Origin of the sequence: Streptomyces sp. QH1-20, from assembly GCF_041283565.1 — a bacterium.
Classification (GTDB): Bacteria; Actinomycetota; Actinomycetes; order Streptomycetales; family Streptomycetaceae; genus Streptomyces; species Streptomyces syringius.
Genome location: NZ_CP166299.1, coordinates 7,946,230 through 8,003,900, shown reverse-complemented (window position 1 = coordinate 8,003,900; position 57,671 = coordinate 7,946,230). Strand labels below are relative to the sequence as shown.

General features: G+C 71.6%; 47 protein-coding genes (1 of these 47 running past the window's edge). 29 read left to right on the top strand and 18 right to left on the bottom strand.

Features of this window, described 5'->3' with window-relative positions; all coding sequences use genetic code 11:
* From AB8O64_RS35105 to AB8O64_RS35080, 6 genes are all read left to right on the top strand, one after another.
* Positions 1–792 carry the 3' portion of a cyclase family protein gene (locus AB8O64_RS35105; protein ID WP_370423709.1) on the top strand. It extends 183 nt beyond the left edge of the window, so the window shows 792 of its 975 coding nt (coding positions 184–975); its start codon lies beyond the left edge, outside the window; it ends in the stop codon at positions 790–792.
* 189 nt (positions 793–981) lie between these two features.
* A complete protein-coding gene (locus AB8O64_RS35100) occupies positions 982–3,861 on the top strand; it encodes a SpoIIE family protein phosphatase (RefSeq protein ID WP_370423708.1) in 2,880 nt (959 codons plus the stop codon).
* A 140-nt stretch (positions 3,862–4,001) separates the two neighbouring features.
* Positions 4,002–5,546 (top strand): sugar ABC transporter ATP-binding protein, encoded by a 1,545-nt coding sequence (locus tag AB8O64_RS35095; protein ID WP_370423707.1) that lies wholly within the window; start codon positions 4,002–4,004, stop codon positions 5,544–5,546.
* On the top strand, positions 5,543–6,595 hold the full coding sequence (locus AB8O64_RS35090; protein WP_370423706.1) for an ABC transporter permease: 1,053 nt from the start codon (positions 5,543–5,545) through the stop codon (positions 6,593–6,595). Before AB8O64_RS35095 ends, AB8O64_RS35090 begins: the two co-directional genes overlap by 4 nt.
* A gap of 51 nt (positions 6,596–6,646) precedes the next feature.
* On the top strand, positions 6,647–7,810 hold the full coding sequence (locus tag AB8O64_RS35085) for a substrate-binding domain-containing protein (protein ID WP_370424060.1): 1,164 nt from the start codon (positions 6,647–6,649) through the stop codon (positions 7,808–7,810).
* Positions 7,811–8,020: 210 nt separating this feature from the next.
* Positions 8,021–8,572, top strand: coding sequence for a hypothetical protein (locus tag AB8O64_RS35080; RefSeq protein ID WP_370423705.1), 552 nt, complete (start codon positions 8,021–8,023; stop codon positions 8,570–8,572).
* A 75-nt stretch (positions 8,573–8,647) separates the two neighbouring features.
* On the opposite strand, the gene AB8O64_RS35075 is transcribed toward AB8O64_RS35080, so the two are convergent.
* Together AB8O64_RS35075 and AB8O64_RS35070 are read right to left on the bottom strand one after the other, a co-directional pair.
* Positions 8,648–9,865: a cytochrome P450 gene (locus tag AB8O64_RS35075; RefSeq protein WP_370423704.1), complete on the bottom strand. Its 1,218-nt coding sequence runs from the start codon at positions 9,863–9,865 to the stop codon at positions 8,648–8,650.
* Between the two features lie 154 nt (positions 9,866–10,019).
* A complete protein-coding gene (locus AB8O64_RS35070; protein WP_370423703.1) occupies positions 10,020–10,820 on the bottom strand; it encodes a maleylpyruvate isomerase family mycothiol-dependent enzyme in 801 nt (266 codons plus the stop codon).
* Positions 10,821–11,227: 407 nt separating this feature from the next.
* Between AB8O64_RS35070 and AB8O64_RS35065 the strand changes: the two genes are divergently transcribed.
* From AB8O64_RS35065 to AB8O64_RS35055, 3 genes are read left to right on the top strand one after another with little or no spacing between them, the layout of a single operon-like run.
* On the top strand, positions 11,228–17,353 hold the full coding sequence (locus tag AB8O64_RS35065; protein WP_370423702.1) for an SDR family NAD(P)-dependent oxidoreductase: 6,126 nt from the start codon (positions 11,228–11,230) through the stop codon (positions 17,351–17,353).
* Positions 17,353–19,671: a 3-hydroxyacyl-ACP dehydratase gene (locus tag AB8O64_RS35060; RefSeq protein WP_370423701.1), complete on the top strand. Its 2,319-nt coding sequence runs from the start codon at positions 17,353–17,355 to the stop codon at positions 19,669–19,671. The genes AB8O64_RS35065 and AB8O64_RS35060 overlap by 1 nt, the downstream gene beginning before the upstream one ends.
* Positions 19,668–21,272, top strand: coding sequence for a PfaD family polyunsaturated fatty acid/polyketide biosynthesis protein (locus AB8O64_RS35055; RefSeq protein WP_370423700.1), 1,605 nt, complete (start codon positions 19,668–19,670; stop codon positions 21,270–21,272). The genes AB8O64_RS35060 and AB8O64_RS35055 overlap by 4 nt, the downstream gene beginning before the upstream one ends.
* A 30-nt stretch (positions 21,273–21,302) precedes the next feature.
* Here the strand turns inward: AB8O64_RS35055 and AB8O64_RS35050 are convergent, their stop codons facing one another.
* Positions 21,303–21,749 carry a nitroreductase family deazaflavin-dependent oxidoreductase gene (locus tag AB8O64_RS35050; RefSeq protein ID WP_370423699.1) on the bottom strand — a complete coding sequence of 149 codons (447 nt, stop codon included), beginning with the start codon at positions 21,747–21,749 and terminating at the stop codon, positions 21,303–21,305.
* Positions 21,750–22,074: 325 nt separating this feature from the next.
* On the opposite strand from AB8O64_RS35050, the gene AB8O64_RS35045 reads away from it, so the two are divergent.
* The 5 genes from AB8O64_RS35045 (at position 22,075) to AB8O64_RS35025 (ending at position 27,052) form a co-directional block, all read left to right on the top strand.
* Entirely contained in the window at positions 22,075–23,265 is a 1,191-nt protein-coding gene (locus AB8O64_RS35045) for a zinc-dependent alcohol dehydrogenase (protein ID WP_370423698.1), read from the top strand.
* 60 nt (positions 23,266–23,325) lie between these two features.
* Positions 23,326–24,345 (top strand): SDR family NAD(P)-dependent oxidoreductase, encoded by a 1,020-nt coding sequence (locus AB8O64_RS35040; RefSeq protein ID WP_370423697.1) that lies wholly within the window; start codon positions 23,326–23,328, stop codon positions 24,343–24,345.
* 88 nt (positions 24,346–24,433) lie between these two features.
* Complete coding sequence (locus tag AB8O64_RS35035) at positions 24,434–26,017, top strand: FAD-dependent oxidoreductase (RefSeq protein ID WP_370423696.1); 1,584 nt, start codon at positions 24,434–24,436, stop codon at positions 26,015–26,017.
* Positions 26,018–26,020: 3 nt separating this feature from the next.
* Complete coding sequence (locus tag AB8O64_RS35030) at positions 26,021–26,737, top strand: HAD family hydrolase (protein ID WP_370423695.1); 717 nt, start codon at positions 26,021–26,023, stop codon at positions 26,735–26,737.
* A gap of 87 nt (positions 26,738–26,824) precedes the next feature.
* Complete coding sequence (locus tag AB8O64_RS35025) at positions 26,825–27,052, top strand: DUF5133 domain-containing protein (RefSeq protein ID WP_370423694.1); 228 nt, start codon at positions 26,825–26,827, stop codon at positions 27,050–27,052.
* Positions 27,053–27,161: 109 nt separating this feature from the next.
* On the opposite strand, the gene AB8O64_RS35020 is transcribed toward AB8O64_RS35025, so the two are convergent.
* Positions 27,162–27,512: a PRC-barrel domain-containing protein gene (locus tag AB8O64_RS35020; protein ID WP_370423693.1), complete on the bottom strand. Its 351-nt coding sequence runs from the start codon at positions 27,510–27,512 to the stop codon at positions 27,162–27,164.
* A gap of 439 nt (positions 27,513–27,951) precedes the next feature.
* Between AB8O64_RS35020 and AB8O64_RS35015 the strand changes: the two genes are divergently transcribed.
* Positions 27,952–28,797, top strand: a complete 846-nt coding sequence (locus AB8O64_RS35015) for a hypothetical protein (protein WP_370423692.1) — start codon at positions 27,952–27,954, stop codon at positions 28,795–28,797.
* 89 nt (positions 28,798–28,886) lie between these two features.
* Positions 28,887–30,155 (top strand): DUF1266 domain-containing protein, encoded by a 1,269-nt coding sequence (locus AB8O64_RS35010; RefSeq protein WP_370423691.1) that lies wholly within the window; start codon positions 28,887–28,889, stop codon positions 30,153–30,155.
* On the opposite strand, the gene AB8O64_RS35005 is transcribed toward AB8O64_RS35010, so the two are convergent.
* Complete coding sequence (locus AB8O64_RS35005) at positions 30,136–30,348, bottom strand: hypothetical protein (protein WP_356452644.1); 213 nt, start codon at positions 30,346–30,348, stop codon at positions 30,136–30,138. The genes AB8O64_RS35010 and AB8O64_RS35005 overlap by 20 nt on opposite strands.
* Positions 30,349–30,729: 381 nt before the next feature.
* Between AB8O64_RS35005 and AB8O64_RS35000 the strand changes: the two genes are divergently transcribed.
* Entirely contained in the window at positions 30,730–31,836 is a 1,107-nt protein-coding gene (locus AB8O64_RS35000) for a PP2C family protein-serine/threonine phosphatase (protein ID WP_370423690.1), read from the top strand.
* Positions 31,837–31,902: 66 nt separating this feature from the next.
* On the opposite strand, the gene AB8O64_RS34995 is transcribed toward AB8O64_RS35000, so the two are convergent.
* The 4 genes from AB8O64_RS34995 to AB8O64_RS34980 all read right to left on the bottom strand — a co-directional run bounded on the left by AB8O64_RS34995 (position 31,903) and on the right by AB8O64_RS34980 (position 35,493).
* Positions 31,903–33,195, bottom strand: a complete 1,293-nt coding sequence (locus tag AB8O64_RS34995) for an MFS transporter (protein ID WP_370423689.1) — start codon at positions 33,193–33,195, stop codon at positions 31,903–31,905.
* On the bottom strand, positions 33,192–34,409 hold the full coding sequence (locus AB8O64_RS34990; RefSeq protein ID WP_370423688.1) for a PLP-dependent cysteine synthase family protein: 1,218 nt from the start codon (positions 34,407–34,409) through the stop codon (positions 33,192–33,194). Before AB8O64_RS34990 ends, AB8O64_RS34995 begins: the two co-directional genes overlap by 4 nt.
* Positions 34,410–34,490: 81 nt before the next feature.
* A complete protein-coding gene (locus tag AB8O64_RS34985; protein WP_370423687.1) occupies positions 34,491–34,916 on the bottom strand; it encodes a hypothetical protein in 426 nt (141 codons plus the stop codon).
* A gap of 238 nt (positions 34,917–35,154) precedes the next feature.
* Positions 35,155–35,493: a hypothetical protein gene (locus AB8O64_RS34980; RefSeq protein ID WP_370423686.1), complete on the bottom strand. Its 339-nt coding sequence runs from the start codon at positions 35,491–35,493 to the stop codon at positions 35,155–35,157.
* A 577-nt stretch (positions 35,494–36,070) separates the two neighbouring features.
* Between AB8O64_RS34980 and AB8O64_RS34975 the strand changes: the two genes are divergently transcribed.
* The 3 genes from AB8O64_RS34975 (at position 36,071) to AB8O64_RS34965 (ending at position 37,967) form a co-directional block, all read left to right on the top strand.
* On the top strand, positions 36,071–36,727 hold the full coding sequence (locus tag AB8O64_RS34975) for a diguanylate cyclase (RefSeq protein ID WP_370423685.1): 657 nt from the start codon (positions 36,071–36,073) through the stop codon (positions 36,725–36,727).
* Positions 36,728–36,800: 73 nt separating this feature from the next.
* Positions 36,801–37,754, top strand: coding sequence for an SMP-30/gluconolactonase/LRE family protein (locus AB8O64_RS34970; RefSeq protein ID WP_370424059.1), 954 nt, complete (start codon positions 36,801–36,803; stop codon positions 37,752–37,754).
* 42 nt (positions 37,755–37,796) lie between these two features.
* Positions 37,797–37,967: a hydrophobic protein gene (locus AB8O64_RS34965; RefSeq protein ID WP_130880568.1), complete on the top strand. Its 171-nt coding sequence runs from the start codon at positions 37,797–37,799 to the stop codon at positions 37,965–37,967.
* A gap of 187 nt (positions 37,968–38,154) precedes the next feature.
* Here the strand turns inward: AB8O64_RS34965 and AB8O64_RS34960 are convergent, their stop codons facing one another.
* Complete coding sequence (locus AB8O64_RS34960) at positions 38,155–39,288, bottom strand: hypothetical protein (RefSeq protein ID WP_370423684.1); 1,134 nt, start codon at positions 39,286–39,288, stop codon at positions 38,155–38,157.
* 60 nt (positions 39,289–39,348) lie between these two features.
* Between AB8O64_RS34960 and AB8O64_RS34955 the strand changes: the two genes are divergently transcribed.
* Positions 39,349–39,840, top strand: a complete 492-nt coding sequence (locus AB8O64_RS34955; protein WP_370423683.1) for a MarR family winged helix-turn-helix transcriptional regulator — start codon at positions 39,349–39,351, stop codon at positions 39,838–39,840.
* Here AB8O64_RS34955 and AB8O64_RS34950 read toward each other — a convergent pair.
* A complete protein-coding gene (locus AB8O64_RS34950; RefSeq protein WP_370423682.1) occupies positions 39,837–40,421 on the bottom strand; it encodes a YitT family protein in 585 nt (194 codons plus the stop codon). The two genes, AB8O64_RS34955 and AB8O64_RS34950, sit on opposite strands and share 4 nt — an antisense overlap.
* Before the next feature lie 245 nt (positions 40,422–40,666).
* Between AB8O64_RS34950 and AB8O64_RS34945 the strand changes: the two genes are divergently transcribed.
* From AB8O64_RS34945 to AB8O64_RS34925, 5 genes are all read left to right on the top strand, one after another.
* The gene (locus AB8O64_RS34945) at positions 40,667–42,154 is read left to right on the top strand and encodes a PLP-dependent aminotransferase family protein (RefSeq protein WP_370423681.1); all 1,488 of its coding nucleotides are present in this window, start codon (positions 40,667–40,669) and stop codon (positions 42,152–42,154) included.
* Positions 42,155–42,309: 155 nt separating this feature from the next.
* Entirely contained in the window at positions 42,310–43,212 is a 903-nt protein-coding gene (locus AB8O64_RS34940; RefSeq protein ID WP_370423680.1) for a LysR family transcriptional regulator, read from the top strand.
* Between the two features lie 54 nt (positions 43,213–43,266).
* Positions 43,267–44,145 carry a YwqG family protein gene (locus AB8O64_RS34935; protein WP_370423679.1) on the top strand — a complete coding sequence of 293 codons (879 nt, stop codon included), beginning with the start codon at positions 43,267–43,269 and terminating at the stop codon, positions 44,143–44,145.
* A gap of 149 nt (positions 44,146–44,294) precedes the next feature.
* A complete protein-coding gene (locus tag AB8O64_RS34930) occupies positions 44,295–44,879 on the top strand; it encodes a hypothetical protein (RefSeq protein ID WP_370423678.1) in 585 nt (194 codons plus the stop codon).
* Positions 44,880–45,118: 239 nt separating this feature from the next.
* A complete protein-coding gene (locus AB8O64_RS34925; RefSeq protein WP_370423677.1) occupies positions 45,119–46,522 on the top strand; it encodes an amino acid permease in 1,404 nt (467 codons plus the stop codon).
* A 68-nt stretch (positions 46,523–46,590) separates the two neighbouring features.
* On the opposite strand, the gene AB8O64_RS34920 is transcribed toward AB8O64_RS34925, so the two are convergent.
* Genes AB8O64_RS34920 through AB8O64_RS34905 form a run of 4 tightly spaced genes read right to left on the bottom strand, consistent with a single transcriptional unit; the run spans position 46,591 to position 50,109 of the window.
* The gene (locus AB8O64_RS34920) at positions 46,591–47,928 is read right to left on the bottom strand and encodes a nucleotidyl transferase AbiEii/AbiGii toxin family protein (RefSeq protein ID WP_370423676.1); all 1,338 of its coding nucleotides are present in this window, start codon (positions 47,926–47,928) and stop codon (positions 46,591–46,593) included.
* Positions 47,925–48,608, bottom strand: coding sequence for a hypothetical protein (locus AB8O64_RS34915; RefSeq protein WP_370423675.1), 684 nt, complete (start codon positions 48,606–48,608; stop codon positions 47,925–47,927). The genes AB8O64_RS34920 and AB8O64_RS34915 overlap by 4 nt, the downstream gene beginning before the upstream one ends.
* 49 nt (positions 48,609–48,657) lie before the next feature.
* Positions 48,658–49,551 carry a hypothetical protein gene (locus AB8O64_RS34910; RefSeq protein ID WP_370423674.1) on the bottom strand — a complete coding sequence of 298 codons (894 nt, stop codon included), beginning with the start codon at positions 49,549–49,551 and terminating at the stop codon, positions 48,658–48,660.
* Positions 49,552–50,109, bottom strand: coding sequence for a sigma-70 family RNA polymerase sigma factor (locus AB8O64_RS34905; protein ID WP_356452611.1), 558 nt, complete (start codon positions 50,107–50,109; stop codon positions 49,552–49,554).
* A 309-nt stretch (positions 50,110–50,418) separates the two neighbouring features.
* Here AB8O64_RS34905 and AB8O64_RS34900 point away from each other — a divergent pair, with 309 nt between their 5' ends.
* Positions 50,419–52,317 (top strand): ABC transporter ATP-binding protein, encoded by a 1,899-nt coding sequence (locus tag AB8O64_RS34900; RefSeq protein ID WP_370423673.1) that lies wholly within the window; start codon positions 50,419–50,421, stop codon positions 52,315–52,317.
* Positions 52,318–52,357: 40 nt separating this feature from the next.
* On the opposite strand, the gene AB8O64_RS34895 is transcribed toward AB8O64_RS34900, so the two are convergent.
* Positions 52,358–53,566: an alpha/beta hydrolase family protein gene (locus AB8O64_RS34895; RefSeq protein ID WP_370423672.1), complete on the bottom strand. Its 1,209-nt coding sequence runs from the start codon at positions 53,564–53,566 to the stop codon at positions 52,358–52,360.
* Positions 53,567–53,810: 244 nt separating this feature from the next.
* On the opposite strand from AB8O64_RS34895, the gene AB8O64_RS34890 reads away from it, so the two are divergent.
* Together AB8O64_RS34890 and AB8O64_RS34885 are read left to right on the top strand one after the other, a co-directional pair.
* On the top strand, positions 53,811–54,782 hold the full coding sequence (locus tag AB8O64_RS34890) for an ArsR/SmtB family transcription factor (RefSeq protein ID WP_370423671.1): 972 nt from the start codon (positions 53,811–53,813) through the stop codon (positions 54,780–54,782).
* Positions 54,783–54,859: 77 nt separating this feature from the next.
* A complete protein-coding gene (locus AB8O64_RS34885; protein ID WP_370423670.1) occupies positions 54,860–55,366 on the top strand; it encodes a GNAT family N-acetyltransferase in 507 nt (168 codons plus the stop codon).
* An 85-nt stretch (positions 55,367–55,451) separates the two neighbouring features.
* On the opposite strand, the gene AB8O64_RS34880 is transcribed toward AB8O64_RS34885, so the two are convergent.
* Positions 55,452–56,528 carry an amidase domain-containing protein gene (locus AB8O64_RS34880; RefSeq protein WP_370423669.1) on the bottom strand — a complete coding sequence of 359 codons (1,077 nt, stop codon included), beginning with the start codon at positions 56,526–56,528 and terminating at the stop codon, positions 55,452–55,454.
* Positions 56,529–56,799: 271 nt separating this feature from the next.
* On the bottom strand, positions 56,800–57,657 hold the full coding sequence (locus AB8O64_RS34875) for a geranyl diphosphate 2-C-methyltransferase (RefSeq protein ID WP_370423668.1): 858 nt from the start codon (positions 57,655–57,657) through the stop codon (positions 56,800–56,802).
* Positions 57,658–57,671: the final 14 nt, after the last annotated feature.

Here is a 57,671-nt window from a genome sequence, read left to right as displayed (position 1 = left end):
ACCGCCCTCGTCCGGTCGGGCACTGTCGTGGCGATGGCGCGTCCGTGGGACACCGTCCCGGGCCCGGACAACAGCAAGCCGGCGTTGCGATACCTGTCCGATCTCGGTGACGTGGAGCCTCCGGAGCCCTCCACCCACAAGGACTTCATCGGCGCCGACTACCACGGCAAAGGCGTCAGCCATCTGGACGCGCTGTCCCACATCGCCTACCGCGGGCAGCTCTTCGACGGCGGTACGGCGCGGGAGCTCGTCGGCGCCGGTGGCGCGCGCTTCGGTGATGTGTCGGCACTGGGACCTCTCGTGACCAAGGGGGTGCTCCTCGACCTGCCCGCTGTTCTGGGGACCGCCTGGCTGGAGCCCGGGCAGGCGGTGCGTACCGCGGACGTCGTCGCCGCGGAGGAGGCGCTCGGCGTGGAGATCGGCGAGGGCGACGCGGTGCTGCTCCGGGTCGGTCGCTTCCGCCGCCGCCGGGAGCTGGGCGCCTGGAACCTCGATGCGGCAAGTGCGGGCTTCCATGTGGAGGCGATGCCCCTGCTGGCCGAGCGCGGTATCGCCCTGCTCGGCGGTGACGGGGACAGCGATGTACGGCCCTCACCCGTCGAGGGCCTGCATTCACCGGTCCACGCGCTCGCCGTCGCCGCGATGGGGGTGCCGCTGTTGGACAACCTCGACCTGGAAGCGCTCGCCGCCACCGCTGCCGGGACGGGGCGTTACGAGTTCCTCCTGACGGTGGCCCCCTTGAACATCCCCGGCGGTACGGGCTCGCCCGTCAATCCGATCGCGGTCTTCTGACAGCCGAGACCGTCGGGGCGGATGTGCCCGGAGACGGCCCCGGCGGCCTGTGTCACGCAGCGTGCCCCCACGGCACCCGTCTGCGATCAGTGCCGTTATGTCGGCAAAGTTCTAAAATGGAACAACCGTGCAGCCGCCCCGACGCATGGGTGGCCATGGCCGCACGCACCGATGAGGGAAGTGGTTGGGATGGGGCTCGTGGCGGAGGACATCGGCCCCGCTCTCGCCCGTGAGCAGTTCCTCGGCGGGGGGTCGGTGGAGGGGGCGGTACGCAACCCGATCCTGAGCTCGTGGCAGCGTTGCCGGTCCCTGGGGCTCACCCCGGACGGATGCGAGCTTCCCTTCGTCCAGGATCTCGATCTGGACGGCCGCCTGGTCCGCGCGGCCACCCCCGTGCTGGACCGGCTGCGGACCATGTTCGACGGCAGGAGCATGAACGTGGCTCTCGCCGACGAGCGCGGAGCCGTACTGCAGCGCCGTTTCGGCGAGCCGTCCATGGTCCGGCATCTGGCCCCGATCCAGAGCGTGCCGGGCTTCGTGTTCGCCGAGGAGTTCGGCGGGACCAACGGCATCGGGCTGGCGATCGCGGAAAGGCGTCCGATCAACATCTACGGCGCCGAGCACTTCGCCGAACGCTCCCAGTCAAACGCGTGTTCAGCGATTCCCGTCCGGGACCTGCTCAGCGGCCGCATCGAGGGAGTCCTCTGCTTGGGCTATCCGCACACCGACGCGGATCCGGCGCTCGACATCGTGATCCGTAAGGCTGCCGGCGTCATCGAGCACCGGCTGCTGGAGCAGAGTTCCGTGCGGGAGCGCGCCTTGCTGCAGGCGTACCTCGACGCCAAGGGCCTCGTACCGGCCGGCGGTGCGAGCGGCGACGGGCAGCCGGGCGAGCTGGCCGCGAGCGGGCTGGACTGGCGTGACCAGATGATCCTCAAGGAGCAGGCCGCCGAGCTGATCTCCTCGGCCCAGCGGGCCGCCGTCGAGGTGTCCCTGCCCGGCGGCAGGCGGGTCACCCTGCTGAGCCGTCCGGTGACCAGCGCCTCCGGGGTGGAGGGCGTCGTCATCGAGGTGGTCCTCCCCTCCGGGCACGAACGCCTCACCGTCTCCACCGGAGCCGACGCGTCACCCGGCCTGCTGACGCCGCAGACCGCCCTCGTTCCCGGCGTCCCGCCGCTCGGGCCCCCTCCCGGCTCCGCACCCGGCCGGGCGGCCACGACGGCCCGCCCGCCGCGCACCGCCGACGGCTCGGGCACGTCCGATGTCCGCGAAACCACCGACGCCGGGACCAGCCGACTGGTGCTGGTGGGCGAGCCGGGAGTGGGGCAGTACGCCGTGGCGGCCCGACGCCGCCTGGAGCTGCTGTCCGAGGCCAGCACCCGCATCGGCACCACCCTCGACGTGAGCCGCACCGCCCGGGAACTCGCCGAGATGGCCGTCCCGCGCCTGGCCGACTACGTCACCATCGACCTTCCCGAGGCCGTGCTGCGCGGTGAGGAGCCGAGCGACCCCCGCAAGGACCTCCACCGCACGGTGGTCCACGGCATCCGCGACGACTGCCCCTTCTATCCCGCCGGTGAGCGGGTCGACCTCCAGCCGGTCACACCCCAGCTCCGCTGTCTGACCAGCGGAGAGGCCGTGCTGGAACCCGATCTGAGGTCCGCCGCGGGCTGGATCGCCCAGGACCCCGAGCGCGCCCGGCGTCTCCTCGCCCACGACGTCCACTCCTTGATCACCGTCCCCCTCCTCGCCCGTGGCATCGTCCTGGGCATCGCGAGCTTCTACCGCGCGCGGGACCCCGCCCCCTTCGGGGACGACGACCGTTCACTGGCCCAGGAACTCGCCACCCGCGCGGCCATCTGCATCGACAACGCCCGCCGCTACACCCGCGAACACACCATGGTGCTCGCCCTGCAGCACAGCCTGCTGCCGCGCGGTTTCCCCGAGCAGAACGCCGTGGAGGTCGCGCACCGCTACATGCCTGCCGAGTCCGGAGTCGGCGGGGACTGGTTCGACGTCATCCCCCTGTCCGGCACCCGCGTCGCCCTCGTCGTCGGGGACGTCGTCGGCCACGGGCTGCATGCCGCCGCCACCATGGGCCGGCTGCGCACCGCCGCCCGCAACTTCGCCGAGCTGGACCTCGCCCCGGACGAAGTCCTCACCCACCTCGACAATCTCGTGGGACGCCTGGACCGGGAGGAATGCAGCGAGGACCCCTCCCCCGGCAACATCGGCATCATCGGCGCCACCTGCCTGTACGCCATCTACGACCCCACCTCGCAGCTGTGCACCATGGCCCGGGCCGGGCACCCCCCGCCCGCGCTGGTCGGCCCGGACGGTGCCGTCACCTTCGCGGAGCTGCCCGCCGGCCCGCCCCTGGGGCTGGGCGGCCTTCCCTTCGAGACCGCCGAATTCCACCTCCCCGAAGGCAGCCAGCTGGTCCTCTACACCGACGGGCTCATCGAGGACCGCGACCGTGACTTCGATACGGCCCTGGAGCAGCTGCGCCGGGCCCTGTCCCACCCGAACCGCCCGCCCGAGGAGACCTGCCGGGCCGTCGTCGAGGCCGTGGTACCCGACCACCCCGCCGACGACATCGCCCTGCTCGTCGCCCGGACCCACACCCTGGACCCGCACCGGATCGCCACCTGGGACCTGCCCGCCGACCCCGCGCTCGTCTCCTCCGTCCGCGGCTCCGTCACCCGCCGGCTAGCCGAATGGGGACTGGAGGAGGTCGCCTTCGCCACCGAACTGCTGCTCAGTGAGCTGGTCACCAACGCCATTCGTTACGGCTCCGACCCCATTCAGGTGCGCCTGCTCTACGACCGCACACTGACCTGCGAGGTCTCCGACACCAGCAGCACCGCCCCGCATCTGCGGCACGCGGCCACCACCGACGAGGGCGGCCGGGGACTGTTCCTCGTCGCGCAGCTCTCCCAGTCCTGGGGCACCCGCTACACCGCCGACGGCAAGGTGATCTGGGCCGAGTGCGCTCTGGAGGTGCCCGCGGCGAAGGCGGGCCCCGCCGAGGTGTATTTCGACAACATCGACGACATTCCCGCGATCTGACAGCCCATCCGGCATCGGAGCCGGAAGGGGCCGTAGCATGACGGAAATGCGGTAGCCGATCCCGATAAGTCCTGCGGGAAGAGCCCTGAGGGGCGAGCCCTGCGGGAAGAACCGAAGAGGCCGACTCCCGGAGGAGTTTCGTGCACGACGCTCCTGACATCCGTCCCCTCCCGGGCCGTGGCCCGAAGCCTCTCGTCCGCATACGCGGTCTCAGCAAGCGGTTCGGCGGCACGCTCGCCCTGGACGCGGTCGACCTCGACATCGGATCCGGCAGCGTCCTGGCCCTGCTCGGCCCCAACGGCGCCGGAAAGTCCACCCTCATCAAGGTGCTCGCGGGCGTCCAGCACGCGGACGAGGGCGAGGTGACCGTCGCCGGGCATCCGCTCGGCACCGAGGCGGCCTCCCGTGCGATGTCGTTCATCCACCAGGACCTGGGACTGGTCGGGTGGATGACGGTCGCCGAGAACGTCGCCCTGGGCACCGGATACGCACGCCGGGCGGGGCTCGTGTCCTGGCGGCGGACCCGTCGGCAGTGCGCCGAGGCCCTGGCCACGGTCGCCGCGCACCTCGACCCGGACGCCGTCGTCGCGGACCTCACCCGGGCCGAACGCTCCCTGGTGGCCATCGCCCGCGCGCTGTGCACGCGAGCCGAGCTCATCGTCCTGGACGAGCCGACCGCCAGCCTCCCGGCGGCGGACTGCGCCCGGCTCTTCGACGTCCTGCACACCCTGCGCGACCGCGGCCACGCCATCGTTTTCGTCACCCACCGGCTCGACGAGGTGTACAAGGTCGCGGACACCTTCGCCGTCCTGCGCGACGGCCGCCTCATCAGCCAAGGCCCGCTCGCCGGCCACGACCCCGCCCGGCTGGTGCACGACATCGTGGGCTACGAACCCGGCGGCCACCGGCTCGCCGCCCCCGCTGCGGGTCCGGCCGTCCTGAGCCTCGATCGCGTACGGACCGAGAGCACGGGGCCGGTCAGCCTGCGCCTGCGCGCCGGTGAGGTTCTCGGCATGGTGGGCCTCACGGGCGCCGGGCACATGGAACTGGGCCGCGCGCTCGCCGGCTCCCGGCCGATCATCGAGGGCCGGGCCCTGCTCGACGGCCGGCCGTACCGGCCGGGCACGGTCACCGCCGCCGTCGACGCCGGCATCGGCTTCGTGACCAGCGACCGTCAGGAAGAAGGCTGCGCCCCCGAACTGACCGTGCGCGAGAACTTCCTCGCCAATCCCAGGGCCGCGAGCCGAGGCCTTGGGGGCAGGCACTGGATCAGCCCCGGGCGCGAGCGCGCCGAGGCCACCGCCCTGATCGAACGGTTCTCCGTGCGTCCCCGGGACAGCGAGGTCCCGATCGCCACCCTGTCCGGGGGAAACCAGCAGAAGGTCATGATCGGCCGGTGGCTCGGGCTGAGCCGAAGGCTGCTGATCCTGGAGGAGCCGACCGCCGGAGTGGACGTCGGCGCCAAGGCCGCGATCTACGGTCTGCTCCGGAACGCGCTCGCCGGGGGTCTGGCCGTGCTGCTCGTCTCCACCGACTTCGAGGAGGTCGCAGGCGTGTGCCATCGCGCCCTGGTGTTCGTCCGCGGGACCGTGACGGCGGAGCTGAGCGGTGACGCCCTCACCGTCGCCGCACTGGCCGGCGCCGCCTCGAACATGGACGCCCTCACCGGGACGCCCGGACGGTGACCCCCGCCCGCGCCCCCTCGCCCCGTCCCCCGCTGAGCCGCCGGTTCGGACACCTCATCGGCGCCTACGGCCTCCTGGCCCTCGGCGCCCTGCTGTTCCTGGCCTTCTCCCTCACGCTGCCGGACACCTTTCCCACGCTGGACAACGTCTCCGCCGTCCTGTCCAACCAGTCGATCCCCGCGATCCTCGCGCTCGGCGCGACGATCCCCATCGCCACCGGCAAGTTCGACCTGTCCATCGGCTACGGTCTCGGCCTCGCGCACGTCATGACGATGCAGCTCATCGTCACCGAGGGATGGTCCTGGCCCCTCGTGTGCCTTGTGGTGGTCCTCGGTGGGGCCGTCGTCGGCGCCGTCAACGGTCTCGTCGTCGAATGCGCGAGGATCGACTCCTTCATCGCCACCCTCGGCACCGGCAGCATCATGTACGCCTTCACCGGCTGGATCACCGAGGGGGCCCGGATCGTTCCCGGCCCGCACGGTCTGCCGGCCGACTTCACCGCCCTCCACGACTCCCGGTTCCTCGGCCTGCCGGTAGCGGCCTTCTACGTCCTCGCCCTCACCGCCGTGCTGTGGCTGCTCCTGGAGCGGCTGCCCTTCGGCCGGTACCTGTACGTGATCGGGTCCAACCCCCGGGCGGCCGACCTGGTGGGCATCCCCTCCCGGCGGTACGTCGTCTGTGCCTTCGTCGGCTCGGGTCTGGTCGTCGGCGTCGCCGGTGTCCTGCTCGCCGCGCAGCAGCAGATCGGCAATCCCAGCGTCGGCATGGACTACCTGCTGCCCGCCTTCGTCGGCGCACTGCTCGGTTCCACGGCCATCAGGCCCGGCCGCGCCAACGCCCTGGGCACCCTCGTCGCCGTCACCGTCCTCGCCATCGGCCTCGCCGGCATCGGACAGCTCGGCGCCCAGTTCTGGGTGACCCCGCTGTTCAACGGCGCCACCCTGCTCATCGCCGTCGGCCTGGCCGGTTATGCCGCGCGCCGACACCTGCGCCAACGACGGACGGAATCCTCCCGGGCACCCCATGCCCCGCCCGGAGCCGCCTCGTGACCGCGGCTGCCCGCTCGACCGCCATCCCCTCCGCGAGGAGTGCCCGTGCCCGTGCATACGAACCGCAAGTCCGTCCTGGCGGGTGCGGTCGTCCTGGCAGCGGCGGCCACCGTCCTCGTCGGTTGTGAGCGCGGTGCGTCGACCGGAGCCGCGCCCTCCTCCTCGGGGCCGGCGAAGGCCGGCTGCCCTGCCGCCCTGGCCAAGGCCGAAGCGGCCGTCCGGCGGGCCGAGAAGACCGACGCCCCGTGGAACGGCCCCATCAGGGGACCCAAAGCGGTCTCCGGCAAGAACATCGTCTACGTCGCGCAGACCATGACCAACCCCGGCGTCGCCGGCGCCGCCAACGGCGTACGGGAAGCCGCGAGAGCCATCGGCTGGAACGTCCGGGTGATCGACGGCCAGGGCACCCCCGCGGGGATCCAGGCGGCGTTCAGCCAGGCCATCGCCCTCCGGCCCTCCGGGATCGTCATCGGTGGCTTCGACCCCCGTCTGACGTCACAGCAGGTCGAGAGGGCCACCGCGGAGCACATTCCGCTCGTCGGCTGGCACGCGGTCGACTCCCCCGGCCCGAGCAAGGACCCCGTACTCTTCAGCAACGTCACCACCAGGGTCGAGGACGTCGCGAGGATCAGCGCGGACTGGATCACGACACACTCCCACGGCGACGCCGGTGTCGTCGTGTTCACCGATGCCTCGATTCCGTTCGCCAGGAACAAGTCCGAGCTGATCAAGAAGGGCCTCGCCGCCTGCTCCGGCGTCAAGCTCCTGACCGAGAAGAACATCCCCCTCTCCGACACCAGCAATCGGACTCCCCGGGAGGTGTCCTCGCTGCTCTCCCGCTTCGGGGAGAAATGGACCCACTCCGTCGCCATCAACGACGTCTACTTCGCCGACGCCGCCCCGGCCCTGCGCGCGGCCCGCAAGAAGGGCGCCGCGGCCCCCTTCAACATCGGCGCGGGCGACGGCGACCCCTCCGCCTTCCAACGCGTCAACAGCAGGCAATTCCAGGCGGCCACCGTCCCCGAGGCGCTCTCCGCGCAGGGCTGGCAGATCGTCGACGAGTTCAACCGCGCCTTCTCCGGCGAGCCCGCCAGCGGATACGTCGCCCCCGTCCACATCGCCACGGCCGCCAACAGCGGTGGAAGCACGGCCTGGGATCCGCCCGGCTACCGCGCGGCGTACCGGAAGATCTGGGGCGGCCAAAGCTGTTGCTGACGATGCCGCCCCGGCACGGCACGTCCCGGCGGGCCACTCGGTGGGCGCCTCGCACAAGGGGGTGCCCGCCCGCCTCGTCGTCAATCCGCCAAACCCCTTTCGCCACACGCCGGTTGTTGTAGATCATGTGTGTCGTATCGGTGGCGGCGGTGGCCGGGTGTACGGGCTCCGCGCAGGGCCACGTGTTCTGTCCCGAAGGAGAGCGATCCGGTGATGCACGCTTCAGGAAGTCTCCCGCGAGTCCGGCTGTCAGCGGTCCTGGCCAGCTTCCTCGCCCTGGTGGCGGTGTCCCTTCCGCCCTCGCCGGCGCGGGCTGCCGGCAGCGCGGGGACCGGCCCTGTGGAGCCCGGCGTCCCCTACTACCTGGTGGCCACGAAACTCGACCGTGGGCTCACCGCGGAGGCGAACTCGGTGCGCTACGCGGACCGTGCGGGAGACCGCGGAATACCCGTCGTCTTCGAGAAGGACAACAACTCCACATGGGGTGACGGGTATCAGATCAGACTGCAGCGCCAGGGCAGTACGTCCATGCTGTGTCACTCCTACCACCGCCGGATCGTCCTGATGGACAGCTGCCGGCAGAATCCCTGGATGCTGGTGTCCACCGGGGACTCGTTCCGCATCAAGACACGGTGGGACGGCTCCTACCTGTACTTCGCGGCATCCCGCGCCTTCCCCAACGACAAGGCGCTCTACTGGAAGGACCAGTACGGCGAGGGCGACCTCGACGCCGTGGAATTCACGGTAGTCAAGGCACGCTAGGGCACCGTGCCGGGCAGCGAGTGAGGGGGCCGGGTACCTGAGGTCCTCGCCCGACGGCCAGGCCGTGCGGCGCGGTCACCAGGCGACCGGCAGGGTCTCCGGTCCCCGGATCAGCGCGGCGCGCTGCCACGCGATCTCCTTCGCGGGCACGGCGAGCCGCAGGTCCGGGAACCGGGTGAGCAGGCCGGAGAGCATGATCTCGGACTCCAGTCGGGCGAGCATCGAGGCCAGGCAGAAATGCGGCCCGTGTCCGAAGGAGAGGTGGGGGACGCGCGGCCGGTCGATGTCGAGCTCGTCCGGGCGCTCGAAGACGGACGGGTCGCGGTTGGCGGTGAGGTAGGAGGCATAGACCACTTCGCCTGCGGCGATGACGGTGCCGCCGACCTCCACGTCCTCGGTGGCGATACGGGCGATGCCCACTCCACGGCGGTGCGGGACCCAGCGCAGGAGCTCTTCGAGAGCCTGTGGCAGGACCGCCGGTTCGGCCCGCAGCCGGGCTGCCACGCCGGGCTCGGTGAGCAGGGCGTAGACCATGTTGGCGCTGTTGTTGCGGACGGCGTGGGTGGCGCTGATCTGGATCAGCACGGCCAGGGCGACCGCCTCCGCCTCGCTGAGTTCACCGCTCGCCACCGCCGCGGCCAGGTCGCCGGCCAGATCTTCTCGCGGTTCGGCGCGCCGGCGCCCGAGGAGCGCGGTGAAGTACTCCCGGATCTCGGCCTTGGCCGCCTCGCTCTCCTCCCGCGTGAACGCCGCCGTCAGGAGCATGCCCGTCCAGTGCGCCATGCGGGGCCGGTCGGAGGGGGGTACGCCCATCACTTTGCTGATGACCATCAACGGCAGCGGGCCGTTGAGATGCTCCATCAGGTCCGCCGGGCTGCCGTGCCGCTCCATGTCGTCGAGCAGTTCGTCGGCCGTCCGCTGCACGAAGGGCCGGAGCCGCTCCATACTGCGGGTGGAGAAGGCCCGGGCGACGGCTTTGCGCAGCTGGGCGTGGCGGGGCGGATCGGCGAAGCCCACGGCTTCGTCCTGAGGGATGGTGTGCGGGGACAGCCTGGTGACGGACCGGCCGATCAGCGCCCGTCGGCTGAAGCGGGGGTCGGAGGTCACCAGTTTGACGTCCTCGTAGCGGGTGACGAGCCAGGCGTGGCCCTCCCCGTAGGGCAGCCTGATCCGGGCGATCGGCTCGTGGCGCAGCAAGTGGGTCATGAACGGGTCGAAGTCCAGGGCCGGCAGGTCGTCGACTGCCCAGTCGTGGGCCGGAAGCGGTCCTGTCGTGGAATCGGTCGTCGTCATCGGCGTGCCCCCATCGTCCTTCGGCTGTCACCCCGACCGCCGCCCCGCCGCCGTGAGGCTGACCTGATGATTCCCATAGACCGTTAACCGCATCCGCGGTGTCACCCGTACGAGGGACGTCTCTTTTTTCTGTTGTTCATTTCCGTCCGGAGACTCAGAAAGCGGAGTCGGCGAACCAGCGCGTCAGCAGGTCTTCGTTCCCTCGCACGTCGAAGGCGTCCGCGCCGCGGTCGAGTCGGCCGTACATGAGCTGCAGCAGATCCGCGGCGGCGGCGTGGATCTCCGCGTCGGCCGGCGTGGCCGTCTCCGTGCTCCCGTGCTTCGGCTCGACGCCGAATCCATCGGGGCGGAGGTGGACCAGCCACTCGCCGCTCGTATCGGCGCATCGGAAGCGAAGGGTTTCACCGTCGCCCCGCAGATTGTCCACCTTGGGGGCGAAGAACGCGGCGAAGGGCAGGTTGACGAGGAACTCGTCCACACCGTCGGTGGCCAGGTCACGGTCGATCACGGGGTGGAGACCGAGGGCGAGTTCCGCGTCGACGCGGTGCATGAGCGTCTCGAACAGCATCCGCCGTACCCAGAACCTGGCATGCTGATCGGCTCCCCATGCCCACATCGGAGCGTCCGGGTCGACGGTCGTGAAGGCGCTCGCGGCCTCGGCCGCGCTCGCCGTCAGCCAGTCCGGGTAGCCGTCCTCCCGCGTCGGCAGGCGCAGTTCCACCTCGCGGCTGCGTGGCGGTTCCTGGACGCGTTGCCGCAAGAGGGCCGAGAACCAGCGTTGGACGCTGCCGGTGTGCCGGACGAGGTCGAGGAGCGTCCACCCCGGGCAACTGGGAACAGGGGTCGCCAGGCTCGCGCCCTTGACCACGTCCACGAACCGGGCGGTCTCCGTCGCGATCGTCTCGCGGTGGGTGGCGGGGGCAGATCCCCAGCCCGAATGATCCGGCGTCTTCACTGCGCCTCGGTTTCCTGTTCTTCTCCGGCCCGGCGGCCTGACCGGCCGGGCGCCTTTGCACAGCCTGTCACAACGCCTTCCCCGCTCTGCGGGCACCTCCTTCCTTCCCGCCCGCAGTGCGTCGGTGACTCCGCCCGCATCGGGGCGGCGGCATCTTCCCGAACGAGTGATTCAGCGACGGCGTTGTTTACCGGGCGGCCGAGATATTCCATGCTCCACACGAAGAGCGTCGACATACGAAGAAAACGCGCACGTTCCTACCGAGGCGGCGAATATTTCCTGTGGCATTCTGAGGCACTCTCACCGGGGGGTATCCGGCCGTCACCGCACGGGACGTGCCGCGTACATGGCTGTGCCGTGCCCGCTTTCGATGCCCGCCCCTCTTGTCCGATAATAACGAGGTTCCCATGCTGGATGCGGTGGAATTCCGACTGGCCAGAACTCCGATCGCCATCGTCGGCGTCGCCGGAATGTTTCCGCAGGCGCATGACGTGCGCGAGTTCTGGTCCAACGTGGTGTCCGGCCGGGACTGCATCACGGAGGTACCGGAGAGAGGGGCATGGCGGGTCGCGGACCACTACGACCCCGATATGTTCGCCGAGGACAAGACCTACGCCCGTCGTGGCGGCTTCCTGCCGCCGACGGTCTTCGATCCGGTCGAATTCTCCATGCCGCCCGCGACCTTGGATTCCATCGGACTGATCCAGTTGCTGAGCCTGCGGGTAGCGGGAGAGGTCCTCAAGGACGCCCGGTGCGAGGGGGCCGATTGGTACGACCCGGCCCGTACCGGCGTCATTCTCGGGGTGTGCGGCCAGAGCAGCACCGTCGGGCCCCTGGCCGCCCGCCTCTACGCCCCGATCGTCAGGGAATCGGCCCTGAGCTGCGGGCTGTCGGAACGGGACGCCGACGAGATCGCCCGCAAGTTCAAAGCGGCCTCGCCCCCGTGGACCGAACAGAGCTTTCCCGGGAGCCTCGCCAATGTCATCGCCGGGCGCATCGCCAACCGGTTCGATCTCGGGGCCGCCAATTGCACCGTGGACGCGGCGTGCGCGAGTTCCCTGGCGGCGGTGCGCATGGCCGTCGGCGAGCTCGTGGAGCACCGCGCCGATCTCATGGTCACGGGCGGTTGCGACGCGGACAACTCCCTTCTGGCGTTCATGTTTTTCAGCAAGACCCCGGCGCTGTCGCCGAGCGGGCTCATCAGGCCGCTCGACCGGTCAGCGGACGGCACCCTGATCGGCGAGGGGATCGGCATGCTGGCGCTCAAGCGGCTGGCGGATGCCGAGCGCGACGGCGACCGCGTCTACGCCGTGCTGCGCGGGCTGGGCGGCTCCAGTGACGGGCGGACCCAGAGCATCTACGCACCCTGCGGTGCGGGCCAGTTGGAGGCGTTGCGGCGCGCCTACACCGATGCCGACACGCCCGTGGGGTCCGTCGAGCTCATCGAGGCCCACGGCACCGGGACCACGGTGGGGGACGCCACCGAACTGGCGGCCCTCAGCACGCTCCTGGAGGACTCCGGCGACGGGGGCGGGCGGGTGGCGATCGGCAGCGTCAAGTCCCAGATCGGTCACACCAAGGCCGCCGCCGGCGCGGCAGGGCTCATCAAGACCGCCCTGGCCCTGCACCACAAGCTGCTCCCGCCCACCATCAACGTCGACGAGCCCCACGAGAAGGTGGCCGGCAGCGGCGTCCTCTACCTCAACACCCGGGCCCGGCCGTGGGTGCGCGACCCGCGGCGCCCCGTCCGCCGCGGCGGGGTGTCCTCCTTCGGCTTCGGCGGAGTGAACTTCCATGCCGTCCTGGAGGAGCACCGGCCCTCCGACGTGCACGCGCGAACCCTGCACGGCGCCCCGAAGACCTGCCTCTGGCACGCCCCGGACCCGGAAGCCCTGCTGGAGCTGCTCCGGGAGGGGGCCGATCCGGAGCCGGCCGGGCCGGTCCCCGCCCACCACGCCCGGCTGGGCATCGTCGCCACCGACGACGACACCCGCGCGGCGCTGACGGCCGAGGCCGTCGACCGGCTCGGGGCCGACCCCGACGCGCAGAGCTGGAGCCTGTCCGGCCGCGCCCACTACCGGCGGGCCGCTCTGCCGGCCGGTACGAAAGTGGCAGCCCTCTTCGCCGGCCAGGGCAGCCAGTACGTGAACATGGGGCTCGACGCCCTCCTGTGCGTTCCCCCGGTGCGCGACGCCTTCGACGAGGCAAACGCACTGTGGTCGGGCGAGGAGGACTCTCTCGCCCAGGTGGTCTATCCCGTGCCGGATCGGCACGAGGCACCCGAGAACGCGAGAAGACTGCGGCGCACCTGCTACGCCCAGCCGGCGATCGGCGCACTGGCGATGGGCCAGTACCGCTTCCTGTCCGAGCTGGGGTTCGCTCCGCAGGCCCTGCTGGGGCACAGTTGCGGCGAACTGACCGCGCTGTGGGCCGCCGGAAGCCTCACCGACGAGGCCTGTCTGACGCTCACGCGCAAGCGCGGGCAGGCGATGGAGCCACCGGCCGTCGACGGCCACGACCCCGGCGCCATGGCCGCGGCCCGTATGTCCGTGGACACCTGGGAGGGCATGGCCGCCGGGCACCCCGAGCTGACCTTGTGCAACCTCAACGCGCCGGACGAGCTGGTCGTCGGCGGTCCGACCGCGGCCGTCGACCGATTCGCCGCGGAGTGCGCCGGGGCCCGGCTCGCGGTGCACCGGCTGCCTGTCGCCGCGGCGTTCCACACCCCGCTGGTCCAGCACGCCGCGGCGGACTTCGCCGAGGCCGTCGCCGAGGTGGATCTGTGCCCTCCCGCGACGCCGGTCCTCGCGAACACCCCCGGCGCGGCCTACGGCACCGACCCGGTGGCCAACCGCCGTACCCTCGCCGAGCAGCTGCTGCACCCGGTGGACTTCGCGGGACGGGTGCAGCAGCTGTACGCCGACGGCTTCCGGGTCTTCGTGGAGTTCGGGCCGAAGCAGGTCCTGTCCCGGCTGGTGCTGCGTACTCTCGGCGAGGACGAGGTGGAGGCCGTCCCCACCGACCTCGGGCCGGACGCCGACAGCGCGGCGGCTCTCAAGAACGCCGCCCTGCGGTTGGCGGTGCTGGGTGTGGAGATCGCCGGCATCGACCGCTACGACGCCCCCGCCCCGCCGCAGCGCCCCGAGCCGTCCGCGGTGGCACGGCTGCTGGAAGGTCACGCCTTCGCGGTGGAGGCCTGCCGACCGCGCTACGAGGCCGAACTGGCCAATGGCTACCGGTGCACACCCGCGGTCCCGGCTCCCGCACCCGCGCCCGCCCCGGAGAGGACGTCCCCGGACCGGACGGACAGCGCACTGGCCCGCGCCGCGACCGAGCAACTAGACCTCCACGCGCAGTACATGGAGAGTCAGCTGCACACCGCCCGCCGACTGGCCGACCTGCTGGACCACCGGAGCGAGGACGAGGCGGACCCCGCCCTGCTCTCCCGGGTCGAGGCCGTCAGGGACCACAGTGTCGCCCTGAGCCAGGCGCACATCCGCACCCACGAGATCATGCTCGAATTCGCGCGCCTGCGACACGGGGCCACTGCCGAGACCGGTCCGAGGGACGCCGACAGCGCGCGGGCGCCCTCCGTCGGACCACGGCCGGACAGCACGCACACGTCGGCCGAAGACGCACCCGGCGCATCCCACCCCGCGGAAGGTGCCCACCCGCCGCACGCCATGGTCGTGCCCGCGCCACGCCCCGCCGTCACCGGCCCCGCCACGCACGGGACGGCGCAGGACGGCCCGCCGGACACCGCCCCCCAGGAGGCGGTCGCGCCGGACACCGCTCCGCACCCCGTGGATCCGGCGGACATCGAGCGGGTCCTGCGTCAGCTCGTGGCGGAGAAGACGGGGTACACCTTCGACATGGTGGAGCCCGGTCTGGACATCCAGACCGATCTCGGTATCGACTCCCTCAAGCAGGTGGAGATCGCCGCCGAGGCATGGCGCCGCTACCCCTTCCTGCCGCGTGAGGAGATCTACCGGTTCGCTCAGGCCCGTACCGTCCATGAACTCACCCTCCTGCTGACGGAGATCGCCGCCCCGGGCGCCGCACACGGGAGCACCGTCCAACAGGTGCCACTGGGGCGGGCGTTCGTGACGCTGCACCCGTTGCCGGAGGCCGATGCCCTCGCCGATGCCTATGGGCCGCACCCCACGGCGCTGTTGCTGGACGACGGCAGCGCACTGGCCACGGGGCTCGCGCAGGCCCTCGAGGGACAGGGCTGGCACACCCGACGGCTCGCCCTGCCCGGAGTCGGGGCAGACGGCGAGGACCGGTGGGTCCTCGACGGCTGGCACGAGGAGACGCTGAGCGAGCAGATCGGCAACGCACTGGCATCGGTCGAGCGGCTGGACCTGTGCGTGCTGCCCGTCGGCCGCGCTGATCGTTTGGACACCCCCACGGCGATCACCCGGCTGAGCCACGCCGTCCTCGTCGCCAAGCACCTCGTCCCCGCCCTCAAGGACACCGCGGCCGCCGGGCACCGGGCGGGTGTGGTGACCGTCACCCAGATGGACGGGGCGCTGGGGCTGGCCGGCTCCGGCGGTGATCTGTCCCAGGCCCTGACCGGCGGCCTGGGCGGCCTGGTCAAAGCCCTCGCCGTGGAGGAACCGGACCTGTTCTGCCGCGCGCTGGACTTCGCTCCCGGCCTCGCCGGCCCCGCGGTGGCCGACCGGTTCCTCCGCGAGATCAGCGACGCCGCCGCCCTGCGCGAGATCGCGTGGGACGGCACCACACGACACGCCCTCACCGTGTCCGGTACCCCCGCTCCCCTCCTGCCGGCCACGCCCGTCCCCACCGCCCCCGAGCCCCACGACTTCCTGCTGGTCACCGGCGGAGCGCGCGGCATCACCTCGTGGTGCCTCACCGCTCTCGCGGCCCACCACCCGTGCGGATTCCTCCTGCTGGGCCGTACGCCGTTGGAAGACCTCCCCGACTGGGCGACCGGGCTCGACAGTGAACCGGCGCTGCGCGACGCCTGCGCCGAGCGAGCCCGGGCCGAGGGCCACGACCCCGACGACCCGCGCGTCCGCGAGTCCCTGGACGCGCAGGCCCGACACCTGGACCAGCAGCGGGACATGCACACCACCCTCGCCGCACTCCGTTCCCACGGCGCCGAAGCGGTCTACATCGCCGCGGACGTCGGGGACGCCGCCGCGGTCCGGGCGGCGCTGTCGCCCTACGCCGAGCGGGTGACCGGCGTGATCCACGGTGCCGGTGTCCTGGCCGACCAGCCTCTGCGGGACAAGAGCGCACAGGACGTCGCGCGGGTCGTGGGCACCAAACTCACCGGGCTGACCAACGTCCTGGACTGCCTCCCGGCCGACCGGCTGCGCCACCTCGTCGTCTTCACCTCCGTGTCCGGCGTCTACGGCAACGGCCGCCAGACGGACTACGCGATGGCCAACGAGGCACTCAACCGGTTCGCCTGTGCCTGGAAGGCCGGGCACCCGGACTGCCGGGTCGCGGCGCTCGCCTGGGGCCCCTGGCGCGGGGGCATGGCCTCGGAGCAGGCCCAGGAGCTGTTCCTCCAGATGGGGCTGCCGTTGCTGAGCCGGGAGGAGGGCCGCGCGTACTTCGTCGAGCAGATGACCGCCGGGCACAGCGACGACCTGGTGACCGTCCTGGGCCCCACCCGATCGGCCTTCCAGGCGCCCCCGCTTCCCCCGCGGGGCGCGGACCTGCTGCGTGACCTCGACGGCTTGGCCGCCGAGCCCGTACTGCACGACCACAGCATCGACGGGCGTCCCGTGCTGCCGATGACCGCCGCCGTCGGCTGGGGGCTCAACGCGGTGGAACGCGCCCGCCCGGGGCGGCCGGTGACGGAGGTGCGCGACTTCTCCGTCCGCAAGGGCCTCGTCCTCGACGACACCCGGCCTCCCCGCGCACGGATCGCGATGCGCCCGCTGGGTGACCAGGGTGGCACCGGCGTCCGTGTGACGATCCATGACGACGACGGGACAGCGCCGCTGCCGCGCTACGAAGGCGTGTTCCATGCGTCGGCCGGTGCGCTCCCCGCGCCGGGGCGGCTCCAACTGCCCTCGTACCGGGCCGGGGAGGACCGCCGTCACCCCGCCTATGACGAGGGCTTCCTCTTCCACGGCCCCCTGTTGCAGGGCCTCGGCCCGGTCCTGGCCGAGGACGACACGGAACTGACGGTCCTCGCCCGGCTCCGGGACCCGGAGCTGGCCCGCGGAGCGTACTCCGGCGCGCTGTACAGCCCCGCCCTGGCGGATCTGCTGCTCCAGGCCGCGGCGCTCCTCGGGCGGCGGGTGTGCGGGCACCGCTGTCTGCCGGTCGCCGTGGAACACGTGGAGCTCTTCGCCCCGCTGCCCGACGACGAGCCCTTCGTCATCGTCGCGGTGCTGAGGGAACACAACCCGCTGGAACTCACCTGCACCGTCACCGCCTGCACCCCCGACGGGGACGTCCTGCAGCGATGGAACGGCCTCAAGGGAATCGTGGTCGCGCCGGAACTGGCGAGCAGGGCCGCATGGCCGGCTCCGGAACCGCTGAGCCTGTGATGCCGAAGCCACCCGACTTCCCCGACCAGGCAGGGACCATGGACGAACTCGGATTCGACGGCCCGCACTTCGTCACCCCGTGGTGGCCCGAAGCGGGGCAGGATGTCCCCACCACCCCGCCCGCGCCCCTGCTTCCACCGGCCCGGGCGACACCCTGTCACCCCGGTGACACCACGCACCTGACCGACGAGATCGCCCACCTGGCCCGCACAGCCCACCGGGTGACGCTCCAGGCGCACCAGGCGCTCGGGGAGTGGATCCTCGAAGGCACCAGCCGGCCGTTGCCCACGCGGGCCGAGGACAACGGTCTTCCGGGGCCGCTCGCCGTCCTCGAAGCCGGTGAGGCCGCCTTGGCACAAGCCACAGGCCACGGGCCGGCCGCAATCCGCACCACGTTGACCTGGCACCACGACCTGCCACCGCACACCACCGGACTGCGGGCCCGGGCCACCGTGTCCGGGCCCGAGCCGGGGGCCCACACCTGGGCGGTTCATCATGAGGGCCGGCTGGTCGCCGAAGCCGAAGGCACCACCGGGTGTGCGGCGGAAGACGCATCGCCATGGCCGGATCGGGCGCTACCGGAGTATCCACGCCGGTTCCGGCCGCTGGCCCGTACCACCCGTCATCGGATCGATGCGTCGGATCTGGCCCTGCTGGCCGCCGGACGCGCCGACGAGGTGTTCGGCCCTGCCTTCCGGCTGCCGGGCGACCGCCCGGCCCCGGCCGGAGCGGACGGCTTCCGGTTCCTCGACGAGGTCACCTTCTCCGGCCTCCGCGCCGGCCGCTACCGGCAAGGGCATCTGACCGCCACGACCCGGCCGGCCCGGCCGGGAGACCGGGCCGGTTGGGCGTCTCTCCTCGAAGCGGCCTGGCAGGCCCTCCAGCTCCACGCTCTGCGTCTCGGGCTGCACCTGTGCCTGCCCGCACCGCGATTCCACCCGTGGAACGGCGAGGCGACCTGCATCGACGTACCGGACACCACCCGGCTCGGCGGACCGCTGACCCTGGAGGCCGACATCGTCACGGTGGGCCTCGCCCCCCGGCCCCATGTGGTGGCGGACGTGGGTGCCCTCGACGGACCGCACCTCGTGGCGCGCCTCCACGGCGTGGGAGTGGTGCTCCGGGAGGAACCGGGGGTGTCCATCGGTCCCCGCGAGGCCGCGCACACGCTCCGGCACACCACGGGCGGCGAGCCGACGTACACCCACGAACTGCACCTGGCGCACGCCGCCGAAGGCGATCTCGGCGTCACCTACGGGCCGTCCGGAAACATCTCGTCCCAGCGGATCCGGCCCCGCCCGCCCCGGGGCGACATGCTGATGGTCGACCGGATGCTGACCGCCCCCTACCGCCAGGGCGAGTACCCGACCGGGGTGACGTACACGACGGAGTACGACGTGCCGGACGACGCGTGGTATCTCGAGGAGAACGCGGGCACGGCCCCCCATCTGCTCTACCTGGAGACGTCGACCCAGGCGGCGGCGTTCGCCGGAGCCGCGACGGGTGCCGGACTGGAGTATCCACGGGAAAATCTCACGACCCGCAACCTCGAAGGGCAGGCGTGCCTACTGCGACCCGTGGACCTGCGCGGACGCACGATCCGCCAGCACACCACGCTGCTCGCCCACATCCCGCTGCCGGGGGCGGTCCTCCAGCGGTACGGGTACGAACTCACGCTGGCCGACGACACCTTCTACCGCGGACAGACCGTCCACGGCTTCTTCACCGAACCCACCCTGGCGCAGCAGCAGGGCATGGACGCGGGGCTCCTCGTCCCCCCGTGGCTGCACCGCCGGGAGACCCCGCCGCCCACCGTCCGGACCCTCGACCTCGATGGTGGTCCCCGGCCGGGCCGTGGCCGGCTCGATTTCCTGGCCGGGTCCGAAGCCGAGCTCGTGGCGGACGGGGGAACGCACAGAGCCGGTTACCTGCTGTGCACCAAGCCCGTCCACGCGGACGACTGGTACTTCGCCCACCACTTCCTTCACGATCCCGTCATGCCCGGCTCCTGTGGTGTCGAGATGCTCTTCCAGATGGTCAAGGCATTCCTCTTCCACACCGGCGTCATCACCGAGGGCCGGCTCCACACCCTCACCCCACGCCCCGGCGCGGAACTGCGGTGGACCTACCGGGGACAGATCCTGCCGCAGCACCGGGAGGTGCAGGCCGAGGTGCACCTCCGCGACATCCGCCGGGAAGCGGGCCGGCTCGTGGTCCGGGCCGACGGCAACGTCTGGCGGGACGGCCTGCGCGTCTACGCCGTGGAGAACATCGCGCTCCAGGACGACACCGACCACCGGACGGGAGTGACGGCATGAGCGTGCGCTTCGGCCCCGCGCGGGTCCGCGAGGTCCTCGAGGATCTGGACCGGCCGTGCTACGTGGTCAGGGCCGACGGACGCATCGGCACCACGTCCCATCCCCCGCGGCCGGGCAGCGGGGTACAGATCCTCGCCGCCGCACCACCGGTGTCCACCCGCCAACTGGGGTCGGCGGCCTTCCTCCGCGACCACGGGGCCGAGCAGCCCTACATGGCGGGATCCATGGCGGGCGGCATCTCCTCGGAGGAACTGGTCATCGCCCTGGCGCGCACCGGCCACCTGGCGTCCTTCGGCGCCGCGGGCCTGTCCGCCGACCGCATCGAGCGGGCCGTGCTCCGCCTCCACCGGGACGCGCCCGGCCTGCCGTGGGCCTGCAATCTCATCCACAGTCCGGCGACCCCCGAGGCCGAACGGCAGGCCGTCGACCTCTATCTGCGCCACCGGGTGCGCTGTGTCGAGGCATCCGCCTTCCTCCAGCCCACCCCCGACCTCGTCCGGTACCGGGCAGCCGGGCTGCGGGGAGGGCCCGGCTCGGCGGTACGCGCCGACAACCGGGTCGTCGCCAAGGTCTCCCAGGCCGGGACCGCGGAGTTCTTCCTGCGTCCGGCGCCCGCCGAACTCCTCGCCGGGCTGGTCCGCGAGGGGCGCGTCACCGCCGGCCAGGCGGAGCTGGCCGCGAGGGTCCCGCTGGCCGATGACATCACCGTGGAAGCCGACTCCGCCGGACACACCGACCGTCGCCCCCTGGTGACCCAACTTCCTCTGATCACCGCTCTGCGTGACCGCGAAGCGCTCGCGGGGCGTCCCGGCGGCACGGTGCGGATCGGCGCCGCCGGCGGCATCGGCACTCCGCAGGCCGCGTTCGCCGCCTTCGCCCTGGGGGCGGCCTACATCGTCACGGGATCGGTCAACCAGGCCTGCGTCGAGGCCGGGACCTCGGCCGCGGCCAAGGCCCTCCTCGCGGAAGCGGAGATCGGTGACTGCGCCATGGCCCCGGCGGCCGACATGTTCGAGATGGGCATCGACGTGCAGGTCCTCAAGCGGGGCACGCTCTTCCCTGGCCGGGCGGCATGGCTGTACCGGCTGTACCGCGAGCACGAGGGTCTCCACGACCTGTCCCCGCAGGACCGCGGCCGGCTGGAGGAACAGATCTTCCACCGCCCCCTCGACGAGGTGTGGCCCGAGGTGGCCGCCTATCTCCGCGCGCACCGGCCCGGTCAGGCCGAGCGCGCCGAGCGCACTCCCAAGCTCCGCATGGCTCTGGTCTTCCGCTGGTACCTGGGCCTGTCCTCCCGCTGGGCGTCCCACGGGGAAGCGGACCGCGCCGGCGACTTCCAGATCTGGTGCGGCCCGGCCATGGGCGCGTTCAACGCCTGGGTCGACGGCACCCCGTGGGCCGCGCCGGGCAACCGCCGGGTGGCGGACATCGCCCGGAGCCTGCTGCGAGGCGCCGCCTACCACAGCCGCCTGGCGCAACTCCGTTTCGCCGGAGTGACTCTGCCGCCCTCGTGCGCCACCTACCGTCCGCCGACCGGGGCGCCCCACGCCGTGGGCGCGCACGGGCGGCCGGAGCGACCGTCGCTCTCCGGCGTCCAGTAGCTCCAACGGCGCGGGGGCAGCGGTTTTCGGTCAGTGTCCGGCGGGGGCCGCCTCCAGGACGAAGACGGGGATCTCACGGTCCGTCTTCTTCTGGTAGTCGTCGTAGTCGGGGTACGCGGCGACGGCGCGCCCCCACCACAGAGCCTTCTCCTCGCCGGTGACCTCGCGGGCCGTCATGTCCTGGCGCACGGGTCCGTCCTGGAGTTCCACGCGGGGGTCCGCCACCAGGTTGTGGTACCAGACCGGGTGCTTGGGCGCGCCGCCCTGGGAGGCGACCACCGCGTAGGCGCCCTCGTGTTCCACCCGCATCAGCGGGCTCTTGCGGATCTTGCCGCTCTTCGCGCCCCGGGTGGTCAGGACGATGACGGGCATGCCCCGTAGCGTCGTCCCTCGCGTACCGCCCGAGCTCTCGTACAGCTCGACCTGGTCACGCACCCACTGCTCCGGGCTCGGCTCGTACTCACCTTCAAGAGGCATGCTGTCTGTCCCGTCCACGAAGTCTCACGTCGTATCGAGCGCGGTCGCGGTGCAGGCATGTCACGCACGACCGCCACGTACCTTCGCTCAACATCCGGAGGCGGCGCAATCATCCCCGGCTCCGTACCCGGCGTGTCGCGCCATGGTGCCGGCTGCTCCCGCCCTGTCCCCCGGCCGGTCCACGCGGCGGCTCCTCGAACGGCCCACGTTTGATTTTCGCGCGGTTGGTCACTCGGTTACGGAGGAGACGCCACTCACCTGCCGAGGGAGCCCCCGGCCGCTGACCCTGCCTTCCCTCCCCCGTCCCCGAAGGAGGTGATCCGTCATGCGGGCCACCGTCTGGCACGGCAAGCGCGACGTCCGGGTCGACCAGGTCCCGGACCCCGTGATCCAGGAGCCGACCGATGCCGTCATCCGCATCACCTCGACCGGGCTGTGCGGCTCGGACCTGCATCTGTACGAGGTGCTCACCCCGTTCATGACGCCCGGCGACATCCTGGGCCACGAGCCGATGGGCATCGTGGAGGAGACCGGATCCGAGGTGCCCGGGCTCTCGCCGGGCGACCGCGTCGTGGTCCCCTTCCAGATCGCCTGCGGCAGTTGTGTGATGTGCGGGGACGGTCTGCCCACCCAGTGCGAGACCACCCAGGTCCGCGAACACGGCATGGGCGCACAACTGTTCGGCTACACCAAGCTCTACGGTGCCGTACCCGGGGCGCAGGCCGAATACCTGCGGGTGCCGCAGGCACAGTTCGGCCCGATCAAAGTGCCGCACGGGCCGAGCGACGACCGGTTCGTCTACCTCTCCGATGTCCTGCCCACGGCCTGGCAGGCCGTGCGGTACGCCGGTGTCGGGGCGGGCAGCAGTGTCGTGGTCCTCGGGCTGGGCCCCATCGGGACGATGGCCTGCCGGGTCGCCCGCCACCTGGGCGCCGCTCAGGTGATCGGCATCGACCACGTGCCCGACCGGCTGGAGCGGGCCCGGCGCGACGGCTTCGACGTCTTCGACCTGGAGGGCTTCGACCACGAGAGTGACCTCTTGACCGCCGTGCGCGATGTCACCGGCGGCCGGGGGCCCGATGCCGTCATCGACGCGGTGGGCACCGAGGCCCACGGCAGCCCCGCCGGCCGGCTCGCCCAGCAGGCCGCCGGTCTGATGCCGCCGCGCTGGGCGGAGAAGCTCATGCACAAAGCCGGTGTGGACCGTATGAGTGCCCTGCACCTGGCCATCGCCCTGGTGCGCCGCGGCGGCACCGTCTCCATCAGTGGTGTGTACGGCGGCATGACCGACCCCATGCCCATGCTCACGCTCTTCGACAAGCAGATCCAGATCCGGATGGGCCAGGCCAACGTCCGCCGCTGGTCGGACGAGATCCTCCCGCTGCTCACGGACGAGGACGTCCTCGGCGTCGACACCTTCGCCACCCACCACCTCCGTCTCGACCAGGCGCCCCAGGCCTACGAGCTGTTCCAGAAGAAGGCCGACGGGGTGCTGAAGGTACTGCTGCACCCGTGACCGCCCACGCCGCCATGAGTCCCGCGCGCGGACGTCCGCCGCACGGGTGAAGGAGCCGCCATGCAACGCCCCGCCCCGCACCCTCGTCCCTTCGACGGGCTCTCCGCCGTGGTCACCGGCGGCTCCCGCGGTCTGGGCCTGCTCATGGCACGTCAGCTGATGGCCCGCGGGGCCACCGTGACCATCGCCGCCCGGGACGCGGCGGAACTGGCCGACGCCGAGTCGATCCTGGGCGGGACCGGCGCGGCGGACCACGTGCGGGGCGCGGTCTGCGACGTACGCGACCAGGCCGCCGTACGGGACCTCGTCGCCGAGGTCGCCGCCCGGCACGGGAGCGTCGACGTCGTCATCGCCAACGCGGGCGTCATTCAGGTGGCGCCCTGGGAGTCCGTGGGTACGCAAGGCTTCCGGGACGCCATGTCCACGATCTTCGAGGGAGCGCTCAACACCGCGGCCGAAGCCCTGCCGCATCTGCGGCGCAGCCGGGCCGGCGGGCGGCTGGCGCTCATCGGGTCCGTCGGCGGTCTGGTCGCCGTGCCGCATCTCCTGCCGTACTCGTGCGCCAAGTCGGCCGTCGCGGCGCTGGCGGAGGGACTGCGCGCGGAGGAGACGGCGCGCGGGGTCACGGTGACCGCCGTCCACCCCGGTCTGATGCGCACCGGCTCCCATCTGCACGCCCGCTTCGGCGGGGCCGCCGACCGGGAATTCGCCTGGTTCTCCGTGGTCGCGGGCGCGCCCCTCGTCTCCATGGACGCCGAGCGGGCCGCCGAACGCATCGTCTCGGGCATCGAGCGCCGTCGGTCGCGCATCGTCCTGACACCCGCGGCCCGTCTCGCCGCGACCGCCCACGGCCTCGCCCCGGCGACCGTCACCCGTCTCATGTCGGTCGTCGCCCGGGCCCTGCCGCGGCCCGACGGCGAGCGGAGCGGGACCGCCCCGGGCCACGCCCTGGACACCCCGCCCGACGGGCCGGGCTCCCGGCTGCGCCGCACGCTGAGCGCCCTCAACGACAAGGCCGCCGACCGGTTCAACCAACGCGGCCACGACCGTCCGTCGGCCGCCGGGCCCCCGGTCGGCTGAGACCGGCCGGGACCGGCACGGACCGGCCGTCCGGGCGAATACCGGCGGACGGCGGTTCGGCCGGGGCGACGGGGGAACCCGGTCTGTCATGTCACCCGCCACCGACCCCGCCCACGCGCTCCCCGGCCTCGCCGAATCCCACTGGATGGCCACGGCCCCCGGCACCGCCCACCCTCCCCTGACCTCCGACCTCGAGGTCGACGTCGCCGTCATCGGCGGCGGCATCGCGGGGCTGAGCGTCGCTTGGGAACTGACGGAGGCCGGCCGCTCGGTGGCCGTCCTGGAGGCCGACCGCATCGCCGCGGGCGTCAGCGGCCACACCACCGCCAAGGTGACGGCCCTGCACACCCTCGTCTACGGGAAACTGCGCCGCACCCGAGGGAGCGAGGACGCCCGGCTGTACGCGCGCTCCCAGCAGGAAGCCGTCGAACGGGTCGCGGAGATCACAGCCGCCCTCGGGGTGGACTGCGAGCTGGAGCGCCTCCCCTCCTGCGCCTACGTCACCGACCCTCAGTCGCGTGAGGCCGTCAGGGACGAGGCCGAGGCGGCCCGTGAGGCGGGGCTCGCCGCGGCCTACGTCGAGGAGACCGGGCTGCCCTTCCCCGTCGCCGGCGCGGTCCGGGTGGAGAACCAGGCGCAGTTCCATCCGCGCAAGTACCTGCTCGCCCTCGCCGAGGACATCACCGCCCGGGGCGGACGGATCCACGAACGCACACGTATCACCGGTCTGACCGAGGGCACACCGTGCCGCGTCACGTCCGAGGGGGGAGCCGTCGTCACCGCGCGCGACGTCGTCGTGGCCACGCACTATCCGGTCTTCGACCGCGCCCTGCTGTTCACCCGGCTCTCGCCCCGGCGTGAACTCGTCGTCGCGGCCACCCTCCCCGCCGCCCTCGACCCCGGCGGCATGTACATCACGGAGGAGGAGAACAAGAGGTCGGTGCGGACCGCGCCCTGTGCCGAAGGGCAACGTCTGCTGCTCGTCACCGGCGAAAGCTTCACCCCCGGCACGGGGGAAGTCGCCGAGCGGTTCGCGAGGCTGGCCGACTGGACCCGGAAGCACTTCCCGGAAGCCGAGATCGTCCGGCACTGGGCCGCCCAGGACAACGACTCCACCGACACGGTCCCCCTCGTGGGCCCCTTCCACCCGGGCGCCCGGCACACGTACGTCGCCACCGGCTTCGGCGGGTGGGGGATGAGCGGCGGTGTCATGGCGGGCCGGCTGCTGGCGGATCTCATCACCGACCGCACCCCTTCCCCGTCCTGGGCCGGCCTGTACGACCCCCGGCGGCTGTGGAGCGCGGTGCGCGAGGCGCCCGCCTTCCTCAAACACCAGGCGGAGGTCGGCCGGCACTTCCTGGGCGACCGGCTCAGGCCCTCCCATGTGGACTCCGTCGCGGACATCGCCCCCGGCACCGGAGCGCTCGTGCGGGTGAAGGGCCGCCGGTGCGCGGTCCACCGGCAGGACGACGGCACCCTGCGCGCCCTCTCCGCCCGCTGCACCCACCTGGGCTGCCTGGTCGCGTTCAACGCCGCCGAACGGACGTGGGAGTGCCCCTGCCACGGCTCCCGTTTCGACACCGACGGCTCCCTCCTCCAAGGGCCGGCCACCAGCCCGTTGGAGGAGTACGCCATCGACGACGACATCGCCCACGACGCGGAAGAGGGCTGAGCCGTGCGCCCGGGGACAGCAACCGCGACCACCGAGGGGAATTCCGGCGACGCGCGCCCCCGCGCGGCCGTCTTCGACGTCGACGGCACGCTCGTGGACACCAATTACCTGCACGCCGTCAGCTGGTGGGAGGCGTTCCGGCAGGCCGGGCACCACGTCGCCATGTCCGACATCCATCACACCATCGGCATGGGATCGGGCCGGCTCCTGGACCAGCTGCTCGGCGACGCCCGCGACCACGACGAGGACGAGGCCCTCAGCACGGCGCACAAGGTCCTGTACGCGACCTGGTTCGACCGGCTGTCGCCGCTGCCCGGGGCGGCCGAGTTGTTGCGCACCCTTGCCGGCCGGAACTGGCGCGTCGTCCTGGCCACCTCCGCGCAGGGCACGGAACTCACCGCGCTGCGCCGGGCCGTCGACGCCGACGACGCCATTTTCGATGCCACCAGCGCGGATGACGTGCAATCCACCAAACCCGCCCCCGATCCGGTCTGCCAGGCCCTCGACCAGGCGGATGCGGCTCCCGAGCGGGCGCTGTTCGTGGGGGACACGGTGTGGGACGTCAAGGCGGCGCAGCGGGCGGGAGTCGGCTGTGTCGCGCTGCTGTCGGGGGGCATCGGCGAGGCGGAGCTGCGAGAAGCGGGCGCGCTGGCCGTCTACCGTGACCCCGCCGCTCTGCTCGCGGAGCTCGACGACAGCCCGTTCGGCCGGATTACCTGAACCTCCACCACCGGCTCATGGATGAAGAGCGGCATCCCGGGTAGACGGTCGCCGGACCGGGGGACGGCAGTCGAGAGGAGCCCGAACATGCTGATGGCCCACCCCGCAGTGCTGGCCGACCTGATCGCGGAGTACGAGACCCTCCAGGCCCTCGGTGCCCGGCAGGGCGGGGAAGAGGTGCGCAGGCGGATGGACGACGTCGCCTACACGCTGTGCGTGTCCACCGGGACCCGTGATGTGGACACCGCGCTGATCGTGGCGCGCCACCGGCTCCCCGGGGGACGGCCCTTGGACGATTCCGTCCTCAGTTCGTGAGTTTTCCAGCGCGCGCATCAAGGCACCAAGTGGGGCCCGCCGGCTTTCCGGCGGGCCCCACCCGTGTGCGGTCATTCAGGTCGCGTCCGTGGTGGTCGCGTCCGCGGTGTCAGGCGCGGTGGCCGCCGTAATAGCCGCCGACCTGATCGTGGTAGCCCGGGTCTCCGAGGTGCTTTTCCTTGTCGAACTCGGGTGCGTCCTTGATCTCGGCCTTGGTCCGGCCGACGTAGATCTTCTGCTCGCCCGCGTCGATCCGGATGATGGTGCCGGCGGGCAGCAGGACGTGCTTTCCGAAGATCCACACCCCGGTGTCCACGACCAGGTACGCGGAACCCACGTCGTCGCTGTGCTTGTCGACCTTGCCGATACTCCCGTCGGTCGCCTCGACCTTGTAGCCGACCAGGCTGGTGCCCGCGGTGTGGCCGGCCGTCGGGTGGTAACCCCAGATGTTCTCGGTCATGAAAGGCTCCTTCATCGACGATATGCAGCCGTGAGGAAAGCGGTGCTCCGAAAGCGAGCGACCGTCCCTCGGTCCATCGCGTGCCCTTGCTTCTTCTTTCTACACACCCGCCGTGACTTGTTTCCGAAATTCGTGCCCGGAGGGGTGGAGTGCCGTCACGGGAGAGACGGAAATGGCCCCTGAGCAATACAGCGACGTTCCCCGAAGGAATACAGCGGGGGTATTCACCCGTCAGGGTGAATACCCTGAGCGCTCCGTCGGCCGACTTCCTGCGCGCCGCGCACGCTCCTGTCCGAGCTCGGCATCCCCGAGGAAGGAGGCGGCCCGCTGCCCTGCCAGACGTCTCGCGTGCCGACGCGCTGCGGTTGATCACCGGCTCCCGAACTCTGGGTAGAGTGTCGCCGCCACAAGAACATCGCAGGTGAGGCAGGGTCAGGGCATGGGCATATTCGACCGGGCACGCAGTCTGGGCGATTCGGTGGGCACCGCGGCCACCTCCTTCGGCAGAGACATCGCGCAGGCCGTGCAACGCGGCGCCGACGCCGGACGTGCCGGTACCAACGCCTCCGGCGACTGGGTGCTCTCGATCCTGCGCTCCCTGCCCGCACCCGCCGCGCCCACGCAGGAGCAGTGGGAGTTCTCGCTCGGTGCCCTCATCTGCCGTCATCCCCGGGTCCCGGCCATCACCGCGAAGGCGCTGCGCCCGCTGGACGGCATCGGCGCGCTGCGCTTCGGCCCCGAGTCGGTCGGCTTCGACGGCGAGGACATCCCGTGGTCGAAGGTGGTCAACCTTCAGCTGCACGACGCGTTCAGCGCCATGACCACGGAGGCGCTCGACGCCGAGATCGACCGGATCCGGGATGTGCTGCCGCCGCTTCCGGGGCGGAAGTGGGTTGTCACCAAGGTCGTCGAGGGCCTCGCGTCCGTCATGCTCGCCGCGCTGGAGCAGGCGGCCGAGCAACGGCTGGAGACGGTCGCCGTCGCCTGTGAGATCACCTACCGGGGCGCGTTCGGCAAGCAGAAGACACTGCGGGCCAACATGTTCACCACCGCCCTGCTGGCCCAGCAGGCGGAGGTCATGCACAGCCTCGTACTCACCGCGCAGGCCCATGGCGTCCCCGTCCTTCCCGCAGCGGCTCCCCCGGAGGGCACGCGTACCGCCGAGCGGGTGCGCGCGCTGAGGGACCGCACGGACGCGGTGGCCGCCCAGCTCCGTGCCGAACAGGGTACGGACGCCCCCGCCCTGGAATCCGCACCGCAGGTGCCGGACCGTCGCACGGGCTGAGAAGGCGCCCCGCCCGGCCGCCCCGCCCCCGGACGCGGAAGGCCGTGACGTACGTACGCGATCCCGGGACCCGGAACGGAAGGAACCCCATGCACGCGGCAGCCGAGGACGAGGTCCACGACGAGTTCTTCCCGCTGGTCCCGGCGCCGCAGGACGGGAGCCGCTGGCAGGCGCCCACCGACCTGGAGCAGTATCTGTACAAACTGAGCCGGGCGGACAACGCGTACGCGTATCTGCGCACCCTCGCGATCGAGGGCGTGTACTACCCGGTGCGCCTCGACCAGGCGCGGGCGGCCGGCGAGGGAACGTACCCCATGCTGACCACCCAGACGCCCGACGGACGCACCGTCGCGCAGGTCTACACCCCCGGCCTGCTCCCGAGACCGCATCCGTACCTCGTGTACGAGTACGCGACCCTCGGCGCGCTCGCGCGGATCGTTCCCGAGGAGGTGGATGTCCTCGCGGTCAACGCGGCCACGCCCTGCGAGCAGTACTTCCTGACCGACGACGAGGAACGGGAGACGTGGCTGGACCTGCACCACGAGCTGTTCTCCCCGGACGCGCTGATGGACCGTGTGGTGACGCGGCGCACCGGCGCCCCCTCCCCCGGACCGCTGCTGCACGGCCTGGCCTGCGGGGCACACCTGTGCTTCCGTAACGGCGACGCGTGGAACACACCGCACTGGCACGGCATGGGCTATCGGGGCGAGACCGAGCGGATCGCCGACGACTGGGGGGTGCACGGCCGTGCGGACTGGCTCGGGATCCAGGAACGGCTCCTCGACCAGGAGGTGAGCCCCTGGTACTGGGACTTCGTGCTGGGTGCGCGGACGGCGTTGCTGCGTGCGGGAGCCCGCCGGGTCGATCCCGCGCAGTGGCGCGACTGCGTGGAGTCCACGCTGCGCGCCCGCGCGCAGGAGGACGGCACGGTCGACGACGACCCCGAGTTCGGTGATTTCGTGGCGCATCTGCGCGCTCTGGTGGGCAAGGTGCTGCGGTACGAGGCCCGTTTCCGCGCCGACGGTCTTCTGCCGCCCGGCGGCTACGTGCGCACGATCGCGGCGTGGGACATCGGTCGTGGCTCCAAGATGGCCCGCTGGGGGCGGGGCGCCCGGTATGCCACGGAGTCCGAGATGTATGCGGCGGTCGAGCGTGCGGCCGGGGCGGCGCAGGCCGCGTACGACTCGTGGGAGGAGTTCTCCGCCGGGTACGTGCTGGGGCGGTGTCTGCACTTCGACGCGGAGGAGTTCGGCCGCTGGTATACGACGGTCCTGGACGCGCACCGCGCGCTGACCACCGACCCGGACAGCCCGTGGCGGACGGTGCCGTTCAGGTGTGTCAGTGGAGATCCTGGATGACGTGCTCGGCGGCCCGGTGTTCGGCGCTGGGCGGGTCGAGTTCGCTCAGTGTCAGCAGCGAGGTGTCGTCGCTGAGGTACTTCTCCCATGCCGCGGCCATCTGTTCCTGCTTTTCGGCTGGCATGTTCTGGACGTCCTCCCGGCTTGCCGGGCTGAGGGCGTTGAGGAACCGTTTCACGGTGTCGGTCTGCATGGTCCGTCCCTGGTGTCCGCGCGGCCGTGTGCCGGGCGTGATGGTCATCCCCTGGCTTTCTTCCAGCGAGCCGCGGGGATGGCACCTCTTTCGCGCCAGGGTCACCTGACCGGCGGTCCGCGGGGCGGCGGAGCCTCGTGGTCAGACGGCGCGTCTCCAGTTGTCTTTCCACCGTGGAGTTCCCCGACCGCGCGGATCAGCGATGCCGGGTCATCGCGCGGGTCGGCCGGGATCCGGGCGCATCCGGCTGTCGGCGAGCCGCGCATCATCTGACGGGGCATCGCCTTCCCCCGCACGGACGGGCCGGGAGCGGGGCCGGTGCGCCCTGCGCGCAACGTGTCGGACGAGCTCCCGGAGCCGTCGGCAAGGTAAGCAGGAACCATGCGCCTTCCGCACCGTCCGCTGGGCCAGGGCCAGCCGTGGCGGCACCGCCCCGGACTGATCGCGGTACCGATCGGGCTCATCGTGGCGATCACGGCGGTCGATCTGGTGACCGGCGCCGACATTCATCTGGGGCCGCTCCTGGTCGTGGCGCCGGCCATCACGGCGGCGATCGGCGGTCCCCGGCTGACGGCCGTCATCGGCGCTCTCGCCGTGGGTGCCGAGGTGGCACTCAGCGCGATCTTCGGCCGTCTGACGACAGCCGACCAGCAGGCACAGATCGCGGCCATTCTCGCGGTCTCCCTCTTCCTCGTCGCTTTCCGTATCGTCTTCGAGCGGCATGAGCAGACACTCGACCAGACGCGTCTGGTCGCCGATGTCGCCCAGAAAGTCCTGCTCAGGCCGCTGCCGTCCCGGATCGGTCCGCTGCGGATCGCGTCCTTGTACATCGCGGCGGAAGCCGAGGCCCGGATCGGCGGCGATCTGTACGCGGCGGTCCGTGCCCGGCAGGGAACCCGCGTCATGATCGGCGATGTACGCGGCAAGGGCCTTGCCGCCGTCGGCGACGCGGCGCTGCTTCTCGGCGCCTTCCGGGCCGCCGCCCACCGCTGTCCCCCGCTGCCGCGACTGGTGGCCCACCTGCACAACACCGTCTACTGGGACGTGGCCGAACCGACCGCCGGTCCCGATGCCGGGGAGTGCTTCGTGACCGCCGCCGTGCTGGAGATCCCGGACCGGGGCGAGCAGATCCAGCTCATCAACTGCGGCCACCCCTCCCCGCTGCTCGTACGCGACGGCAAGGTCACCCCGCTCGCGGTGCGAGACCCCTCGCTCCCTCTCGGTCTGGGGGGCGACCTCACCGAGGACGACTACGCCTGTGAGCCGTTCGCCTACCGCGACGGCGATCTGATCCTGATCTTCACGGACGGAGTCATCGAGGCACGCGACGCCAAAGGCGCCTTCTATCCCCTCGCGGAACGTCTGGCCGCGTACCAGGACAGCGGGCCGCAGGAGCTCGTCGACCACATCCACGCGGACCTGCTCGCCCACACCGGTGGCACACTCGACGACGACGTCGCCCTGGTCGCCATCCAGCGCTGCCCGTGACGAGACGCCCGGGGGTGGGGGCACATGGCGGGTGCCCCCACCCCCGGGCGTCGGCGGCCGTACGGGTCAGACCGTCGCGGGGTGCGGCCGCGGCTCCGGGGCCAGGGTGAGGCGGCCGGTGCGGTGGAGGCCGAGGACGGCCAGCGCGCAGGCCCCGCCCGTGGCGGCGAGGACGGCCCAGGGCAGCGCCGGGGCCCCGGCGTTGCGGGCCGCGTCCAGCGTCACCCCGGTGAGGAGGTTGCCGACGGTGATGCCGATGCCGCTGATGGTGTTGTAGAGGCCGTAGTGCGTGGCCACGTACCGGTTCCCCGCCAGCGCGACGATCGTGTCCATCTCGAACGGGTAGGCCAGCATGGTGCCGAGGGCGATGAACAGGGCCGAGACCAGCGGTGGTCCGACGGCCAGGGCCCAGCGTGCCGGTCCCTGGCCCGGCACCGTCACCGCCGTGGCGGCCAGGAGCGGCAGGAAGGCGACGGCGAGGCACCCGAGGCCGGCGACCATGGACAGTCCCGGGCCGAGTCTTTTCTTGCACCACGTGGTGAGCCGGGTCTGGCAGAAGATCGTGGCCAGGCCCGAGGCGGCGAACAGCAACCCGACGCCCACGGTGCTGACGTGTCCGTCTCCGGCGACGCGCTTCACCTCCAGCGGCAACGCGAGATAGACCTGGAAGGACAGCGCGTAGGAACCGATCATGGCGACGGAGAAGAGCAGGAACGGCCGGTTGGTCACGACGGTCCGCCACTGGGAGAGGACCGACACCGCCGACCTGTCCGGGTCGGGCGGTGCGGTACGGGCGGGCAGGGCGCGGATCTGCACGACCGACAGCACCGCGAAGACCCCCGCGGCCACCACACACGTCAGCCGGAAGCTCACACCGGTCAGCGCGATGCCGACCAGCGGTCCGAGGAGTATCCCGGCCTGGTAGAAGACATTGAAGAGGGCGAACGCCTCCACCCGGCGCTCGCCCGCGTCCTGGGCCAGATAGGCCCGGACCGCCGGGTTGAACAGAGCGCCGGCCAGGCCGGTGGCCGCGGACGCGGCCAGCAGCGCGGGCAGGGAGTCGACGAGTCCCAGTACGGCGAAACCGACGATGCGCAGCAGCAGCCCGGCGATGATCACCGGCTTGTAGCCGAGCCGGTCGGCGAGGGTGCCGCCGAAGAGGAACATCCCCTGCTGGCTGAAGTTCCGCACCCCGAGGATCAGTCCGACCAGCCACGCGGCCAGGCCGAGATCGCCCGCGAGGTGCTGGGCCAGGTAGGGCATCAGCATGTAGAAGCCGAGGTTGATGGTGAATTGATTCACCATCAGGAGCTGGACGCTGCGCTCGAAGGAGCGCACCTGGGTGAGCATGCCTTTCACCGGTCGCGCTCCCGGGCCTCGGGGGCCGCCTGCGGGGCGTTCCCCCCGGTGCCGTCCGACGGGTCCGCCGTCGCGCCCGACCGGGGCCGCGCGGGCAGGGTGAGCGGGTCGACCACCTTCACGCACCGCGTCCAGCGCCTGACTTCCTTCTCGTCGGGGCTGCCCACGACGTCCGGCTCGACCGCCGGCCGGGTGTCCAGCAGCCCGTGGGCCGCGCAGTAGTCGTCGTCGTAGACCGTTGCGAGGTAGCGCTGCGGGCCGTCCGGGAAGACGGCGGCGATCCGGGTGTCCGCGGGCAGCGTGCGGGCCAGCCACCCGGCGACGAGCGCGACGGCGCCCACGCTCCAGCCACCCGTCGCGTAGTGCGAGGCGGCGAGTTCCCGGCAGGTCCATACGGCCTCCGCGGGAGCCACCCAGTGCACCTCGCTGAAGTTGCCGTAGGCGACGTTGCGGGGGTAGATGCTCGACCCGAGGCCGCGCATCAGCCGGGTGCGGGCGGGCTGGCCGAAGATGGTCGACCCGATCGTGTCGACACCGACGAGCCGCAGTTCGGGATAGAGCTGCCGCAGGACCCGTGACACACCGGCGGAGTGCCCGCCGGTGCCCACACTGCACACCAGGACGTCGATATGGCCGATTCCGGCGGCCAGTTCGAGGGCAAGCGGTGTGTACGCGGCCACGTTGTCGGGGTTGTTGTACTGGTCCGGGCACCAGGATCCGGGGTGCCGGTCCATCAGCTGGGCCACGCGATCCCTGCGGGCCTGCTGCCAGCCGCCGGTGGGGTGGGGTTCGCAGACCACGTTGACCTGGGCGCCGTAGGCGGTGAGCAGCCGGGTCATGGACCGTTCCAGACCCGGGTCGGTGACGAGGACGACGGGGTGGCCGTAGACCATGCCGGCCAGGGCCAGGCCCAGCCCCAGCGTGCCGCTCGTGGATTCGATGATCACGCCGCCGGGGCGCAGGTCACCACGGGCGCGGGCGCGCTCGACCATGTGCAGGGCGGGGCGGTCCTTGATCCCGCCGGGGTTGAAGCCCTCGAGCTTCGCCCAGAATCCGCGTCCGGCGGGGGCGAGCGGTTCGGACACCCGCAGGAGCGGGGTGTTGCCGACCAACCCGGACACGCCCTGGACGGGCGGGTGGAAGGCTGTCGTCGTGGCGTGCCCCGGGGGTTCGGGGGCGGGGGAAGGTGCCTTGGATACCTGAGGAGACGTCATGGTTTCGCTCTCGTGTGGGATGCGGGCCGGCACGGTTCGCGTAGGGCCGAGGTGGTGGCACTCGGCCGTGACCGCGTGGGCCTACGTCCTCCACCGGCAGAGGCGGATGAGTGCCGCCCGTCCCGTCCGCCGCCCCTCCTGCTCTCCGTCCGGCGGGCGGCCTGTTGCGACCGCGGGCAGGAGGACGGCCGCGGAACCGATGACGTCGAGGGCCAGGCGCACCGGCTCCGGTAACGAGCGCGGAATCCGCCCGGAACGGTCCGTGGTCGCCGGACCGTGGCAGACCGGCCCGTGGTGGTGGGACGACACGGGCTGCGCGGGCGGGGTGCCTTGCGCGCTGCTGCCCGCGTCCACCGTCCACGGGCTCTGGGGTGAGCCGCCGCCGTAGGCGGAGGGCCCGCAGCCGAAGAGGGTGATCAGCAGGACTGCGGCGAGGCCGAGAACGGGAAGCCACAGCGGTGGGCGGGGTTCTTGACGGGCGTACAGGGGTGGGGGGTGGTACGTCACCAGTGCTCCGTATGGCAGCCGGCACGGCAGCCGGAACCGCGCGCGCAGCGCATCAGGCGTGCGGCGGTCAGGCGTCGGCGGACGAACGACGGGGGTAGGTCCTGGGGAGCGCCGTTCGCCTGCGGGGAGGTGGCGTGCGCCGCGGTCCCGCAGCAACGCGAACGGCCCTGTCGAAGGCCTCCTCGCACAGCGCGGCCGAGCGCGCCGGAGGGGAGGCCGGTACGTTACGGGGCGGGGCCTAAATGATCAGAATCGCGGAATCGACCGACGGCGGGTGCGCCGACGCGGCGTCGGCCGCTGACGCGACGGTGGGAAGGAGCGGAGGTACGGGCACCACGACCGAGCGGGTGGCGCAGGGGATCGGCAACGGTGCGATCTGCTGGGGCTGACCGGACAGACAGTCCTCCACCCCGTGCCCCGCGGCGCCGTGGGGAGCGGGGCGCTGCCGCTGGACACCGATGCCCGAAGCCGTGACACCGGCAGCGGGAAGCCGTTCCGCTTCCGCCGTGTGACCGGTGGCCACCACGCCGGACAACATGGCGGTGACCGCGTGGCCGCCGGCCCCTTCGGTGCTCACGCCGTGCGTGTACAACAGGCCCAGCAGAAGCGTCGCCAGCAACAACAGGCGCCGCGGACGTGCGCCCACAGGGCGAGTCCGCGGCAGACCGAAGGCGCGCCGGACCGTGACCATTGCCGTCATCGTAGCGATCCGGGGCGCTCCGCATAAGGGTCGGCGGCAGCGGTTCGCAAATCGGCCGACAGGCGTATTACGCAGGGACGTTGCAGTTTTCGGCGGCAGCGGTGGCATGGCCTCCGGGCCCCTCCGGTGATCAGGGCGATCACGGCGGTGGAGCCGCGTTCACCCGTCCGCCCGGGGGGCACGGGAATACCGGGCGCCCGGGCGGGTACCCGGCATCGCGGTGGCAACAGAAGGGACGCCATGGCAGGAAGCAGAACAACACACGGCACAGAGCCGCGCCCGGCGGGAAAGCTCGCCGGGCCCGGCGTGTCCGTGCCCGGCAGTCCGCCCCGTCCCGGCGCCGCCGCTTCGAGCAGACATTCGAGTCGCTCACGCCCGGACACGACTGGACGACCGGACCACGATGGGCGCCCTCACCCGTTCGGCTCCCATCACGACGAGAGGGAGCACTTCCATGCGTATATCCCGGACAGGCCCCGCACGCCGGTGGCTGCGGTGGCGTGACCGGCCCGCCCTGCGCATTCCCCCGGGTGCGGACGACGTGGAGAACGCCAGCCGCAGGTTCCTCATGTACGGCGTGCTGCCGTTGTGGTTCGTGCCCGCTGTGGCGGACTGGGTGATGCACCGGCGCACGCGGATCGAGGAGACCAGCGGCGTACGCGAGTCGGCGGTGCACGCGCTGATGATGACCGAGGCCGGCATCCCGGTCGTGGCGGCCCTGGTCGCGAAAGTCAACCCGTTGGTGCTGTCCTTGATGGGCGGCGCGGCCGTCGCGCACGGCGCGACGGCGCTGTGGGACGTCACGATCGCCACGCACGACCGGGAAGTGCGTCCGGTGGAGCAGCACATCCACAGCTTCCTGGAGGTGCTGCCGCTGTCGGCGGCGGCCTTCACCGCCTGTCTGCATTGGGACAAGGTGCGGGCCGGCCTGCCGAACGGCAAGGGGGCCGCCGCGGACGACTGGAAGCTCGTGCCCAAGGAACAGCCGCTTCCCGCCGTGTATCTCGCGTCGGTCGGTGCGGCGGTGGGTCTCTTCATCGCCCTGCCGTACGCGGAGGAGATGCTGCGCTGTGTGCGGGCCCGGCGGGGGCGGATCGTCCATGCCGCGTAAGCCGCGCATGAAGCCGGTCGTCTGGCGCCCGCCGCGGCCCGGCCGCCCGCCGGCCGGGGCGGGAAGGCCCACGATGCCGCCCTTGCGGCTGCTCCCGCTCGACGGGGCCGGTCCCGAACACCTCGCGCTCGACGGTTCGGGGAATCTGCTGACCGGTGTGGCCGACGGCCGCATCCTGCGGGTGGAGACAGCCACCGGGCGGGTCGCGGAGGTGGCCCGCGCACGAGGTCGGCCGCTGGGAATGCACCTCCTTCCGGACGGCCGCCTTCTGGTCTGCGACGCCTACAACGGGCTGTTACGGGTCGACCCGGCCACCGGCGCGGTGGAGACCGTTCTGACCGCGGCGGCCGGCGAACCGCTGAATCTGTGCAGCAACGTCACCGTCACCCAGGACGGCACCGTCTTCGTGAGCGACTCCAGCCGGCGGTTCCCCCTTCAGCACTGGAAGGGGGACATCCTCGAGCACTCCGGCACCGGCCGCGTCATCCGCTGGGTGCCCGGCAGCGCCGCGGAGGTCGTCGTGGACGGGCTGCAGTTCGCCAACGGCCTCTGCCTGGCTCCCGACGAGTCCTTCCTGGTCATCTCCGAGTCGGGGGCCTATCGGCTGCGGCGTCTGTGGCTCACCGGCGGCCGGGCGGGCACCACGGACGTCTTCGCCGACCGTCTGCCGGGGTTTCCCGACAATCTGACGACCAGCCGTGACGGCCTCGTCTGGACGGCCCTGGCCGGCCCCCGCACCGCTCTTCTCGACACTCTGCACCGCCACCACCCCGCGCTGCGCAAAGCGCTGTGGGCCTTGCCGGGCGCGCTGCTGCCCGGCCCCCGGCGCACGACACACGTACAGGCCCGTGATGCCCAGGGGCGGCTGGTGCACGACCTGCGGCGCCGGGACCCCAACTACCACCTGGCCACCAGCGCCCTGGAACACGCCGGGACGCTGTACCTGGGAAGCCTCGTGCGGCGCGCGATCGCCACGGCACCACTGTCCCCGCCCCGGGAGACGGGCCCGGAAAACCACCAGGCGTGAACGGCGTTCCGCGGGGCACACGTTCGTTCGGAGGTGGATGACATGGTTCCTTTGCTACTGGTTCTGCTGCTCGCCCTGATCCTCTTCGGTGCCGGTTTCGCACTGAAGATCCTGTGGTGGGTCGCGGTCGTCGTGCTCGTGATCTGGCTCCTCGGCTTCCTCATGCGCTCCACCGGAGCCGGTGGTAGCCGCGGCCGGTGGTACCGATGGTGACCTGACCCGTCGCAAACACGTGTGGGCCGGTACGGATCCGTGGGGATCCGTACCGGCCCACACGCTTCCCCGGCGCCCTCGCGGGTAGGCGACCCATCACCGGGGGCAGGCACTGCGGCCGCGCTGGGAACCCGCGCACCTCCAGCCCTTGCCTGTTCCCGGGCCGGTGCCGGTGACGGCGTGCCGGTTACGGCGTGCCCGTCCCCACTCCCCCGACGCCGCCGCCGGCGTCCAGGCGGGAGATGCGCCGCTGCGCGGCGAACGCGGCGGCGAGGTAGCGCGCATCGGGGAGCAAGGCGTACTCCCGCAGGCACGCCTCGGTGAACTTGATGACGTGCTCATCGCCGTGTTCGGCGGCCCGTGCGCCCAGGTCGGCCATCGGGGGCAGGTCCGGGACCTCCGACCGCCAGGCCGTCGTGCCCTCGCCGCGCCGGTCGGTGGTGAAGGCCAGCAGGAACGCCGCGTGGACCTGCCACAGTTGAGCCAGCGTGGGCTCGTACAGCTCGTGCGGCAGGTGCGGAAGTACGAGGCGTACGGCGGCCGGTGCGGTGACGCCGTGGATCAGCGGGACCGGATACACCTCGGGGTGGCCGAGATAGACGTCGGCGAACTGGACCGTCATCTCGCTCAGCAGCCGGGGCGCCTGCTCGGGAGCCAGCCATTCCAGCGACGCGGTGTAGCCGGGCAGGTCGGCGAGGGTGTCCAGGCGCCCGCGGGCCGTGCCCGGGCCCATCGGGCCGTCCGACGCCACGCGGGGCAGTGCGGCGACCGCGGCGGGCAGGGTGTGGGGGCCGATCAGCCGCGGCCGGCCGGGGAGCTCCGTGTAGCGGGCGGCCCAGTACGCCAAGCCCCTGGCCAGCTCCCGCAGTTGGAGTGGCGTCGGCTTGTCGCCGGCCGCGTACAGACCGCGTACCGCGTGGGCGGTGCGGATGAGGCCGTGGGTCAGACCGGCGAACAGGCCCGGGATCAGGCGGGGCCACCAGCGGACGAGGGCCTCCCGCCAGTGCGCCTCGGCCAGTTCCCGGACGAAGAGCACTTCCCAGTCCCCGGCCCGGCTGAAAGCCCCCAGGGCGGACCGCCAGGAGGACTCGTCCGTGGGGTCCAGGGCGAAGCGCGCGGTGGGCGGCTCGTGGTGCTCCATCGCTCTCCGGTAGCGCCGCACCCAGCGGGCGACCTCGTCCTCCTGCCCGAGCAGCGCGAGCGCCTCGGCGCCCATCGGGCCGTGGTTGGCGAGGTCGACCCCTTGCCCACGCTCGTACCCGAGATCGTCCAACCGCTCCAAAGCATCGTTGACCGCGTCGATGTAGCCGACCGAGGACACAGAACCCCACCCTTCGGGTATCCGAATAGTTTGGACTTCCAAACCATCTAGACTCGCAGTATGCCGCACACCCACGAGGCCGGGAAGGCCCCCCGGAGGCCGACCCGCGACGAGATCGCGATCGTCGGTCTCGTACCGCTGCTGGAACCGTTCTTCCGCGGTCCGGTGGTGCGCGCCCTCATGCCGGAGCAGCTGCGCGAGGCGATGGAGACGCACGGGCTGACGCCGCGCCACGGCGCGGTACTGCCGCAGTTGCTGGCCGGAGAGCCGCTGTCCGTCAGCGAGATCGCCCGGCGGCTCCATGTGTCGCTGCCCACCGCCAGCGAACTGGTCGGCGGCCTGAGCCGGGCGGGCATCGTGGAACGCACCGAGGACCCGGCGAACCGCCGCCGGATCCTGGTATCCCTCGCCGAGGACTTCCGCACGCCGCTCGAAGGCTTCGTCGCCCGCCGCGGCGAGCCGTTGCTGCGGGCCTTGGACGGATTGTCACCGAGCGAACGTGCGGGCTTCCTGGCGGGCCTTGCCGCCTGGGTCCACGAGGTGCAGAACTAGACGGAGCCGTCGCGGCACCGGCTCCGGTAGGCGAACCGGGGCATGAAGAACTGGGCGGTGGGGCCGACCGCGAGTGCGTACAGCGCGGTACCGGCCCCCACGCTCCCGCCGAGCAGCCAGCCCACGGCGAGCACGGCGATCTCCATCAGGGTGCGGACCAGCCGGAGGGAACGCCCGGTCGCGGCGGACACGCCGGTCATCAGTCCGTCCCGGGGGCCGGGGCCGAAGCGCGCGCCGACGTAGACGGCGACGGACAGCCCGTTGAGGAGCACACCGCCGACGAGCAGAACGATCCGGGCGGGAAGCCCGAGGTGTGCGGGGACGAGCAGAAGACCGAGGTCGGACGAGCACGCCAGCACGACGATATTGGCGACGGTGCCGAACGCCGGCCGCTGCTCGAGGGGGATCCACAACAGCAGTACGAGAACGCCCAGTACGGCGCTGATCGTGCCGAAGCTCAGGGTGGTGTGCCCCGCCAGCCCCTCGTACAGGACGCTCCAGGGGTTGACGCCCAGCGAGGCCCGGACCATGAGCGAAAGGCTGAATCCGTACAGGGCGAGGCCGATGAAGAGTTGAGGCAAGCGCCGCAGCGGACGCTCACCGAAGGCGAGATAGGTGAGCGGGGGCGGTGGCGGGATCGTTCGTGGGCCGGGCCGTGTCGCGGCGCGATCCCCCCGGCCGTACCGGAGTTCGCACTCGGAGCGGTCCGTGATGTCCTGCCGCATACCTGGTTGCCTCCACCCATCTTCTGTGCGCCTTCAAGGCCATTGGGGCAACTCTGTACAGTGATTGGCCCAGAACACATGGCCAATCTGGGGAGAATGGCATGGCTGACACGAATCCGTTCCCGCGCGCGAACCGGACGGGCCGCACGGACCGGACCCTCGGGAGCCGGCAGCTCGCGGCGATGCTGCCCGACCCGGCGGGGGCGCGGCCCGCCTACCGGCATCTGGCCCAGGCCATCAGCACGCTGATCCTGGACGGGCGCGTCGCGTTGCACGTCAGACTCCCCGCCGAACGGGAACTGGCCGCCGCCCTCGACACCAGCAGGACCACCGTCACCGCCGTGTACGACCTGCTGCGGGAGAGCGGTTACGCGCACAGCCGCCAGGGTTCCGGCACCTGGACGACCCTGCCCGAGGGTCGCGCCCCCAACGGCGTCACCCGGCTCCTCGGCCCCCGGGACACCGCGATCGACCTGGCCAGGGCCGCTCCCGGGCTGCCGGAACAGACACTCGTCGACGCCCTCGCCCGGATCACCCCACAACTGGCCGAGCACGCGCACACGCCCGGCTACCACCCCTACGGCCTGCCGGAGCTGCGTGCCGCCATCGCCGAGCGCTTCACCCGGCGGGGCCTGACCACCGTGCCCGAACAGATTCTGGTGACCTCGGGCGCCCAGCACGCGCTCACACTCGTCCTGGGGCTGCTCTGCCGCCCCGGCGACCGGGTCATGGTCGAGAATCCGTCCTACCCGAACGCTCTGGAGGCCATGCGCCGCGCCAGGCTTCGCACCATGTCGGTCCCCGTGACCGACACCGGCTGGGATGCCGAGATCATCGAATCCACCCTGCGCCAGGTGGTGCCTCAACTGGCCTATCTGATACCCGACTTCCACAATCCGACGGGCTGCCTCATGCCCGATCACGAGCGGGCCCGCGTCCTGGGGGCCGCGAGCCGCTCCGGCACCTGGCTGGTCGTCGACGAGACCCTGGCCGACCTCGCCCTCGACGTTCCCGCCCCGCCGCCCTTCGCCTCCCACGCCGCGTCCGGCGGAACCGGACAGGTCATCACCATCGGATCGATGAGCAAGACCCACTGGGGTGGTCTGCGCATCGGCTGGCTGCGCGCGCCCGCGCGGCTCGTCACCGAGCTCGCCGGGCAGCGCGTCGCCACCGACATGGGCGGCTCGGTCCTGGATCAGCTCCTGGCGCTCGCCCTGCTGCCCCGGGGCGGGGAACTCCTGCCGACCCGACTGGAACAGCTGCGCCGACAGCGTGCCGCCCTCGCCGCGGCCCTGGCCGCGCACATCCCGCAGTGGACCTGGCAACTGCCGCCCGGAGGCCTGTCGCTGTGGGTGGACCTGGGCGAGCCGGTCGCCTCGGCGCTGGCCGAGCGGGCGCTGGACAAGGGGGTCCGGATCGAGAGCGGTGCCTATTTCGCCACCGACCCGGGCATTTTCGAGCAACGGCTCCGCATCCCCTACACGATGCCGCCGGACACGCTGCGCGAGGCCGTGCACCGCATGGCCACCGTCCTCGCCGACGGGCTCCCGCCCTCGTCCACGACCCGACGACCGCACTGGGTCGTCTGAGGCCCGCCGCCCCGCGCGGGTGGGTCGGCACCCGGAACGCGCCGTCGCGCGGTCCGGGTTGCCGCCCTGGATCCGATAAAGATCATCGCGAGCGGCGATCCCCAAGTCAACCCTAGGGTTTCCTTGCAGAGTTCCAAGTATTAGCTTGGGCTTCCATGACCCTCGACGATCTACGCGTCTTCGTGGCCGTGTGCCGCGCCGGCAGCCTCAGCGCTGTAGCCCGGGAGCTGTCCTGTACCCAGTCCGCGGTGAGCCAGCATGTGAAGCGGCTGGAGCGCGAGATCGGTGTCGACCTGGTGGAGCGGCATCCGCGGGGAGTGGTGCCCACTGCGGCCGGCCGTCTTCTGCAGGCAGCGGCCGCCGACGGCATCGCGGGCCTGGACCTGGCGCTGCGGCGTCTCGCGGATCTCGTGCGCGGCGACGGCGGTTCGGTACGGATCACCACGGGCGCCACCACCGTGCGGCACTTCATGTCCGAGGCCGTCGTCGACTTCCGGCGCCGACACCCCCAGGTCAGCCTGGAGTTCCAGACGGAGAACTCCAGCCGCAGCTGCTTCGACGCACTCGCCGCCCACGATCTGGACCTGGCCTGGATCACCATCGGCGCCCCGGTGCGCGGCATCGAGCAGCGTCCTGTGATCGATCTGCCGTGGGTGCTGGCCGTCCACGCCGACGACCCGCTCGCTGCCCGGAGCCGGATCGAGTGGGAGGACCTGGCGGGCATCCGCCACATCCGGCTGCCCGAGAACTCCACCTCGCGGGCCCGGCTCGACGCCGCCTTCGCGGAAGCGGGCATCCACGTCACGTCGGACACCAGCGTCGCCGACTGGGACACGGCGATACTCCTGGCCGAACTCGGCCTCGGCCACGCCGTCGTCCCCGCCCTTCCCGGCTGGCGGGGCCCCGGCCACCCCTCCCTGCGCTTCATCCCCGTCCCGGCCGTTCCCGCCCTCTCGGCCGGCTGGGCGGTACGGAAGTGGGATGCCCTGACGCCCTTCGCCCGCGCCTTCGCGGACACGGTCACCCGGAGCTGCGCAGCCCATGCCCGCCGGCCATGACCGCCGATGGGGCCATGCCTGCTGATTGTCAGTGGGGCCGTGCATCATGACGCCATGGCTCAAACATCACCCTCCGCAGTCCCCGACTCCCCCACGGCGTCCCTGTCCGCCATCGCCCGCGAGCACCTCCCTTCCGGCATGGCCGAGCGCTGGACCGCCCTGTTGCGGCCAGCCGTGCGCCTGACCGCGGCGCGGGGCAGGGATGCCGTGGTGGGCCGGCTCGGCGGCCTCCCGGAGCTGCCGGGCAAGGTGGAGTGGCCGGTGTGGGAGGGGCACGGGCCGCTCTCCTTCATCGCCTCCGTCGACTGCGCCGCACTGCCCTCCGGTGTCCTGGACATCCCGCTGCCGACGGACGGCACGCTGTCGTTCTTCTACTTCGACGGCCAGGTCGACGACGGCGATGCCCTCGTCCTGCCCGATGAACCGGAGAGCCGGGACGGCTCGCGCGTGCTCTATACCCCCGTCGGCGTCGCCGCCTCGGAGCGCGTCGCGCCACCGGAGTTGGAGCCTTATCCCATGGTGCCGTTGACCGCTGTCGTTCAGGAGACGGCACCGGACGCCTACCATCCCCTGATCGAGGAGGCCTTCGCTGACGCCGGCCACGGCGACCACCCCCTCCACGGGGACGAGTTCCTCGAAGCACTCGAGGAGGCCGGTGTCGGTCGGGGGCATCGCATCGGCGGCCACGCCGACCCCGTACAGGGCTCCGTCGAGGCCGAGGTCGCCCAGGGCGCCCTGGGGCCCGGGACCCGCTGGGACGACCCGCGGCTGGCCCACGAGTCCCGCGCCTGGACCCTGTTGGCCCAGTTCGACAGCGACGGGGACGCCGACATGATGTGGGGTGACTGCGGCACTCTCTACTGGCTCATACGCCCCGAGGACCTGGCTGAACGCCGCTTCGAAGCAGCCATGTTCACCTGGCAGTGCTGCTGAGCCCCGCGAGTGAACCCGGAGACCAACGGCCCCGCCTTCGCGACAACTTCACCTCGCCGTTGGCCGAAAGCCGGCTCGCGTGCAACTACGCCGGCGCCCGGACCGTTCTCTCTTATGTATCTGTATTCAGATCATATTGGAGGTAGGTCATGCGAAGGGTGACAACAGCGGCCGCGGCTCTCGTGCTGGCGGGCGCGGGGCTCGCGGGCACGGCCGGGACGGCCGGCGCCACCACCGGCCAGGCCGGCCAGGCGGAGAAGGCCACCGCGGCCACCGCCTGCTCGACCGCCTGGGGCAGCGGCGAGAAGACGGCCAGGGATTCGGGCTCCCAGCCGTTGAGGAACATCACGACCGGTCGGCACGCCTGCTACGACCGCATGGTCTTCGACGTCAGCGGCGCGAAGGGCAAGCTCGGCTACCACGTCGGTTATGTCAAGACGTTCCAGCAGGACGGCTCCGGTGACCGGATCCCGGTCGGCGGCGGCGCCATCCTGCAGATTTTCGTGAACGCTCCGAGCTACTCCCCGACGACCGGCAAGCCGACCTATGCCGGGAAGGCCGGGCAGCCGCTGCCGGGGGTGAACATCACGGGATACAGGACGTTCAAGGACACCCGGTTCGGGGCGAGCTTCGAAGGACAGACCCAGGTGGGTCTGGGCGTCCGCGCCAAGCTGCCGTTCCGGGTGCTGCAGTCCGGCGACCGGCTGGTGGTGGACGTCGCGCACACCTGGTGACCCAGCGCGACCACCCACACCCCTCAGGGGCCGCCCGGCCGCACACAGCGTGCGGCCGGGCGGCCCCTGCTGTTGCGCGCCTGTGACCCCTGCCGGGACGACCCGGGGCGCGGCGGCCGTGCCGCGTGCCGGTCACGTTGCGTGAATCAAGTGTCCGAATACCGGACGAGCAGGCCGGACCGCCGTCCGGGTGCTCATACTCGTGACTTCCCGATCTCGCATAATGGACAGGCACGACCATGAGCCGGACACTTCACTCTCCTCCCCCGCAGGCCGAGAGCTCCCCGCAGCAGGGTTCCCCGCTGTCGAACGGACTCAAGCAGCGGCATCTTTCGATGATCGCCCTGGGTGGCGTCATCGGCGCCGGACTCTTCGTGGGCTCCGGCGCGGGCATCGCCGCCGCCGGCCCCTCGATCGTGCTCGCGTACGCCGCGTCCGGGCTCCTCGTGATGTTCGTGATGCGGATGCTCGGCGAGATGTCCGCCGCCAATCCGGCCTCCGGTTCCTTCTCCGTCCACGCCGAGCGGGCGATCGGCCCGTGGGCCGGCTTCACCGCCGGCTGGATGTTCTGGACCCTGCTGGTCGTGGGCGTGGCGGTCGAGGCGATCGGCGCGGCCCACATCATGCAGGGCTGGTTCCCGGGCACGCCGTCCTGGATGTGGGTGCTGATCTTCATGGCGCTCTTCTGCGGCACCAATCTGGGCGCGGTCGCGAACTTCGGTGAGTTCGAGTTCTGGTTCGCCGCTCTGAAGATCGGCGCCATCGTGCTCTTCCTGGGCCTGGCCACGCTCGCGATCCTGGGCCTGCTGCCCGGCAGCGACTCCCCCGGCAGTGCGCACCTCCTCCACGACGGCGGCTTCCTGCCCAACGGCGCGGACGGGCTGCTCGCCGGACTGCTGGCCTCCGTCGTCGCCTACGGCGGCCTGGAGACGGTCACCATCGCGGCCGCCGAGTCCCAGGACCCGGTGCGCGGTGTGGCCAAGGCCGTGCGCACGACGATGTGGCGGATCGGCATCGTCTACGTGGGCTCGATGCTGGTGATCGTCACGCTGATCCCGTGGAACGACAAGGCCGTCACGGAACAGGGCCCGTACGCGGCGGTGCTCGACCGCCTCGGTGTCCCGGCCGGCGGCGAGATCATGAACGTGGTCATTCTGATCGCCCTGCTGTCCGCGATGAACGCCAACATCTACGGCTCCTCCCGCATGGCGTACTCGCTGGTCGCCCGCGGCCAGGGCCCCAAGGCCCTGGGCAAGGTCACCGGCGGGGTGCCCCGCCGCGCGGTGCTCGCGTCGTCCGCGTTCGGCTTCTTCGCCGTCCTGCTGTCGTTCTGGTGGCCGACCACCGTCTTCGCCTGGCTGCTGAACATGGTCGGCGGGGTCGTGCTGGTCGTGTGGGGCTTCATCGCGGCCTCGCAGGTGCTGCTGCGCCGTCGGCTGGAGCGTGAAGCCCCCGAGAAGCTGGTGGTCCGGATGTGGGGCTTCCCCTATCTGACCTGGGTGACGCTGGCCGGTGTCGCCGGGGTGCTGGTCCTCATGGCCCTCGACGCGGACACCCGGGTGCAGGTGTACTTCACCGGAGGCCTGGCGCTGGCCCTGGCGCTCACCGGCTACCTGCGGCAGCGGACCACCTCGGCACACTGAGGGCCCCTGGACGGACCCCTGCCCACACCTCGCTCGGCCCCGGCTTCCGCCGGGGCCGAGCCCCGTTCTCAGGCGGAACGGGTGCGGGCGTCGGCTGCCTCCAGTTGCCCGGCGACCCGGTGTGCGTCACCACGCCAGCCGCCCCGGTAGAGGTGCTTGTCGCGGTCGAAGCGCGTGTCGCGGAAAGAGGCGAGGACGTCGGCCGCCTCACCCAGGGTGCACCGCGTACGGCCGAGGAGCTCGCGGACGGCGACGACGGCTTCGACGCTGTGCACGCCGCGCCCGGCGAGCCACTCCTCGACGGCCTCCATCCCGCCCGCTTCCCGCTGTTCGGACAGCGCCTGTGTCAGATACTGGAAGGAAGCGGCGAGCTGCGCGTACACCCCGTGTTCCGCCGGGGCGAAGGCCGGGGCGAGAGCGACGGCGAAGCGTGTCAGGAAGGCGGCCTCGTCGTCGGGGAAGTCCGGGTGGTCCTTGCGGAACTCGAACCAGTCGGCCTCGGCCGCCTGGTGCAGGATGTGGCTCAGGAAGAGGGGTGAACCCTCGGGGTACTCCCCCGCCGCCACCAGGACGCGCTGTACGAGCGCGTAAGGGAGACGGGTGCTCTCCGCGAGGAGCACGGCGTCGTAGAGGTCCTTCGCCTCGGGATGCCGGTCGGTCACCAGCCAGAGGATCTTCCACGCGAGGGAGAGCTCGGGGCTCGCGGCCATGAGCACCGCGGGCGCGCCCGGGCCGCGGCGCGGGACCGTGGTGCGTACGGCCGGTGCGGGGAGCGTCTCGTTGAAGACGAAGTCGAGCTGGACCGTGCCCGGCGGGGTGCCTTCGGCGGCTGTCCAGGGCAGGACGAGGCGGCGCCCGGGCATCCGGTCGTAGGTCCAGATCTCGTCGCTCACCGCTCCCGCCGCGTCGATGCGGACCAGGCCGCCGGCTTCCCGCGCGAGCTCCTCGGCCCCGCGCGCGATGCCGTCGAGCATCGCGTCGGTACGGTCGTCCGCGAGCCGCCAGGTGTCCGGGACGACCACGAAGTCCAGGTCTCCCGGCTCGCGCGCCGCTTCCCCGAACCACGCTTTCAGCAACACACTGCCCCGCAGCACCAGGTGCTCGGCCCACGGTGAGGCCGCGACGGCGGCGAGGACGTGGTCCAGTGCGTGGCGCCGGGCCGCGCCCCACGCCCGGCCGGTGTGCGCGTCGGTGAACTGGGGCTCGCTCAGCCGCATCCCCATCGCGTGGTGATTGGCCGCCGGGTCGTACGCGGGGCGCTGCACGACACCGTGGCCGGGTACCGGGAGCAGGGTGTGCGGGAAGTCCCGGTCCGCACGGGTCGCCTCTTCCGGCGGGAGCTGGGGGACGACCGCCGTGTCGTCCCAGGGCCCGTAGGAGAACCGCTCCCATGGTGTCGCCGTCATGCGGCTGTCCTCTCCTCGGTGATCCAGCCGTCGTCGAGCGATTCGTCGCTGTCGTGGACGACGAACTCCCGCTCCACGGACGCCACCTCGTGACCGGTCCTGCGCAGCTCCGCCACCAGCGCGTCCAGCCGCTCCCCCGCCGTCCTCCGGCCGACGAGTCGGCAGCGCTGGGTGACGAAGCGCTCGGCACGGCCGTCCGCCCGCAGCCGGCGGGCGTTGCGCGAGAGGTGGGCGGTGTGGGCGACTGCGAGCCGCGCCAGGGCCGACGTGTCCGCGCCCGGTGTGAGCAGCAGCTTCACGTGGTGCTCGAAGTAGTACCGCGCTCCCAGCGCGGTCGCGGCCTCGTCGGTGTCCGGCACGCCGTCGGCCCACGGGGATGCCTCGATCTTCGTCCGTGCCACGTCGAAGCCCGCGGCCCGCAGTCGGCGGCCGGTGTCCTCGACGGCTTCCTGGGCCGCCGGAAGCGCTCCGGACTTCCGCAGGGTGAGCATGGGTTGGTGCGGAGTCCGCCCGCGGTCCAGCACGATGTCGACGAACGCCATGCCATGGGCGGCCGCGTACCGTGCGAGCGCTTCCGTCTCCGGGGACGGGGACAGCGGCCGGGGCGGGGTGGCGCGGACGGTCACATGGGCTTCGAAGGCCCCGCTGAACAGCGGAGGAGCGGTTACGTTCGGTATCACCCGAACATGATTCCAGACCCCTGGGAGGCCGCGGTCCGGCTCCCCTCGGTCAGAAATGCGTGCCGGTGGGCAGTCCGTCGGGGGCGGGGGGACGCGGGCGGAGGGGCGAGGTGGTGTCCTTGAGTTCCGCGGCCAGTTCCGGGGCGGGGCGCGGGACGGAGCCGAAGTCGGTGTCGCTCCCCGTCTCCAGCCTGCGCACCGCGTCGGTGAGGTGGGTGGTGTTCGCCCGCCAGCGCGCACCGGGCGGGTACACCGGCATACCGCCGGGCTGCTGGTCGGGGCCTTCCTCCCAGGAAGGCCGGGGGTCGGTGTCGGACACTCCGTAGCGGCTCGGGGGGGTGTCGCCCTGGAGGCGGGTGGGGGCTTCGGCGCGGAACACGTCGCCGCCTTGCGCGTGGAGCCCGGTGGCCTGGGTGAACCAGTGCCGGGCCGCGTCCCGTTCGCTGTGCCGCAGATGGTGCAGGTACAGGCAGTGGGCGGCGGTGGCGGACTCGGCGCCGGCGGCGAACTGCCACCAGAACACCGCGCCCTCCTGGCGGTCGGCGAGATGGAGCAGGCAGGCGAAGGTCAGCGCGCCGACGGGTTCGATCCTCGCCGGGTCGTCGACCAGCAGGGCCATGGAGGCGATGGCGGAGCGGTCGTGCACGACCCTGGACGACAGCGCTCCCAGTTCGTCGGCCGCGCGGGCGTGGAGCGCCGTGCGCTGGCCGTGCGGCAGACCGTCGGGTGGGGTCCAGCGGCCGCCTCCGAGACCGTCACGGATGGCGCGGGCGTGGCGGTCGAGGGCGTTGGCCCGGTCCAGGACGACGCGGGCGGCGATACGGCGCAGGGCGGCCTCCTCGTCGTAGTCCTCGAATTGCGGGGTGAGGACGTCGGCGCGGGCCAACAGCTCTCCGATCGAGGCGAGTTCGTCGCGGCCGCTCTTGTGACGTGTGTGCATCATTCAGTCCTCCTCTTCCGTGGCCCAGTCGATCCGCAGGTCACGGGCCAGCCGCCGACGGGCTCCGCGCACGTGCGAGCGGACCGTGGCGGGCGACAGTCCCATGATCCCGGCGACTCGCCGCACGGGGTAGCCCAGCACGAAGTGCATGACGACGACGTCGTACTGCCGGTCGGGAAGCCGGGTGATCGCCGCGTACAGGCCCAGGGCGGATTCCAGGACGCCCAGGCGGGCGCGGGTCGCCTCCCGTACCGCGGCGAAGGCCGCCGTCTCCACGAGGGCGACCTCCCGTCCCCGGGCCGCCAGCAGTTTGGCGATCTCTTCCCGGAGGGTGGCGAGGGCGAAGGCCGGCACGCTCGGCCGGCGCAGCACCTCTCCCCAGATCAGGGCCAGTTGACCGAAGACCTCCTCCACGACCCACTCGGCATCGGCGGTGCTGCCGAGCTGGATATGGGCGTATCGCAGGTATGCCTGGTGGTGGACGGAGAAGAAGGCAACGAAATCAGCCGGTAACGCGGCTGACAGGTCCTCCCCCAGGACCGGGCGGGGCTGGTCAGCCATGGTGGGCCCTCCTCCGGTCCGACGGCATGTGGTCTTTCACGGACGTGTCCCTTTCACCGGTCGGCAGCGCCACCCCCTCGGCGCCCGGGGGCCACTGGGCCCTCACTGACCAGCTAAGCGAAATCCCGGCCCGATCGTGCAGTCCATGTCAGGAACGCTTCAGAGCCGGGCGCATTCGCCTCTCCGCGCGCCCCCACCCGGCTCTCACCGCCACCGGAGCGGTGCCGGGAATACGTGTCCTTCGCCCACTTCGGCCGGTTGGGCACCGGGTGCCTACGACATGGCACGAAAACGTGTGAGGGAGATCCCATGCAGAACCATCCGAAACCATCCTCCGACGGGCAGGCCGGGCGCCGGCCGCCACCGCCGGAGCCGCAGGAGATCGAGTACCAGGGGGCGGGGACGAGGAACGCGTTCGAGGAGACGTCGTTCCTTCGTCTGTGCGGGAAGATTCCCCAACTGGTGGGGCGGATCGGGCGCATGGCGTGGGAGATCGATCCCCGGGCCGTGCTGATCATGATCTTCGCCCAGGTGGTGTCGGGGGTGTCGGCCGCCGTGGTCCTCGCCGCCACCGCGAAGGCGATGGTGCCGATCCTGGGCGGCGGACTGGTGCCCGACCGGGTCCGCGACGCCCTGCCGGCGCTCGTGGTGGTCGCGGCCGCTGCCTCGACCGCCCGCCTCACCTACGCACTGGCGCAGTGGGCCGAGCAACGACTCAAACCCAGGCTCGCGACCTCGGCGGACGTGGCGCTCGTGGAGGCGATGTGCTCGGTCGAGCTGTCCGCGTTCAACGACCCCGTGTTCGCCGACGAGCACGAGGCGGCCGAGTCCGGGGCGGTGCGCGTCGACCGCATGCTCTACGACGCGCAGTTGTTCATGTCCTCGCTCATCCGCCTGGTCGCCGCCGGCGGGGTGCTCACCGTGCTCCATCCCTTGATGCTGCCCGTCCTCGTCCTCGCGGTGCTGCCGGCGGGCGTGGGCGCGGTGGCCGAGGCCAAGGTCGAGTACCAGGTGCACTTCGCGACGAACTCGGGCCGCAACGTCAAGGGCATGATGCGCTGGCACGTCACCACCTCCAGGCTGGCGGACGAGGTGCGCGGCAACAGCATGCGCGCGTACCTGGTCTTCTGGTACCGCACGATGTCGGCCCGCATCGACGCCAAGGTCATGGGCGCCGCGCCGCGCATGCTGCGGATCAATCTCCTCTCCTCCGCGATCGGCGGCCTGTGTCTGCTGGGCGCGTGGGCCATGCTGGTGTGGCTGACCGTCACCGGGCGGGTCTCCCTGGCCGTCTCCGCGACCGCCGTCGTCGCGGTCCGCACCGCGCTGATGGCGCTGTCGAACGTCGTGCACTACGCCACGAGTCTGTTCCAGACGACGCTGTACCTCGGGGACTGGCGGCGCTTCGTGGACAAGGCGCGCTCCCTGGCTCCTCAACGCGGCGGCGCCGTGGCCCCGGTGTGCCCGGAGCGGATCCGCATCGACCAGGTGTCGTACTCCTACCCGGGCAAGACCCGCCCGGCGGTCGACGGGTTGTCGCTCACCTTGAACCGTGGGGAGGTCGTGGCGGTCGTCGGCGAGAACGGGTCGGGGAAGTCCACCCTCACCCGCCTGCTCACCGGACTGTTCACCGCGGAGAAGGGCACGGTGTGCTGGGACGACGTGGACCTGGCCCAGGCCGATCCCGACACCGTGTGGGAGCGCACGGGCGTCGTGACGCAGTTCTTCGCGCACTGGCCGCTCTCGGTCCGGGAGAACATCACCCTCGGCCAGCCGGTGACCTGGGACGACGACCGGGTGTGGCGGACGATCGACGAGGTCGGCATGCGCGAGGCCGTCGAAGAGCTGCCCGATGGCCTGGACACCTTGCTCGCCCGGGAGCTGTGGGGCGGCAGTGATCTGTCCGGCGGCCAATGGCAACGCATCGCCTGCGCCCGTGCGCTGTACCGACGGCCGGCGGTGCTCGTGCTCGACGAGCCGACCAGCGAGATGGACGCCCGTGGCGAGCACAGGATCTTCCAGGAGCTGAAGAACGTGGCCGACGGCCGCATCACCATCGTCGTCACCCACCGCCTCGAGAACACCAGGATCGCCGACCGGATCATCGTGATGGAGAAGGGACGCATCACGGAGAACGGGACCTTCGACCAACTCCTCAAGGCGGGAGGGCTGTTCCAGGAGCTGTACACGCTCAGCCAGGACCGGTGACGGAGAGCCGGGCCCCTCGGGCCGGTTTCGGTGCATCACGTCAACCTCTGCGACAAGGGCGCCCCGCGGACGGCAGATGCCGGGCGAAGAACGAGAGCACATGATCGCGCACGGCGGGCACCGACCGCGCGGGGTCGATGGCGCCGACCAGCTTGATCCGGCTGTCGGCGCTCATCAGCCCGGCGGCTTGCAGCTGGGGTGCCATGGCCGCGTAGTCGGTGAACACCCAGTGCGTGGCGTTGTCGAGCTGTCGTCTGCGGGTGTGGCCCCCTGGGTGGGCGAGCATGGCCGACCACGATCGGTCGATGTCCTCGTCCCGGAAGCCGTCGGTCCCCAGCAGGAGCAGCGGCCGGTCCACGCCGTGCCGGGCGACGGGGAAGAGCTCGCCTGTCCGGCCCGGCTTGCCCGGATGGTTCAGATAGCCCTCCAGGTTGACCGCCGCCTTGATGCGGTGGTCCTCGTACATCGCCTCGGCCGCGGTGGTGCCTCCTGCCGAGTGGCCGTACATGCCCACCCGCCGCGGATCCAGCGCATCGGCGAGGTTCTCGGGCAGTGCGCGGCGCTCCCCGGCCGGGCGGTGTCCGGCTGCCATGGCTTCCAGCGTGTCCAGCACGAAGCGGGTGTCGGCGATCCGGGTGTCGATCGCGGTGCGGAAGAGTCCCGGGTTCCTCCTGGGGTCCCCCCGGAAGACCGTCGGGCGGACCTTCTTCCTGTAGTGGGTCCTCGTCGGGAAGTCCACCTCACTGGCATCGCCGGGGTGATCGATGGTCACCACCACATAGCCCCGGCTCGCCAGTTCCTCGGCGGTCCCGGTGCTCAGGGTGCGCGGGTCGCCGCCTCCCGGGCTGTAGAGCAGCACCGGGCGCCGCACCGGCTGCGCGGGCGCGCCCGTGTGCGCGTGGGTCGTGGTGGCTGCCCAGTTCACCCCGGCCTTGGGCAGTCCCTGGTGCATGGCGGGGTCGATCACCGCGAACAGTTCCGCGGCGTCCTTGGTCATCTGTCGTGCGACCGGGTAGCCGCGAACGGTGCGGGCCGGGTAGAAGAGGCTGACCATCACTTCACGGACGGGGATGGTGGCGTCCCACGGATCACGCCTGGAGTGATCGACCAGGTGCAGCGTGGTGGTGCCGATCCGGTGCGGGCCGGTCGGCGCCGGCAGTCGCACGGTGACGCCGTCCGCGGTGTGGGCCCGTGCGACGCCGCCGCTGCCGGCGAGCAGCAGTCCGACGGCCGGCACGACCGTTTTCATGACGGTCCGTCGGCCCACGGTGGCCCTTTCCGCACCACCCTTTCGGTCCACCCGCTCGCTGTTGTCACGGTGTTGACGAAACATGACTCTCCCTTGTGTCCCTGTGACGCACGTCCTTGCGTCTTCCGGCAGCCCCCTGCGTGAATGACCTGGGGCTTGACGGGGATGCTGGCACCCGGCGGGGAGGGCGGGCGAGGGTTGAGGCCCTGGCCTCAACGATGGCGCTGCGCCGCGAGGGAGAGTAGTGATCCGGATCCGCTTCACGGCCGCCGATTTCGCCCGGGTCCGGCTCGCACCCCGGCCGGCCCCGTTGCAGGAGCTGAACGCCGCACTCGCCATGATGTGTCGTCGCGACGACGAGCTGCTCTTCGGCCGCTGGAGACAACGGTTGCTCCGTTCCCTGCCCGGCGCCGTCGAGCCCTTGGCCGACCTGGTCCCGGCGGCGTCGGCACCCCGGTTCCTCGATGTGTTCAGCGACGACCTGAAGGAGGGACTGGACACAGTCCGGGCCACGCATCCCGGGCTGGTCCGCTCCGAGATCGAGCGGGTGTACGCCGCGTCCCCGTCCCCGGCTCCGTTGTGGATCCGCGATCTGCACTGTGGTGACGCCGACGCCTGGCACCGTCTGTGCCGCGCCCAGCAGGCCGCCTTCGAAGCGGTGCTGCGCCCGGTGTGGCCGTTGGTTCAGGATCTGCACCAGGCGGAGTTCACCCGTCATGCCCTGACCGTGGCGGAGCACGGCGTCGGCGCCGCGCTCCGCGCGCTCGTTCCCGGCAGCCTGCTGCACGGGGATGTCTGGGAGTTCGCGGGCCGTGGTGAGGAGGACATCGAACTCGGCGGGCGCGGTGTGCTGCTGCTGCCCACCTTCCACTGGACGGGCTGCCCCATCACCGCCGATCTGCCCGGGCACCCCTTGGCCGTGACCTACCCGGCGGGGCCGGGCCTGCCGCTCCCGCCGACCGGTGCGGCCGACAGGCAGGACGCGCTGGCGGGGGTGCTCGGGCGGACCCGCGTCGACCTGCTGCTCCTGCTGGTGGAGGAGCACACCACGAGCGCGCTGGCCCGGCGGGTCGGCGTCAGCAATGCCACCGTTTCGGCCCACACCGCGGCGCTGCGTGGTGCGGGGCTGATCACCACGGTCCGCGCCGGGCGGGCGGTGCTGCACCGGCGCACCGATCTGGGGAGCCTGCTGGTCCGGCGGCACGGGGGAAGCTGACGGGCGGATGTCCTGACGGGGCGTCACTGAGTGCTTCCGAGGATCACCGGCGATGTGCGGGTGCGTACCGTTGCCCCATGCCTTCACTCCAGCGCCTTCGCCCGGACCACGCCCCTGCCCTGCTCGCGTTCGAGCAGGAGAACCGGGCCTATTTCGCCGCCTCGGTCCCGGACCGTGGCGACGACTACTTCACCGACTTCGCCGCGCGACACAGCGGTCTGCTCGCGGAGCAGGATGCCGGGCTGATCCACTTCCATGTGCTGGTGGACGACGGCGGGGAGGTGCTGGGGCGGATCAATCTGGTCGATGTGGCGGACGGCTCCGCCGAACTCGGTTACCGGATCGCCGAGAAGGCAGCCGGTCGGGGTCTGGCCACGTCCGCCGTCCTGCGGGCCTGTGTCCTGGCCGCCACCGAGTACGGGCTGACCACCCTGCGGGCCGCCACGACGCTCGACAACGCCGGCTCACGAGCCGTACTGGCCCGTACCGGGTTCGTGCCCACCGGTGAGGTCCTGCTCGGCGGCCACCCGGGGATCTCCTACACCCGGGACCTGAGCGAGGTCCTCCAAGGCGTCACCCGGTAAGCGTGCGCACCACGCACTGTGGGCCCCGCCGTAAGCGGGGCCCACAGGCGTGAGGCAGGCGCTGACGGCCCGCCCCTACGGGCTGTCAGGTGCGGTAGGCGAAGTAGACCGAGCCGGGGTTGGAGGCCACGATGCTCGCCACCGACTTCCGGTACGTGTTGGTCGAGTGGTAAGTCAGGTACGGGACACCGCTCCTGCTCCGGTAGGTGGTCATCATGGAGTGGTCCTTCGAGCCGTCCCGCTCGAAGTCCATCTGCAGGATGTCACCGACGTCCATCTGGTACACGTTGGACAGGTTGGTCGCCCGCTTGGCGGAGAGGGTGAACCAGGCCCACTCGTTGGCACCCACCCAGGATATGGTCTGGTTCGAGGAGTTGTACCACCAGTTGCGGTAGTCCGAGTACGTGCCGGAGTCGTTCTTCCAGCCGCCCGCCTTCAGGGCCTGGCTGATGAAGTTGGTGCAGTCACCGCCGGCGTCGTTGAACTTCCGGTAGGCGGGGTTGTAGTTCTTCCAGTACTTCTCCGCGTAGGCCGCCATGGCCGCGTAGTCGTAACCGGGGGTTCCCGTCTTCCGCACCGACCGCGCCGGCCAGGACGTGGCGGCGGGGGTGCTCTTGGGCGGAGCTCCCACGCTCGCCACGGCGGCCGTCACGGGCTGGTTGACCGCCCGGGGGCCCTCGTCCGTGGGCTTGATGCCCGTCAGTTCCCACTTGCCGCCCGACGTGACGGCGAAGTTCATCTCGTGGTGGGCCTGGAAACCGGTCGTCGCCGGCTCGTCACCACGGATCTTCTTGTAGGTGAGCGTCGTGGTCTCGGTGACCTGGATGGTGGCCCGCCCGTTCTTGACGCGCGGCTTGCCCGTGGTGACCTTGGTGTCGGCGGCGGTGTACGCCTCACCCAGGCCGGCGAGCCGGGACTTGCGGGTGCGGAGCGAGGACAGCGCGGTGTCCTCCGCCCGTGCGAGGCCGGCCGACAGCCGGACCTTGCTGTCGGACATCAGCGGCGCGCGGCGCACCGACCGGGTGTCCAGCAGCGCCGCCGTGCGCTCGGTCAGAACGGCGTCGGCGAGGCGGCCGAAGGACGCGGCCGTGTCACTGTCCGGCGTGTTCTGCGCCGCCGCGTTCGCCGCGGAGGCGGGCAGGAGCACGGCTGAGACGGCCACCGTCAGTACCACACCGACCGCGGATCTGAACGTCGATGGATTCACTATGTTTCCCCTTGTCACCCCGTCCGGACGGACCGGGGGACGGCATCTTCGCACGAAGTTCCGCTTTTCGTATATGTGATCGTTTCACGGTTTGGCCACACCATCAATGGCCTGCGGCTTCCCTGCGATCGGGGCCGGCGCCGAAGGTTCCGGCCCCGTTCCGCCCCCGGCTCACCGGCGGAACGGTGATGTGGCCCGGGCCACATCACCCGTGTCCTACCGGTGGTCAGATCCGGTCGGCGGCGATGAGGAGGTAGTGGAAGCTGCCTTCGCGGTACGCGGTCAGGAACGGGTCCTCGACGCCGGTGGCGAGGGAGGACTGGGCGCGCAGCTCCCAGTAGGGGATCGTGGCGGCCGTGAGGTCGACGACGTTGATGGGCACGAGGCCGTTGGCGGCCATGGCCTTGAAGTAGGCGCTGCGCGGGTGGATGTTGCAGGTGTAGTGCTCGTCGATGCGGCTGACCGCCTTGGAACGCAGGCCCGTGACGTCGTTGGAGCAGCCGGTGATGGTGACGTAGCGGCCGCCGTACGCCAGCTGTCGGGCGTGCTCGGCGAAGAGCTCGTTCAGGTCCACGTACATGGTGGACTCGTTGTTCCAGATGCCCTGGAAGGCGCCGGTGGGCAGCCCGGTGTCCAGCATGTTGCGGAAGTGGTAGCGGACCTTGTCGTCCACGCCCCGCTTGCGGGCCTGGTCGTTGGCGAAGTCGACCTGGGACTGCGAGATGGAGACGCCGTCGGTCCGGCAGCCGAACCGGGCGTTGGCCATGATGCTGGTGCCGCCGCGGCCGCAGCCGGCGTCCAGCAGGCGCTGGCCGGGGGTTATGGGGCCCAGGTGGTCGAGGAGGACGTCGGCCTGTGCCGACTCCAGCCGGTGCAGCTCCTCGATGATGCGCTCGTCCCGGGTCTCCTGCGGGCCCTCCAGGACGGCGGGGTCGTAGTCACCGAGGCCGTAGTGGTGGTGGTAGAGACCGTCGACGTCACCGAGGCGCAGGTTGACCGGGTCCTTCTCGTTGTTCCAGTACTCCGCGACGGACTTCTGGTAGGCGGTGCGCAGGACGCCGGCGGGGGCGGGCGTGGTCGTCATGGGTTGCTCCTTGG

Coding starts and splice junctions, on each gene's coding strand:
- AB8O64_RS35100 (WP_370423708.1), top strand. CDS start 982: ATGGGGCTCGTGGCGGAGGACATCGGCCCCGCTCTCGCCCGTGAGCAG.
- AB8O64_RS35075 (WP_370423704.1), bottom strand. CDS start 9,865: ATGACGACGACCGATTCCACGACAGGACCGCTTCCGGCCCACGACTGG.
- AB8O64_RS35065 (WP_370423702.1), top strand. CDS start 11,228: ATGCTGGATGCGGTGGAATTCCGACTGGCCAGAACTCCGATCGCCATC.
- AB8O64_RS35060 (WP_370423701.1), top strand. CDS start 17,353: ATGCCGAAGCCACCCGACTTCCCCGACCAGGCAGGGACCATGGACGAA.
- AB8O64_RS35055 (WP_370423700.1), top strand. CDS start 19,668: ATGAGCGTGCGCTTCGGCCCCGCGCGGGTCCGCGAGGTCCTCGAGGAT.
- AB8O64_RS35050 (WP_370423699.1), bottom strand. CDS start 21,749: ATGCCTCTTGAAGGTGAGTACGAGCCGAGCCCGGAGCAGTGGGTGCGT.
- AB8O64_RS35045 (WP_370423698.1), top strand. CDS start 22,075: ATGCGGGCCACCGTCTGGCACGGCAAGCGCGACGTCCGGGTCGACCAG.
- AB8O64_RS35040 (WP_370423697.1), top strand. CDS start 23,326: ATGCAACGCCCCGCCCCGCACCCTCGTCCCTTCGACGGGCTCTCCGCC.
- AB8O64_RS35035 (WP_370423696.1), top strand. CDS start 24,434: ATGTCACCCGCCACCGACCCCGCCCACGCGCTCCCCGGCCTCGCCGAA.
- AB8O64_RS35025 (WP_370423694.1), top strand. CDS start 26,825: ATGCTGATGGCCCACCCCGCAGTGCTGGCCGACCTGATCGCGGAGTAC.
- AB8O64_RS35020 (WP_370423693.1), bottom strand. CDS start 27,512: ATGACCGAGAACATCTGGGGTTACCACCCGACGGCCGGCCACACCGCG.
- AB8O64_RS35015 (WP_370423692.1), top strand. CDS start 27,952: ATGGGCATATTCGACCGGGCACGCAGTCTGGGCGATTCGGTGGGCACC.
- AB8O64_RS35010 (WP_370423691.1), top strand. CDS start 28,887: ATGCACGCGGCAGCCGAGGACGAGGTCCACGACGAGTTCTTCCCGCTG.
- AB8O64_RS35005 (WP_356452644.1), bottom strand. CDS start 30,348: ATGCAGACCGACACCGTGAAACGGTTCCTCAACGCCCTCAGCCCGGCA.
- AB8O64_RS35000 (WP_370423690.1), top strand. CDS start 30,730: ATGCGCCTTCCGCACCGTCCGCTGGGCCAGGGCCAGCCGTGGCGGCAC.
- AB8O64_RS34990 (WP_370423688.1), bottom strand. CDS start 34,409: ATGACGTCTCCTCAGGTATCCAAGGCACCTTCCCCCGCCCCCGAACCC.
- AB8O64_RS34975 (WP_370423685.1), top strand. CDS start 36,071: ATGCGTATATCCCGGACAGGCCCCGCACGCCGGTGGCTGCGGTGGCGT.
- AB8O64_RS34970 (WP_370424059.1), top strand. CDS start 36,801: ATGCCGCCCTTGCGGCTGCTCCCGCTCGACGGGGCCGGTCCCGAACAC.
- AB8O64_RS34965 (WP_130880568.1), top strand. CDS start 37,797: ATGGTTCCTTTGCTACTGGTTCTGCTGCTCGCCCTGATCCTCTTCGGT.
- AB8O64_RS34955 (WP_370423683.1), top strand. CDS start 39,349: ATGCCGCACACCCACGAGGCCGGGAAGGCCCCCCGGAGGCCGACCCGC.
- AB8O64_RS34945 (WP_370423681.1), top strand. CDS start 40,667: ATGGCTGACACGAATCCGTTCCCGCGCGCGAACCGGACGGGCCGCACG.
- AB8O64_RS34940 (WP_370423680.1), top strand. CDS start 42,310: ATGACCCTCGACGATCTACGCGTCTTCGTGGCCGTGTGCCGCGCCGGC.
- AB8O64_RS34935 (WP_370423679.1), top strand. CDS start 43,267: ATGGCTCAAACATCACCCTCCGCAGTCCCCGACTCCCCCACGGCGTCC.
- AB8O64_RS34930 (WP_370423678.1), top strand. CDS start 44,295: ATGCGAAGGGTGACAACAGCGGCCGCGGCTCTCGTGCTGGCGGGCGCG.
- AB8O64_RS34925 (WP_370423677.1), top strand. CDS start 45,119: ATGAGCCGGACACTTCACTCTCCTCCCCCGCAGGCCGAGAGCTCCCCG.
- AB8O64_RS34920 (WP_370423676.1), bottom strand. CDS start 47,928: ATGACGGCGACACCATGGGAGCGGTTCTCCTACGGGCCCTGGGACGAC.
- AB8O64_RS34910 (WP_370423674.1), bottom strand. CDS start 49,551: ATGATGCACACACGTCACAAGAGCGGCCGCGACGAACTCGCCTCGATC.
- AB8O64_RS34905 (WP_356452611.1), bottom strand. CDS start 50,109: ATGGCTGACCAGCCCCGCCCGGTCCTGGGGGAGGACCTGTCAGCCGCG.
- AB8O64_RS34900 (WP_370423673.1), top strand. CDS start 50,419: ATGCAGAACCATCCGAAACCATCCTCCGACGGGCAGGCCGGGCGCCGG.
- AB8O64_RS34895 (WP_370423672.1), bottom strand. CDS start 53,566: ATGAAAACGGTCGTGCCGGCCGTCGGACTGCTGCTCGCCGGCAGCGGC.
- AB8O64_RS34885 (WP_370423670.1), top strand. CDS start 54,860: ATGCCTTCACTCCAGCGCCTTCGCCCGGACCACGCCCCTGCCCTGCTC.
- AB8O64_RS34875 (WP_370423668.1), bottom strand. CDS start 57,657: ATGACGACCACGCCCGCCCCCGCCGGCGTCCTGCGCACCGCCTACCAG.